We start from the raw sequence: 53,571 nt of genomic DNA, 5'->3' as shown, positions 1-53,571 counted from the left end.
ACCGATCCGGTCGCGGTCAGGGTGCCCCGCAACCTGCCGTTGTCGCCGCCCCGATCCAAGCGGGACGCCGCCGCCTTACCACCCAACGACATGCCGGTTCCGGGGGTGAGGTTGACAAACGAGGTGGGGGATGCGGTGCCGCCTGCGCTGCCGGTGGTCCACGTGCCCGGGGTGCCGCCCGCAGTGCACAGGAACACGGCGCCCGCCGAGTCCAGAACCACATCCCCGGTGGTCCACGTACCGGAGGTGGGGGCCCCGGTGGTGGGGCGCTGCCCGCGCCAGTTGATTGCGGTCAGGGAGTTGTAGCTGCCGCCGGCCCGCACACCGAGCAGGCCGGCGAGAACGCGGGTGGCGACGATCCACCCGGGTTGGGTGGAGTGGCCGGTGCCGTACGCGCCCAGCAAGGGCTCCCGGTTCGCGGCTACCACGGGGTTGGTCGATAGTTCGAAAAATCGGCCGGTACTCGGGCCACCCAGCGACTCGTACGCCTCGAACCACCGGCCGCCAACCCGGTTGCTGGTCGACGGAGCACCGCGCGCTTCACCGTTGCCGTTGGGCCAGAACGTCTTGACCGCCTGACCACCCGCCGTGGTGGAGAAGATCTGAATCGTGTCCGGGTTGTTGTCCCCGGACGAGTACGGCTGCTGAATGCGCAGCCAGGGGTTGCCGTTCTGGCCCTGCGTCGGGTCGGGCGGCGCAGCGGTCTGCCCGACGTATGCCCCCCCAACCTTTGGCGGGTTGAGCAGCAGCGCACCTGACACCTGCGACGGGGCGAGCAGCGTGAACTGGCCATCCGACCAGCCCACCACCGTCCCATCAGTGCGGGTGCCGATCGCGCCCACCGACACGTCGGACAGGTTGGCGAGGCCGGTGCTGTGCGGGTTCAACGCCGAGGCGTGCGCCGACAAAGCCGCGGCCGTCCTCACCGTCTCGTCGCCGACGTCCGCAGTCATCCACACACGGGGCCCACCGTCGGCAGACGCCCACGCCCCGGTGATGCCGTCTGGGTATTGGACCCGCTGGATCTGCCCCAGCCCGCGCCCATCGGAGCCGTCGGACGACAGCACCGACGACACGGCCGCCCCAGTGCTGTCCCTCAGATCCGTGTACTGCATTCCGCCGGTTTCGGTGTTCCACCACTTCACCTCGACACCGCCGAGGGTGACCACCGCCTTGCCAGTCTTGTCGTTCGGTGGGACACCGATGGTGGCAGTGTCGCCGGTGACGATGGTGTAATCGGACGGTCCACCCGCAGCCCAGTACCGAGTCATTCAGTGTTCCTCTCAGGCCGCAATCCAGGTCAGTGATCCATCCACCGTGCGGTTTTGGCCGACAGACACCCCGGCCGGGCAGACGACGTACAGGTAACCGTCGGGATCCACACGCAGCCCAACCACCTGGGCAGCCGACCACCACAGGGCTGCGCTTTGCACCGGGAAGGTGGGGATGAACCCGGCGGGAAGTTGCCCGACGCGGGTATTCGCGCCGGCCGGTATCGTGCCGTTGGTCCGCATCACCTTCACGTTCAGCACACATATGCCGTTAACCCGTTGCACCACGTTCTCGCCAGCCGCGTAGCCGGACAACAAGCTGACCGCCGTCAGCCCCGAGTCCTCCACCGCCGTCAACCACCGGGTGCCGTTTGACACTTGGTAGCGGTTCCCGGGATGCAACCAGATGACCCGTCCTGCTTCGTGGGGTGGCAAGGTGTCCGTTGTGCAGCGGATTTGCCCGTCAGAGCCGATGTACCAAGCCTTCGGCGTGCACTGCGCAAAGTCAGTGACCGTGTCGTTGTAGGGAACGGTTACCTCAGCCAAAGGCAGTTCCCAAACACCTGTGGCGGTGTTGGTTCCGTAGGTCGGTGGCGGGGTGGTGGGTGTCGTCACCTCGACGCCCTTGACCACTGCGGGGGAGATGTTCCACGGGTTGCGGGTCATCCGCAGCACGACGAGGTCTTTGCGGCTGGTTCCCGGGGTGGTGTTGGCGTCCAGGGGCACACTGACTTCGGTGTCCCCAGATTCCCAGCGCAGCCCCCGCATGAGCGCAGCACGGTCTGCGCGGATCTTCACGCCGAGCAGCGACGAATCCGCGTACACCAGAGGCGGCAGGGTGGGATCCCCGATGAGCCCGTCCGGGCCCATCGGATGCATCAGATCCTCGTACTCGCGAGGCGTGACGGCACGACTGTTGTAGGCGGTGGTGGGGAAGGCGTAGCCGGCCACGACGCCTCCCCTCAAGGGCTAGAGCGGATATTCGACGGTGGCACCGCGGCGTGCGAGCTTGCGGAGAATGTCGCGCTGCAACGCGGCGGCGGGGTTGAGCATTTGCGCGGACCCGACCCCGATCACGGGGCGGATCGTCTCGCCGTCCTCAGGGTCGGCTTCGATCTCGACGGCGGAGATAACATCCGGCACGTCCGGCAGCCCGGGGTACGCCTCCACGGCCACCAGGTCACCGAGGTTGTAGTCCGTTCCGAAACGCTGGCCGTCAATGTCAGCGGCAACCACAGCGAGGCGCTGCACCTCACCAACACCGGCAAGCTCGTCGTCCCCCGCCGCTTGGAGCTCGGTGAGGTTGTCCGCGCCCGCCGCATCAACGAACGTCTCCAGCCGCCACCAGTCGCCCGGGTCGCCGCGTTCCACGATCACCCGGTTGACGCCAGCGTCCTTGCCGCCGCAGACCGCGACCGTCGCCTTGGGCGCCTCAGGTTCGTGTTTGATCGACACGACGTTGCCCATCGATCGGGAGAACCAGATACCGGCAGTCAGGTCCACCGGCTGGTACATCTGAAACTCGATCGTGTTGCCGACCTGCTGAGTGCGGCAGCCAATCCGGCCGCCTGCAAGGTTGACGATGCCGCGCAGATCATCGGTGACTGCCTGGAAGCGGGTCGACCAGGTGACAGACCCGGTGATTCCCGTGGTAGGCCCCAGCGTCAGCCGGGGGATCCGTCGGACAGGCAGAGCCGCAGGCCCAGCGTTGTTGTTGACCAACGCGCGACCCAACACCTCCGGCGTGCCGGTGGCAGTCCACTTCGCCACGTCCTGCGCGGTAGCGGCGAGTGCCGGGTTCGGGTAGGTGAGCCGTCCGGCGATGAGAGCGAGGTCGTCGGCGAACCGGACGGTGAGGTCCCCGACCCCGTCGTAGCCGTGCTTCTCGGCCTGCCAGTCCAGGGCGCCCGTGTACTCGATGGGGCCCGCCAGCAGGATGATCCCGTTGCGTTCGATGGCGGCCCGCGCTTTGGGTGTGCGTACCGCCTGCACCACGTCTGGGTAGGCGGGGACGGTGAACTCGCCGGAGCTGACCTCGTTGAACCGTAACGTCACCGATAGGGACGCCCAGTCGTCGATCTGCTGGGATATCACGTTCAGGTTGTGGTCGGTGACCCAAATCGTGTATTCCGCTGGCGTGGGGGCGGGGCCGAAGACACCCATGTCCCTCCTATGCGATGTTGTAGCGGGGCCAGAAGGTGAGCGCGATCGTGGTGCCCGGCCCGCTGCCGCTGACCGCGAATTCGAGGTCGTTGACGCCGGGTTCCAGCCGCCACAGCGTGGACCCAGGGCGCTGCAACGCGCCGCCGAGCATTTGCCCTGTGGGGCCGAGTACACGACCGGGCCGGGTAGTGATCGTCAGCGTTTGACCAGCGGAAAGGCCATAGTTCAGCGTGAAGGTTCGGCCTAGCGTGTGGTTGGTGGCCACGATCTGCGACGCGGGACCCGTCACCGTCCACGACGGCCACGCCTCGACCGTTCCGGGGTTGGTCATCTGGGTGGCCCCTAGTACGTCACCGCTGCTGATATTGGGAAACGGCAGCAGGTAGTCGACGGACTCCCCGTAGGCGCGGGTCAACGTGATGGGCTGCGAGTCTCGCCACGCCCCGTCCGGGCACAGCAGTGACAGGGCGGGGGTGTCCTCCGTCTGCCCTTGGCCGGGCTCGCCCTCCCAGCCCGCCTGGTAGTAGGCCAGCACCTCCCGCGCGGACCCGTCGGGTCGTGTGAGCCGGAACAGGCCGGGGCCTTTCCGTTTCGTCAATGCGAACGACTCACCCAGCGCCCGCCACAGTGCCAGGAACTCCAAGTGGGTGCGGGCACGCACCCGCACAGGCCACGTCAACACGCGGGCTTGGTCACGGATCCCCATGACCTGAACGCCGCCGCGCGGATCCGGCCGGGTCTGAATGCTCACCGGCGTCAGTCCGTAGCCGGTGACCGCGTTCAGCGTGAACCTTTCCCGGCCGGGCGGGTTCAACGGCCACTCCACCCCGTCCGGGTCGAACCACGTCGGCACATACTCGCCCGGGTCGAACCGGGGGGCTGGTACCGGCAATGGCCGTGGAGGGGGTGGCTCCACCGGCGGGGCGGGGGTGATTCCCCCAATGATCAGCGGCACCGCCCACCCCCACCCGTCACCGTGTTAGCCCTTGCGTCCGACGCGCGCCCTGGCGTCCATCTGCCTCATCGCCGCCGACAGGTCCGACAGCGACATCGGACCGCCCTGCGAATGGACGGTCAGGTTGTTGGTGACCTGCGTCGACATGCCCTTGCCCTGGCCGCCGCTCACATACCGGCCCCCGTACCAGCCGGCGCCGATTGACAGCAGCTCCTCACCCCGCCGCCGCGAGCCCAGCCGGGGCAGGAACAGCTCACCGCCGGTGCCCCGCTCCGCGAACCCGTACAGGGTTTGCGCGGAGTTGAACAGGCCACCCTCGGACAGGGCGAGTAGCCCCGTCTGGGGCGGCAAGTACACCCCGCCCTGCGCGTTGGGGGTGAGCACAATCTTCCCGTACTGGTTGATCAGCGAGTCGATCGCCGGCTTCGACAACCCCGACCCGGTGAGGATCTGCCGCAGTTGGGTCACGTACGAGTCGTAGACACCTGTCGCCTTCGACTTGTTGCCGGTCTGCTCCAACACGGCCTGCGCGGCGTCCTGCGCGTCCTTGAGGAACCGGAACAACGCCGTCAGGTTGTCCCGACCGACCTCGTCTTTCACGTCGAACACCGGCTTGTTCAGGGAGAACAGATCCGTGAGGCTGGCCAGCGAGCCCTCCGCCGAGATCACAGCCTGCGCCGCCGCGATGTTCTTCTCCGACCCGATCGGCGTTTTCGCCGGCACATCGTAGGTGGGCCGCTGCGACAGGGTTTTGATCAGCGAGCTGATGGTTGCCGCGCTGACCTTCTGCTGCTTCAATGTGGCCCGGAGCTTGGCGATATGCGCGTCGTAGGCGGCGTTGGCCTGATTCACGCTGCCGGTCTCCGCGTACTTCGCTTCCGCCGCGTCCTGCGCCGCCTTCACCGAGGCGATCACCGCCGAGTAGTTCTCCCGGCCATTTTTCGTCGACAGGGAGAAGCTGCGGCCGTTCTCCTTCAACGACTCGTTCAGCCGTTGGATGGCATCTCGGGCCTGGATGTACGCCTCAACCGACTCCATCCGAGTACCCGCAACTGGCCCGCTACTCGACGACGCGGCCCCGTACGCCACCAGCCCGGACGCCGCGGCGACCATCCCGCCAGCCATGACACCACCGGCCGCCATCGGTACGACCTTGGCGTTCGACCATTCTGCGGCCTCCGACAGGATCGACAGGTTCCGCTGCCGGTCGCCCTTGCGGGGGATGTACGCCTCACCACCGGTCTCCGGCTCCGCGAACTTCACCAGCGGAGGGTTCGACGCCGGGTAGATACCGGCTTGCATCATCCCGCCCGCAGCCATCGCCACCGGCCGGTCAACGCCACCCCACCGCCTGACCAGGGTGCCGCCCGGCACCTTGAGGTCACCGCTGCTGGTCCACCGCACCGACCCGGTGATAGTGAAGTGCCGGTCCCGGAATGACTGTAGAACTGCCTTCGCGGCCCGCATGTCCGCCATCGCCTGCGCCGTCCGCGCCCCAATGATCACTATCTTGCCGTTCGGCAACTGGCGGATCTGGTACAGCACCCCGCCCACCTGATTGGCGGCGTCCGTGGCACCCGGGGCGCTGATCCGCGTTTCCAACGCGGGCGGCATCATTCCGTACTTCTCGATCAGGGCGTCGATCTGCCCCTCCGTGAGACCACCCGCTTTGAGGGTTTCCCGCAGCGCCCCGATGTACTTGTCGTACACCCCGGCTGCCTGGTCGACGCTGTTGGTTTCCTCGTACTTCTTCTGCGCCGCCTCCGCTGCGACCTGAATCATGTCGAGGGTGAGCTGCTTGTTCTCGCGGCCCTTCGCGTTGGCGATGTCAAAGTCTGTGCCCTGCTTGTTCAACGCCCGACCGTTTTTGTCCAGCGCCTCAGACAGCCGGTCGATGCCTTCCTCAGCCTTGATCTGCGCCTCCGCGCTGCCGATCGCCGCACCGTTGAGCTCGTTGAACACGTCAATCAGGTCGCGCCCGGAGGTAACCGCCCCCTGCAGACCCTCGTGGAGGGTCTTCGCCCGAGCCTCCAACGCCGCCATCGACCCGGCCCCGCCGTGTGCTGCCGCGCCAAGCCGCTCCATCTCGCCCACAGTCCGGGGCAGCAACTTCACCAGCTCGTCGGCGTTCAACCCCGACTCAGACAACACCCGGTTCCATGCTGCGGTCACACCACGTGTGTCGTCGGTGTTCTTCGCGTACTGGCTGATCGCCGCATCCAGGGCTTCGATCCGTTCCTTGCCGCCGGTGAAACTGTCGCCGTAGATCAGCTCGTTCAACGACTTCGCGGGCGGCATCAACGACTCGATCGACCGGCCCAAGTTGGGGAACCACTTGTCACCGGCGGTTTCCGCCGACAGGCTCAACCCTTCAAGGTCATCGCCGAACACGCGGGCGAACTCGCCGGATACCTTGCCTGTCGCGGCGAACCGCTCAATCGACTTGGTCAGTCGGTCCACGTCGGCGATCGGATCGGTGAACTGGTCGAACACCACGCCCGCCAACTGCAACGCGACCAGCGCGGTGACAGCCTTACCGGCACCCGCCGCGAACGCCGTCATGCCCTTCGCCGCAGTCGCCCCGGCAGGGCCCATCGCCGTCATCTTCACCGCGGCGCCCTGCGCGGCAACACCCATTGCGGCCACGGCGACCGTGGTCTTCTGCGCCACCGCGCCCAACGCGATGGCCGCGATCACCACGGACTGCACCGGGTCCGGGAGGGCCTGGAACAGGTCGAAAACCGTCCGCAGGGCGGCGGACCCGGCGGCGAGGATGTCGAACATCGTTGCCAGGCCGTCGCGGGTCGCCGGGTCGGCGAGGGCATCCCGGGCGATCGACCCGAGAGGGCCGAGTACCTGCGCCATGCCCTCGTATGCGGTGGTGAGCGTGTCGACGATCCCGGCGATATCCTCGCCGGCCCGACCGGACGCCATGTACGCGTCCAGCGCACGTGCCGTGCCGACGATCGCAGTGTTCTGCCGGTTCACCTCGCCGATGACCTGGCCGATGATTGACGTCAGGTCCCCGGCAATTGACAGCAGCGCGCCCGCCGACTCGGCCCCCGATCGAAAGAACTCGGACAGGTCTCCGTTGGCGCGGGCGCGGGCGATACCCGACGTCATCGAGTCGATGGCGCCAGCGAGCCGGTCACCGATCACCCGCACCAGCGGGTCAGCGGCCACCGCCGCCGACGACAGGGCCCGCGCCACCGGCTGCACCCGCACGATCAGTTGGTCGAAGATCCGATCCGCCGTGGCGGTGATCTGCTGGAACCCGCCGAGGATCATCGGATCGGTGGCCGCGTCGGTGATCGCCGTCATCGCCAGCGACCAGTCGTGGGCGAGGATCTGCGCCTGCCTGCTGACCGTTGGCAGGGTGTCGGTGGCGAGCCGGTCAAGGTTGCCTGCCGCCGACGCGTACGCCGTGTCCTGGAGGGACTGCTGCAACCCGACCAGTTGCGGCTTGAGCCGCCCCACCTCCTGCATGAGGGCCTTCGCGGACGGGCTGAGCTGACCGAACGGGTCATCGGTTTCGAACAGGTCGCCGAGAGCGTCACTGAGGCCGATGGAAGCGACTTTGACGGTGCCCATCGTCGCCGCGACCCCGCCGAGGATGCCGGGCAGCGTGCCTGCGGCAGCACCAGCGGCCACAGCGGCGGGGGCGATGTATTGCAGTGCCCCACCAGCAGCGGTGGCCCCGGCAGCAGTGAGAGCGGTGACCTTACCGACCCGCTTGCCGAATTCCTCGAACTCGGCGGCGGCTTTCGACATGTCCTGGCCGGCTTTGCGGGACGATCCGCTCAGCCGTTCCTGTGACTTCCGTAGCCGTTCGGTGGCCCGCTCACCCTCGGACGCCCCGGATGTGTAGTCCTTGACGAGCATCCGCAGGCGCACAGACACAGTCCGGTCCGTCACTGCCGCCCCCTCCTCTTGCGCCGAGGTGGCTTAGCGACCCGCACCACTGTATGGATCATGTACGGGGCCTGATCAGGGTCGTTCTTCGACCACTTTTCCTCACTACGCACCAGCGTTTTGCATGAGAAACACTCGGTGGGTGTCTCGGCCACGTACTGGTGGGCGGCGTCAGGGTTGTCCGGGTCGTTGTCCGGGTCAGTGCACTCGGCGAGAGGCTGCCCGCACTTGCGGCACAGGGTGCCCTCGTACAGGTCCAGGGCGAGCATCCACGACCGCTCCCGCGCATCCCACTCCACCTCACGAGACGTCACCCACCGGACGGGACGGCCCTGCTCATCCCACGCGGTTACCTCGGTGGCCTCGCGCGGCTCCCACCCGTCGAACCGTTTGAGGCTCACGCCTAGGCCGTGGGCGGTGGTCAGCTTCCGGCGGAGCTCCGGAGACTCGGCGAGCTGACCAGCAAGAAAGGGATATCACCGTCAATCTGGTTGATGTTCCACGCCTCATTGGCGAGCTTGTTGAACTGGGCGTCCGACAGCTTCGCGTACAGCTTCACCCACCGGTCGCCGGTCAGCTCCGGCGACACGATCGACTCCTTGACGAGAGCAGGGAAGAACGAGTCGTAGTTGACGCCGATCATGTCCTTCGGCTCACGCTTACCCGTCACCTTGTCGACGCGTGGTGGGTGCTTGGCGAACAGGTCGGTCCACTCCGGCTTCGGCAACGCCCGCAGCGTGAACTCCACGGTGTAGCGGCGCATCTCCTCGATCAGCCGGTCCAGCTCGGCCTGCTGCGGGTCCGGGGCGGGCCCCTTCGACGCCAGCCGGTCATCCCCGGGCAGGCTGGCGGCGTCAGCCTGGGCGGCGCGTTCGTCGATGGTGGCCGTCACCCGGTCGTACTCGGCGCGCAGCCGGCCGTTGAGGCAGAGGGGGACGGTGGTTTCGGCGAGGGTCGCCTGGTCGAGGATCGAGTCGAAGTCAAAGGTCATGGGAGGGCGCTCCCCAGCGATAGGTGTGGTGATGGGAGCGGGCCGCACCCGAGGTAGGTGCGGCCCGCGAAGATTGGGGCTGGTTATGCGCCAGCGACGACGGCCACGTCACGCCGCACGGCACCGATCACGAACGGCTTCTGCGTGATCTTGTGGACGCCGTTGCGGCCCGGGGTGTTCTTCCGCTGAATGCCCATTTCCACCGGGTACACGTCCACCAGGTCGGCGATTGCGACAGCCGCCTCCGAATCCACCGCCCACCGAAGCACGATGTTGCCCTGCGTGCCCGGGGCCAACGCGATACGCGCCTCGTCGTCGTCCGGGGACTCCGGGTTGAACACGTAGGTGATTCCTAGGGTATCCGTGAAGTCACCCCGCGACTCGAAGATCTGCTTGGAGCACAGGCGAGGGTCGTCGACCGTGTTCTCCGACGTTTCCGTGGTCAGGCCGTCGCCGGACAGGTAGCAGGACAGGTCGAGGACCGTGCCCGCGTTCAATTCGGTGACCTTCGGTGCGGCGGTGTTGGCGATGGCGGGCACCCACAGCGCCAGCATCGTCCCGTTCGTCGTGACCGCGATGGGCATCGTCATCGCTTGCCCCCCTTGCTGCTGGTGGCGGTCGTCGTGTCAGCGCCGGTCGGCGTGGACGGCTCGGGGGTGTCGCCCTGGCCCATGCCGGCGGTGCCGTCACCCTTCGGCGGGGTGTCGCTGCCGGCGAGGTCGGTGCGGTACTTCGGCGGACGGGCGCGGCGCCCCCAGTTCAGCGGGTAGTCCGGGACGGGCGTCATGCCGTCGCGTACGGCGGTCTGCGGCACGTCGTAGCGGTGACCGGTGTCGGCGTCCTTCACCCACACAAACGGCACCCTGCCGCTGGTGTCGCGTGGGGCCCGCCGGCCGCCGAGGCGGTCGTCAGCCATTATTGGTCCTCTCAGGTCGTGCTTCGGATTGGTGAGCTGTGCAGGGTGAAGAAGATCGGCGTGAAGTAGATGCGCCTGCCGTCCGGGCTCTTGACGTTCGGATCCACGGCGGGCGGGCCAGGGCTACCGGGGTCCTGCTCGATGTCCCCGCAGCGGCGGCCGGTGATGGTGGGCCGTTTGCGGTGCAGCACCCGGCGGGCGCGGTCGGCGGCCCCGAGCACGTCGAGGGGGGACAGTCCGACGCAGGTGATTTGGGTGCGGGTCCACACCTCCCCGCCGTCCCCGGCGAGACGCACCACGCTCGGATTGCCGGCAGCACCCCACACCACGTAGTGCGGCCAGGTGAGCTCGTCGTCGGGGATGTTGACGTCGCCCTCATGCACCTGAAAGGCGGTGCCAGTGCGGAGCATCGCCGCGACGGCCTGCGCGTGATCGACGGACGGTTCGATCGAGGGCAGGGGCACCGGCCACCCCCGATCTAGTCGAACGGGTCGGAGATCGCCTCAGCGGCGGCGAGGAAACCGGGTGTGATGGCGTCAGCGGACGGGCCCACAAACGGCTGCGGCGCCATGCGGCTCGTGCCGCCCTCGATGAACTTCGCGTACGAAGCTTCGGGTCCGTACTCGCCTTCCACCACCCCGGACCGGCCATCACCCGTGAACGACGTCGTTACCGAGCCCCGCATAAACCCGGTATCCACGGCCGCCAACTGCTGGGCGATCCGTGCACCTTCCTCGGTGGTGCGCCGCACCACCTGCGCGCCCTTTGCCCCCACCCGCCCGGAGGCGGTGCGGAGCTTCGCTTCGATCGGCGCAAACTCCAGAACACCGTCAACCCAGATGTCAACCACAGGTCACCCCCGGCGGTTGATGGGTTCCTCGATGTCACAGCCCACGTTGCGCTGCCAAGAGAGGCCGTTGCGGGGCACGTTCACCACCCGCAGGCGGGCACCCACCAGCGACGGGTCACCGTCACACTCGTCGGTCTCCCACACATCCCGTACATGCGGCACCGGACTGTCTGCGGGCAGGATCAGTAGGTAGCCACCGACGGCCACGATCCGGTCAGCCTGCACCGACTGGGCACCGCTGTTGGCGCGGACCCTCGCCCGCCCTACGTAGATGAGCGCTGGGGCGGGAAAGGTGGTCTTGCCGGTCTCTGGGTTGCGCACACCGGTCTCGGACGGTCGCAGCAGCCGACCGGACACGGTCATCGCCGCCTCAGACACCGGCCGGTGATGCTGTTCGAAACGTGGGTGGATGAGCCGATAATTGGGCAGCGGCACGGCACTCCCTACAGATATGAGTCGCCCCAGCTAGCCGGCGTAGGGAACGAGTACAGCGGTAGCAAGCCTTGCGCCGGGGCAGTACCGCCGTCCTGCTGCTCGGCGGCGGCCTGGTCTCGCAACGCCTTCGCCCGGTTCATTAGCTCCCTGGCCACGGCCGGCGCATCGGTAGACAGATCCTGGGTGGCGATCTTCTTCCCGATCAAGGTCTCGCTGGTAGCGATGATCTCTAAGGCTGCTGCTGACCCGCGTTTGACGTTGCCGGCCTCCGCGCGGAGTAGAGCGTCGAGCTGCGCGTCCTCGAACAGGGGTGTTGTCTCATCCACATCGGTGATCAGCAGCCGGATCATGCCGATGTCGCCGGTCGGGTCCAGGGTGATCGAAGGCAGGCTCATCAGCTCGCGGCCCACCACGAACTGGCCCTCAACCGCGTCTTGGGCGGTGCCGGTGGCCGACAGTCGGTAACTGTGGGTGCCTGGGGCGTCAGCGAGGTGCACGGCTAGGTACAACCCGCCGTCGGCGGTAACCGTCATGGCGGCGGTCGAACCGTCGGGGCGAGTCACCTCACCGGACACCGTCGCATCCGTAACAGGCTGGCCGGCGAGCTCGCGCAGCGTCCACTCGGTGACGAACTGCTGCCCCTGCCAGTAGGTGCGCGCGGTCACAGCACTCTCACCTCCGACCGTGGGGGAGTGTGGACACTGCTGGTCGACGGAAACCGCAGCCGCCCGCGCGCCGGCTTGGGCTGCTCCGTGGCGGCGGCAGCGGTCAGCGAGCTGGAAGCCGCCAGAACAGCACTCGCGGCGTGGGTGTAGGTGGTACCCGCTGTGAACGAGGCGGTTGCGGACAACACCGCCTCAGCGGCGACCGTGTGAGTCCCGCCGATGGCCAGAGCGGTATCGGCGGTCAGCGTGACCTGCGTGTTCGCAACCCCAGTCCCATCGCCGGTCAGAACGGACACCGCAGTCAACGGAGCGCCAGCCGGGGCGGTTCGGGATGTGGTGGCGGAGACCGTTGCCGTGGCGGTGAGGGCAGCCGCACCAGCGGTCATCCTGGTCGGAGTCGCGGAGAGACCCGATTCGGCGGTGAGCGCAGCAGCCCCGGAGGTGACACCGAACGCGCCGGAAGTCAGCGCCGAAGCGGCGGACAGCATCACAGACGCGGGGCTAATAGCAGCACCCGAAGCGGTCAGCGTAGACGCTGCGGACAGCGGCGCCGCACCGGACACCACCCGAACCCCGGGTGCGGCCAGCGACGATGCGGCGGACAGGTCAGCCGCACCCGCTGCGGTGGCATTGGCCGGGCCGAGAGCACCAGTGTCTGACCAGCCAACGTCGTCGAACTTGACGGCGATGTTGGTGCCGTTGGCGGTTTGCCCCCACCACACCTCACGGATCGTGCCGCCGAAATCCCCACTCAGCTCACCCGAGTCCTGGGCGGCAGTAGTCGAATCACCGGAGTACACCCACACCCTGGCGGCGCCGGTCGTGGACCCGGCGACCCGACATTCAATGCGCCATTGGGTGCCAGCGGTCAGGTTGGGGCTACTTGTCCACACGGTGGTGTTCGCCGAGTTTCGGAGGGTCACCTGGCCGGCGGCGGTCACCTGGATCCGGAACCGCTGGGCGTTGCTGCCGGCGTTCTGGCCTCGCAGCGGAGACACCGTGCCGGTCAGATTGGCCGGGTCGACGTAAAACCGGAACCACTGGTCGGCGGCGCTGTCACCAGCGTTGACCGTCCAGCCGCGCCGCTCGGTGGTGTTCGTGGCGCCGGTGGTGACCTGCATGCACAGGCTGCCGTGCGCCTGCCCCGTCGCCGAGTAAACGCACGTTGATCCGGTGCCGGAGGTGGTGAGGGTCCACGCATCACCGGACGCGCCGTCTGACCCTGCGACCGTGATCGTGTTCCCGGCGGTGCCGCCCTCGAAGCTGTTCGTCAGGGTCGTCATCGGTCCCCCTGACCGGGTGAGCTACTGGATGCTCGCGGACAGGCTCGACGGGGCGAACGTGAGGCTGTCGCCTGCCCCCACCGTCTTCGGCGCGGTCAGGGCACCCCACCATGTGCGGCGCGGGGAGCCGGCGGAGTCGTACACCTCCACCCCGACCACTGTCGCTGCGGGCATCGACGTGAACGAGATGGTGCCGCTGTTGGACGCGGACCCGGCCGACGCGGCAGCCATGGCCATGGTTTGCCTCGTGTACGAGCCGCCCGTGACCTCCGTGCCGGCTGCGGTCGCGGACCCGTTGGCGGTGGTCAGCGCCAGTTTCATCGGGGTTGTGGGCGCGGTGAAGCTGGCCGTCCCGAACGAGGCGTCGAGCAGCCGGTTGGATTCCGACTGCACGATGTTGTTCGCCATGTCACGCACCCTCAGTCAGGTCGACGGCCGGCAGGGTCAGCAGGTGCTCGCGCAGCGCATCCCCGGTTGCGCCGTTGGCGTCGGCGATCTGCGCCGTGCACACCGGGCATCCGGTCACCATCGCGCAGCAGTCCATGTGCCGGGCCACGTCCACCCCGTCGGGGAGGGCGATCACGTGGCGAGGATGGTCATCGGTCTGGGTGCAGATCGGGCAGATTCGGGTCGGGTTCACCGGCACCTCCTACTTCGGGCCGGCGAGCACGTCACGCCACACCGACTGTTCCGGCTCCAAGCCGGCGATGATGCCGCCGCCGATGTTCCACCAGCCGACGGCGAGGCAGTCCCTCTGCTGTCGCAACCATGCGGCGTGCTCGCGCAGTGCCTTGGCCCGGCCGCTGCCGTCCTTGTCGGTGGTGGTGCGTTCGACGCCGAACTCGGGCACTAGCCACGGCACGCCCCGGTCGCGGGCGACCCGGGCGGCTGAGCCGAACATCTCGGCCGGGGTGCGGTACTTGACCTTGGAGTCGTTGTAGCAGTCGACGCCGTAGAAGGTGGCACCGTCGTACCACCAGTCCGCTGGATTTCCGCCGCCCTGGTCGAGCCACCAGCGGGTCACGATCGGCCCGTTGCCGAGCACCAGCCGCCGGTTTGGGTGCCCGGCGATGATCTCCGCCATGTGCTTCCCGGCCGCCCGGTACTCCGCAGGGGTGATGTCACCCATCGGTTCGTGCCACCACGTCAGGTACACGGGCCGGGTCAGCCCGTCCAGCCATCCGGCAAGTTGCTCCACGTCGTCTTTCCACGACACGTGGATGAGACAGGATGCTGGGGTGGCCATCTTGCCTGCACCGTGTGCTGGCAGCTCGGGCAGGCTGTCCGCGTCAGGGCCGTCCTTCCCGAAGTCCCGCATATACCGCAGGCCCGGCATCGCAGCCAGCAGGTCAGCGGTCGGTTTCCCGGGCATTGCGGTCGCCCCGAACCTCAGCCGCTCCCGCACCGTCACCTGCTGCTCCACGGTGACCGTGGTGGTGATCTCCACCTCGCCGCCCTCCCCGTCGAGGTAGGTGCGGAGGTCCGTCGTCACCCCTGGTTGCAGGCTTCCTGCGAGCGCCACCCATCCGTCTGACATGTGGACCTCCTACTGGCGCGTCGCGATGACGAGCACCTGCGCGGCGCCCGCCGACAGGACACCGCTGGCTTTGACCGTGACATCCACACGGGTGGCGGACACGACCGCCCACGCCTGCACCACGAGGGTGGACAGCACATTGGCACCGCCGACGAGCGCCGAAGCGGCGTAGTCCGGTCCGACCGAAGGCCCGCGAAGCTTCTGGGGCATCAGAAACCCCGCACTGACACATGCGTGGTTGGGTGCCCCGGCCGCCCGGGGGAGACGGGCGGCCGGGGACGACGCGGTCTTACTGCTGCCGCTGCTGGGCGAGCTTCACCAGGTCGGCCTTGTCCTGCTTCACCAGGTCGTCGTAGTCGCCGCCCTGCGCGACGTGGTACTCCACCCACACGTCGTGGCCGTGGGTGGACTTCGGCATCGACCCGTCCGCCGGCAGCTTGGTTCGGGCGGCAGCGCGGCGCGTTTCCGCCTCCGGATCCGCAACCGTTTGCGCGGGGGTGTTGACGGTGCCGTTGTCCTTCTCCGACTCGGGCACCACCCCGTTGTCACCTACGGTCACCGGGTCGCCCTTGTCTCCGGTGTCACTGTCCTCGGCCAGCACGAACGACTCGCCGCGGCGCACCACCACGTCGAGGAAACCCTCCCGGATGAGCCGTTCCCGGTCGTCGGCGTCAACGGCCTTCGGGTCGAGCACGCCACCCCGGTACAGGTGACCGCCGGGCCCGCCGTTGGCACCCTTCCAGATCGTCAGTGGCCCCTTGCCGCGCAGCATCTTCTCCGTCATGGTCACGCCTCCGCTCAGGTGCTCGTGATCTTCACGGCGGCGCCCGGCTCCTGAACGATCGGAACACCGATGCGCCGGCCCTGGATCTTCCAGCCGTCGTTCTCGTCGAGCCGGATGCGCTTCGACTGGACGCCGTCGGCGGTGCCGAGGTAGCCGCCGCCCTGGTCTTCCCAGCCGATGGAGCCGAGCTGCCGGGAGTCGATGAGCATGACGTCCACGCCGGCCGGCATGTTGGTGGTCTTCCAGATGTTGAGGCCGGCGATGTGGGCGAGACGTCCGGTGAGGAGCAGCGAGTCGTTGGATTCGCGCGGCGCGCGCTCGATGATCTTCGCGGAGGCGATGAGCCGCGCCCACCGGGTGGGGGTGGCCAGCACCGTGTCCACCTCGTAGCCCTGGTTGAGGGAGTCGACCACGGCCGCGCCGAGGGTGATGTCGGCGAACGGGTCGGCGTTGGTGGTGTTCCACGCGGCGGTGGCCGCGCTGGTCTGGGTAACCGCCGACGCGACCGCCGACAGGATCAGGCTGTCGAAGCCGAACGCGATCCGGTTCGCCAGCTTGATCATCTTGCGGTTGACGATGTCCACCCGGTTCCGGGCCACCAGCTTGTCGGAGATCAGGGTCGACAGACCCCAGTTCTCCGTCGCCGCCATCTGGCTGACCGCCGACGGCTCCGCCGACAGCGGGTACTCCATCAGGTCATCGATGCGCTCCGCCAGCGACGCGGCCATGATGGCCTCGGACACCTCATAGTTGACCGCACCCGTGCCGGTGAGGTCCACCGACCCGGTCAGGATCTTGTCACCCACCAGGCGCATCTGCGCGAGAGTGCGCAGCGCCCGCTGGATCAGCACCGGCGAGTTGACCAGCCGGTTGACGGTGATGTTGTCGCCGGACACCGTGGGGGCAGCCGGCGCGTACACGTTAGGCATCTGTCAGGGCTCCTATCGGGCCAGCTTGACGGCGATGACGTCACCGTCGGCAGTCGCCGCTTCGAGGGCGATACCGACGAGCCGGTCGTAGGCGTCCGTGCCAGCAGTGAGGGTGGCGATCTTCCCGGCCGCCGCGCACTTGACGCGGTCACCGGCGGCGATCGCCGCGGAGGCGATCAGCCGCTGCACGCCGTCGCAGTACGCGCCGAACGTCTGCCCGCTGATGGCGTCGCGGGACGCCACACCCAGCCAGGTGGTGGAGTCGGCGACCGCCACCGCACCGGCGACGGTGACCATCTGACCGGCGGTGATGGTGGCGGTGGCGGTGCGGGTGATGGCCTGGCCGGGCTTGAACTTCGGCAGGTAGTCGTTAGCCACGGGTCAGCTCCTTCGCGTCCACGCCGAGCTGCGACGCCCAGCTTCCGAGGGCGGTCTCGCCGATACCGAGTTCGTCGGCGTCCGGCTCACCGGGGCCGGTGGTGCCCGCAGCCTGCACGGGGACGATGAGGCCGGGTTCCAGCGCCGCGAGGGTGGTCTTGGTGCCTTCCGGGTCGGCTTCCCATGCCTTCACCCAGTGGTCCTTGCGGACGGGGGCGAACTTCCCGTCGGCCATGGCGGCGGCGATGACGGCATCGCGGTCGGCAACCCGCTGACGTTCGTGGGCGGCGGCACCGAGCGTGGCGTTACGGCGCAGCTCGGCGAGGGCTTCCCGGTCGATGGTGACCACACCGTCGGGCAGCGCGGGGGTGGTGCTGGCTGCGACGGGCTCCGGAGTCGGCTGCGGGTCCGGGATCGGCGTCGGCTCCGGGACTGGGTTCGGCTCCGGGGTGGGGGTGGGTTCGGTCGGCTGGCCGCCGATCGCGGCGAGAACGGCGGCGGACACCGCAGCCTCATCCGCGTCGTCGGGCAGGCCGAGCCGCGAGCGGACATCGCTCATGGTGGACACAGGGTCCTCCTTCGGGTCGGGGGTGGGCTCCGGCTCGGCGGCCGGGAGAACAGGGGATGCCGGGTTGTCGGCGGGGGTGGGCTCGACCGGTTCGGCGCTTGACTCGGTCGGTGTGGTCGCTTCGGGCTGACGGCCGGGCCGGGACTCGGCGCGTGACGCGTACACGATCGGCTGACCGACGCTCGCGGCCACCATGTCCGGCTTGTCGACGTACCGGACCAGAACCTGCACCGGCTCGCCGAACGTGAACGTGTCCTCCCCGGTCACATCCACCGGCACCCGCCACCGCTGCCCGGATTCGTCGTCCACGACGATCAGTTGCAGCGGGTCCAGGCGCACTTCGGTGATCCAGTGCGACCAGGGTGCCTTGTCGTAGTAGTCGCGCCGCACGTCCTCCACGGACACGCTCGCGGCGACCTTCGCCGGGCGTGGGTTCGGCATGATGCTCCTTCCGTCAGTCGCCGTGACGGTGACTGCTGTTCCGGTGGGGTCACTGCCGTCGGCCAGTTCCACCCCGTATACGGCGGCCAGGTCCAGCAGCGACGGGAGAGTGCCAACGCCGGGACGGTCCACGCCGAGGAGCGCCACGGCGTGGACCACGAACGGGTGGTTGTGTCCGAGCTGGCACTTGTAGTCGAACTCGCCTTCGATGGACCGGTCCGGGTAGGCGGACGCCAACACCGACGTGCCGTCTCCGTTCTGGGTGGCCAACCAGGCGGGCATGCCCGCGAAGTCGCCGACGAGGGTGTGCCCTTCGGCGCCGAGCGCAAGGTTGTCGACCCAGCCGATCGCCGGGTCACCGGCGCCGTGCTGGCCGTCATGCCCGAACTTGAGGACGGGGCGTCGGACGGCGGGGCAGTCGAATGCGCCCACCGCGGAGGCGAGGTCATCGGCGGTGAATGTGACCGGCCCTGACTTCGCATTCCACGACCCGGTGTGGACGAGTTCCACACGGGGGATCCGCACCAGCGGCGGCGGGGCGGGCACCTGAATGTCGGTCACCGGTTCACCGCCTTACTCGACGACGGCGAACAGGAAACCTCGGCAGCGGGCGCCGCCGAGGCAGGCGATGTGTTGGCCGAGCGGGTAGGCGGCTCTTGCGTCGGCGAGGGTCGGGAAGGTGGTGCCGTCGATGCTGGCGCACGGCGCGCACACGTTCCGGTCGTTGACTTCGCTCGCCACATACCGTGGTGTGTGGCCGGCGGCTTCCAACGCTTCGAAGGTGGCCATCCGTCCGGTGGCCTGCGCCTGCGAGAGGGCCGACGCCAGGTTGGTGACCACCCACCCGCGCCCGGCTGCCTCTCCTGATGCTGCGGTGGCGGTTACACCGTCGAGGTGGTCGCGTACCAGCCGGCCGACCGTTTCGGCGTCCACCCCGGGGCCCGCGTTGGCGAGGGCAACCTGCGCGGCGCCGCTGACGTAGCCGGCGGCGATCACCTGCGCGATAGCGGCGGCATGGGATGCCAGCGCATCCTCATCCACCTCAGGTACGTCGATGGTGACGCCCTGATGTGCCGCCTCATCGGCCGCCAGGGCGGATGACGCGGCAGCAAGCGCCACCATGCCAGCGGCAAGTAGCCCGGCAAGGCCGGCAACCACAGCCGCTGAGACTGCCAACCCGCCCGCGGCGATCACCGCAGGTAAGGTGCCCGCCGCCACGGCAGCGACCACGGCGGCACTGACCCCGTCCGCCATCGGATCAGCCGCATCCGACCATTGGGCGGCAACCGCATCAACCTGCTGCTGCCACTGCTGCTGGACCACCGCCGGGTCGACTCCTGCGGCTTCCTCCTGCACTGTGACGTCACGGGCTGGTGCGGCGGCGAGGATCGGCAGCGCAAGCTGCCCGGGGGCAGGCTCCTTGCGGGACCGGCGGGGTGCCCGGCGGCCCGCACTCACCGCAGCAGGAGCAGGAGGTGGGGTTGGGGTGGGGGCGGTCCGCTCCGGTAGCCGCCACTCGCGGCGAATGTGCGCCTCCAACGCCGGATCCGCCGATAGGGCACCGGACCGCAGGAGCAGGTCCAACGCCTCGGCGGTGATTTCCCGGCGGTCACCGATCCCCGACACCGTCACTGCGGGCACCGGCTCGTCGAGGCCGTAGTTCCACTCGACGATTCGTGCCGCAGCCTGCCGGGTGATGGTGTCGGCGAGGGTTTCCCCGACCGCCTGCACCGACATCATCAGCACATCCACGAACGACTCACCGAGGGACCGCGACCCCGACTCGGAGGTGCCAAGGTCGAGGTGACTCATCAACGCCATGCGGGACATCTGCTGGTCGAGGTAGCGGATGAACCCGAGGGTGTCCGGCGTCGAACCGGACATGCCCACCAGCTCGAACGTGAACCCGGGCGGCACGGCGGCGCCACCCTGATCACCTACCCGCGCCGACGTCGCCAAGTTCAGGGCGGCCGTCATCTGCGTTTCGGTGGGGAGGGTGCCCGGTAGGGCTTTCACCGTGGGCACACCCATGCCGAAGCGGCGCGACGATGTGGCGAGCACCCGCTGGAGTTCCCGCTTCAACAGCCACGGCCCGTACGCGGGGCGCAGCAGGCTGGTGCCCTGCCACGAGTTGCCCTCCCGCTCGTGGCAGTACCACACCATCCGGTCCGCTTTGATTTGCGGAACGTCGAGGCGGCCCGGAACATCCTGGGTGACACCCTGGAAAGCGCCGGACCGCGCGTCGGCGTAGATGGCGGTGATGGTGTGCGCGGGCCGCTCCGCCAGCATCGACAGGCGGGCACGTTCGCCCCGCACCTCGGCCAGCATTTCGAACCCGGCATGCCCGTAGGTGAGGCAGGTGAGGGCCGCCCGTACGTGCTCCGCCCACGACACCCCACGAACCCGAGCAGACTTCGGGGTGTCATCCCCAGTGACGGGCAGACCGAGGTCGTCGGCGACGAGCTGCGCGACTTCCGGTCGGCATCCGGCCGGGTTCACCGACCAGGACGCGCGCCGAATTTGCAACGTGTACCCGGCGAGGATCGCCGCCAGTTGCGGATCCCGGCGCATCGCCGCGTACGTCTCCACCGACAGGGGGTAGACGAGAGCCGGGATTTGCTCCAGGGCCTCACCGAGCCACGCGTCGTATGTGCCGTCGGAGACGGTGCCCTGCAAACGAGTGGGAGGGCTGAGGGCGGCCATCGAGACCACCCCCTGCAACGGCTACATCGGCTCGTTCATCCAGTCGGTGAAGCCACCCGACCCGCCACGCGTGGGGTCAGGTTGCGTCTTCGGGGGATCCGGGATCCACCGGGTGGCCGCCGCGAACACGGCAAACGCCAACGTCGACACCGACCCGTCATGCCGGCTGTTCGGGAAGGCCAGGAACTCGGACGTCCACTGCTCCCGCCACGACACCGTGCTGGGCAGCCACACACGCCCAGCTGCCACCGCAGCCGACGCCGGAAGTGCCCGCGCAAACCGATCCTGGTCGACGTCAAGCGCGGCGATAGCCACACCGGCGCGCATCAACCCGGCGCGTTGAAGGTGCCCGTACTGATGCTTCGACACGAAGGTCACGTCCACCGGCCAGCCGGCGACCGCCCGCTCGACCACCTCGACCGGGTTGCCCTCGCCCACGCGTTCCCGTAGTCGGTCAAGCAACAGCAGCGCACCTTCGGTGGTTCGCCCCCACACGGATACGACCGTGAAGTCCGTGGCCGCGTCCTCACCAATCCCGACGTGGGCGGTAGCGAACACCCACATCATCGCCAGCGGCCATGACCGTCCGGCGGCGGAGACGACCCGGCCAGCGCCATCACTTGGCGTCCACGACCAGTACCGCCAGTGCATCCGGCGGAATAGGTCAGCGCCGGCCGGCGCGGTAGCGGTCAACATCAGCGCATCGGCGCGGTCCGGTGACGGCATGCCACGCTTACGCATGTCGTCTTTTGACTCGATCTGGATCTGCCCGCGTGATGTGTACCGGTACTTGATCGCACCCAACTGGGCGGCAAGGTCGTCGTCGGCGGGGTCGAGATCAATGTCGTCGTCTTCGAAGCGGGTCTTCAACGCCCAATACCATTCGGCGCGGGCATTCAGGAACCGTTCACGGTCCGTTGCCGCAGCACCAGCCTGCATATCCAGCACGCCGTAGCCCTGCTCGGTGAGCTGGTCGACCACCCCGGCGCCGACGCCGACACCGTCGACGCGGATCTCGTCCGCGCCTGTCTCCTTCTTCGCCGCAACGACCCGACCGGTGGTTTCTGTTGTGGGCTGCTTCGAATACTCGCCGATCATCCGGGCGACCGGGCCACGACGCAGGTAGATGACTGTCCGGTCGGATCCGAACCGGGCCACGTCTACGCCCAGGATGCCCCGGCCCTCCGCAGGGAGCGACCGCTGGCGGGCGGCTTCGATGGCGGCGGGGGAGATGAGAACGTCTTCGCCGATCTCCGGGAACTCGCCGAGCACCTTCGAGATGTAGCGGGGCGAGTCGACGCCCCACCGCTTCTTGTCCTCCACCCAGTCCGGGTCAAGCATCAACGGGCGCAGGTTCTCCGGGAACGGCTCATCGGTGAAGTTGGGGGTGTCGAACGCGGAGATGCGGATGACGTTCCACCCGGACCCGGGTTTGCACACGTCGGCGAACTCGGTCGACGGGTCGTCGGGGTTGCCGATGGCGAGAATCCGGCAATCCCGGTTGGTGGTGATCGCTTCAACGGCGGTCCACAACTGGCGGGGGATTCCACACGCCTCATCGAGGATCACCAGCACATACCGGCGGTGGATGCCCTGGAAGCCGTGCTCATCTGTGTCGGCCGGCTTCCGGCCCCACCCAACCAGGGTGCCATCGTCGAGCTTCCACTCATCGGACTGCAACACCCGGCCCGGCACGGTGTTGCCCTTGCGGGCGGAAGCCCGAGCTGCCTTACGGATCTCCTCCCACAGGATCGCGTGGACCTGCGGGTAGCTGGGTGCCGTGGACGCTACGAACGCCTCACCCGGCGGATGGGTGGCGATCCACCACGCCGCGATCCGTGAGGCCAAAAACGACTTTCCGGCGTTGTGACACGACTTAACCGCCGTCCGACGGTGCGACACGACTGAGGCTGCAATGTCTCGCTGCTTGCTCCACAGGTGCTCGCCCAGCTCGTTGTTGACCCACCCGACAGGGTCGGTCAGATACGGCGATACCGGGGCTGGCTCGAACATGCGGGCCGCAGCCTCAAACGGGTCCAGGGCCGGCGCGAACACGGACGCCGACATGCCGACCTCCTACGCCGCAACCCCAGACGCCACCGACCGGAGCCGGAACGGAACCACCTTCGCCGCGGTCGTCTGCTGCTCGGGCGTCAGGTCCAGGTCCCCGAGGATGGCCTTGATGACTCCGGCGAGCATCGCGCCCTGCTGCTCGGCGAGACGAACGCGCCTTTCCTCAAGGCCCGACCCGATCGCCTCCTTGCACACCCGCACCAGGTGGAGGCGTTCCCGCTGCCACAGTTGCACCCACACGTTGACCTCAGCGGCCCGCTTCGTGTCGGTACCCGGGAACTCGCCGGCCATCTTGTCGACTTCCTCGGTTTTGCCCCACACCACATCGTTGGGGTCAAGCGCCTGCACCTGCTCGTGCAGCCACGCCACAGCCCCGGCCGTCCGGTGCACCTCTTCGAGTAGGGCGTCTCGTGGGTCAACTTCGCGGGGCAGACCGAACGTGACAACAGCCTTCGCCGCCTCGGCGGTTTGGATGCGGACCTCAGCCGCAGCCTTCGCCTGAGGTGAGGCGCCGCCGTGATTGCGGCACACCTTTTGGCCTTTCATTGGCCACTTGGTGCATCGCTCGCCGTTGGTGCGGCGACCGCTGCATTTCGGCTTGCCGGGCGGGCCGGTTTCCATGGGTGGATCACCGCCCGCCGGTTTCTTGGGTTCCCGGCCCGGGTCACCCGCTGTGCCGGGCCGGGAACGTTCAGGGGGTGGGAATGCCGAAAGCCCGCCGAAACCGTGAGGCTCAAGCGGGCTTTGGAGACACTTCTCCCGTGCGTGACTGTGACTGATCACGAGGATCTTGTCAACTGTGCCTTTCGGCGTTTCGTTTGCAGCATGGTGAGGGCGGCGTCGCGGACGTGTTGGGCGAGGTAGGTGCGTTCTCGTCCGCGCCACCCGTGGCGGGGTAGTAGCGGCTGGTCGGGGTGTTCGGGGTGGCGGTTGCACGCCCATTGGCGGATGACGTCTTCGGATACGTGGACGAGTTGGGCGGCTTCGCTGGTGGTGATGGCGTCGGTGTCTTCGACGGTGACGGTTTGGGGAACGACCCAGGTTTCGCCGAACTGTTGGGCGGTGGCGTCGGCTTGGTTGCAGGCGTCGGGGTTGAGGGCGTGGAGTTGCGCCCGGTACATGTGGGCGATTTTGCGGGCGCGGTCGAGGGCGGTGTCGCCGGGGATCGGCCAGGGTTGCCGGCGGCCTTGGATGTCGAGGTCGGGGTTCACGCAGCAGCTCCGGCGCGGGTGGGCCACACGAGTTGGGTGACGTACTGCTGGTAGTCGGTGTGGGGCCAGGTGGTGTGGCAGTTGGTGCAGTACACGTCGCAGGGGTCGTGTTGGTGGCGGGGGTCGTCGCGGTGGAGTTCGTCTAGCCCGCAGGTAGAGCAGGTGCCGGGTAAGTGGGTGGTGCGGTGGGTGCGGCCGAGCATGCCGCGGGCCCGCTGGTGGAGGTGTTGCAACTGGTGTACGGCTTCCCAGCCGGTGAGGTCGGTGGGGTCGTCGTCGCAGCCGGTGGGGTAGACGGTGACGGGTGGGTTGCGGGCGAGGTCGGTGAGGCGGGGGGTGAGGGTGGCGACGGCGTCGGCGACTTCCGCGCCGGGTAGGCGCCGAGCCTGGGGCGGTGGGTTGCTTCGGGTGGTGTGCCAGGCGCCGACGATGATGGTGCGGGGGCCTCGGGCGAGTCGGTGGCGTCGGCGGAGTTCGTCTGCCCACAGTGTGGTGACGTGATGGATTTCCGCCTGTAGGGCCTCGGCGGCGCCGTTCAACGGCATGGGCGGTGCGGCCTTGCCAGCCGGCTGCATGTTGAGGGCCTGCGACAGTGACGGGGCTTGGAGTTGTTCCAGGTCCACGTAGTCGTAGACCAACGACCGGATGTCGCGTTCGGCGGCGGTGAGGCAGTCGGCGCACAGGGGGCAGTTGTGGACGGGTGCGGCGGCCGGTGGTTTGGCGAGCCGGTCGTAGGCGCGGCAGCGGGTGTCGGAGACGCAGTGCCGGCTGTCGGTGGGGGTGGTGTTGTGCATGTGGGCTGGTCTCCGATCGGCGTGGGTACGCTGGGCGGTGACCTCCACGGGGGCGTGGGGTGTGGCAGGTGGGCGGCGGTCGGATGAGGGTCCGGCCGCCGTCGCCGTCAGGTGAGGTTGAGGTCCCGGAAGATGCGTTGAGGATCGACGGACAGCGAGGTGGCGGCGAGAATCCGCTGCATCGCGGCGTCCTGAGCGACGGTTACCGGTCTCCAGATCAGCGGGGCGCTGGGGACACTGACGGCGATTTGCTCGCTGACCCATCGGTCCAGGGCGTCTATTGCCGACGTGAAGTCGGCAGGGATGCGGCCGGGTTCGAGGTGACGGGTGTTGCCGAGTTCCCGTTCGAGTCGCTGCCACGTGTCGTGGATGCGGGCGGTCTGCTCGATGCTGATGATCCCGTCGGGTGTGCCCATGCCGTGAAGGTCGCAGCCGACGTAGCGGTGCCCGTTGTCTAGGCGGAGGTGCCACACGGTGGGGTCGGATGCCCGCTCGAAGACGCTGGTGTTGTGGCGGCCGGTGTAGCCGGTCCGGGTGGCGTTGACCGGGATGAGGTCCGGATCGTCGGCTGCGGTCACGAGGTCGGGCCGCCAGCGCATGGGGGTGGCGTAGTGCCCTGTGGTGCGGGTGTCGGTGTCGGCGGCGAGGTGGGTAGGTTCGCAGTCCGGCGAGCAGTAGGGAGAGCCGGTGCGGGGTTGCGCCCCGCACGGGCAGCAGCCGTCGAGGGCGTTGTCGATGCGGTCCAGGATGGTCACTGCGCCTCCTGCCTTTCCCAGTCGGTGACGGTCACGGTTCGGCGCATCAGGTGCGGGCCGTCCACCCAGGTTGGGGCGGCCATGCTCGTCAAGCACTCCCTCATCGCAAGCAAGTTGGTCGAGGGTTTCGACGGCAGTCGGAGATGCGCGGAAGTTGACGGGGCGGCGAGCTATCCGATCGGTGGACACATGGCACCTCCCGCCCCTATTTTACCTGCTCAGCGCGCGTTACGGATCATGGTGTGCCGCCTATCATGGCCCATTTTCGGGTCGCTGTTTGGGTAGGCGTGGCGGTGTTGGTTTGTCACCCCAGTCCGCGCCGGTCAGGTCAACGACCTCCCGTTCGTGGCTGTCGCACAGGTCGATGGTTTGGCCGGTGCGCCGGTACAGCCCGTACAGAGTTCCACCTGTGGTGACACGCCAGCGGACGTGGGGTGGGATGGAGCAGTCGGGGCCGGCGCACACGCGGGGCTCGTACCGCTCGTCACGCATGATGCGCGGCGCGGGTTCGGCGTCGGTGGTGTTGGGATTTGCCGTGGCGGACTGCTGGTGTGTATTCATTGCGTCCCATTCCTGTCACGTTCCGCGCATCATGCCTGATCGTCGTTCGCGTTGCCGTCGGAGCGGGCCGCGTCGAACAGGTCCGGCCCGTCCTGCTGCCATTGGGACGGGCCGGGCACAGCCGGTGGGAGTAGGCCGTGCTTCCGGGCGCACGCCGACCCCCACCCGTGCACGAGCGGTCCTGTCGGAACGGGTGTCCCGCACAGGCAGACGCGGGGTTCGGGGTCGGGTGCGCCCGGAAACAGCGGCAACGTCATCGGCTCAGCTTGCCTCAGCAGGGTTGGGGGTGCCTTCGGGTGCGGGCGACCCGCGTTCGGCCGTTGTGGGCGCGCTCAGCAGGCCCCGCAGCCGGTTTGCGCTGTCCTCGGGTAGCTCGGTGGCGAACTGCTCCACCCGCTCCACCAGTTCGGTGAGGACGGCGACGTGGCGTTTGTTGCGGCGGGCCACCTCCCGGAAGGTGTCGCGGTCGGTTTCGGCCTGCCGGCGCAGTTCGTCGGGGGTCCTCCCATCGCGCCGTTGGAAGGTGGCGATGTACTCCTCACCGCTGTCGTCGGCGAACCGCATCTCCACGTAGTTGTTCGCGCCGTGGCCGTCGAGAACGGCCCTGGCGGCTTGTGTGAGGTTTCGGGCGAGGTCGATGCCTGGACGGAGACGGAATTCGAAGCCGCCTCGGCTGGACGGACCGGCCGATTCGATGCCCAGTGTGTGGTTCTGGTTTGGCTGGTCGAGCCGCGCGTTGTGGAGGTCGGCGATGTGTTCGCCGACCTGCTGCGACCACACCATGTCGGCGGCCATCACCCCACCGTCGGCGGGGCTGCGCCCGTCGGTGCTGACAGCCCAGCCGCCGATCTCGTCGTTGGGGACAGCCGTCCACGGGCGGGCGAGAATGTCGGCCGCGGTCAGCGAGGTGGGGTTCACAGCCCGGTCTCCTCGCGCAGCGCCTCCGCGAACGCGTTTCGGCTGTACGGCCACGGAATGAGCTTCGCGTTGTAGAACACCGAGTACGGCTTGTCCTTGGCACGCTCCTTGGCGTCCTCACCGTTGAGAAACTCGGTCAGCTTCTCCGCTGCTGCCTTGTCGAGGAACGGAACCATGTCGTCTGGGCCTTGGACGTGCACCGCCCACAGTTCCGGCGGCGCTGGCATGCCCGGGAACGGAGCCTCTTCGGTCAGCGTGGCGTTGGTCATGGGTGCCTCCTCAGTGGTTACGCAGAGCGTCGGCGGTCATGGCGGCGAGATCCGAGTCGGTGGCGTCGTAGAACGCGTCGTAGTCGGGGTGGTCACGCCGTAGTGGGTGCTCGGTCTCGGTGTGGGTGGCGTTCGGCTTGCGGCACCAGTCGCAGCGGGTGGTGGTCGTGTGGGGCATGGGTGCCTCCTCAGGCGTGTCGGGGATGAAGGTTGAGGCTGGGGTCCGCTTCGTCGGGTGCCTCCATGACGAACCCTTCCCACAAGGTGGGGTCAGGCCAGCCGCCGCACTCCTCCTCGGTAGGTTCACGGCCGTCGAAGTACCAGTCGTCGGCGGTTGGGGGGTCAGTCCACGTGTCCGTGCTCACCGGGTGTCTCCTGTCGCAGTCGGGGGCAGCTCGTCAGGGGCGGTCGGGTGCAGCAGATGGGAGAGGCGGGCTCGGGAGGGCACCGTCGTGGTGCGCGCCTCCGGATTGATGTGGATGACGGGCAGGCCGAGCCGGTGCGCTTTCTGTAGGGCCGAGTGGGTGCCGCCGTTGAGCTTCGACGGGCACCACACCGCCACCACCGCGCCCCTGGCGGAGACGACCGCGGCGAGCATCCCGTCGTTACGCCGGTGTAGCAGCTTCACCGCCGCACCCTTCCGGGCACGCTCTGCGAGGCCGGCGAGCGTCCCGTACACCACCTCACGGTCGGCGAGGCCACGTAGCCGCTCCCACTCGGTGACGGCATGCGGGTTGTTACGCCGCCACGGGTCAGGCTGCTCCGGGAACGGAATGTGCGCGATGTACGACACCTGGGCGCGGTGGAGGGAAGCCGCCCACAGCAGGTCAGCGCCCAACGCCATGCCGGTAATGCCAGCGGTCATGCCGTGCCCGTCGCGGAGCTTGACGGCGATCCGGTCAAGCTCGCCGCGCACCGACGCCGGGGCGCCGACCGGCAGGTGGTGGGGGCGGTGGCCGGTCACCATCACCTGCGGCCACACCGGGGCGCTCACCGCCGGCCCCCGTCGTGAGTCGGGTCGAACAGTGCGGCGCTGTCCGGCTGCGGGCGCGGCGGGCGCGGCTTGGTTCGCGTTCCCGGGTGGGCGTCGCCCTTCGAGCACCCGCGTGGGCAGCCTGGCATGTCGGCCTTGGTCGCGAACCACGCGCCACCCACATAGCAGGCAGACTGGGAGCCGTGGTCGTGGGTCAGATGCCCCCGACAGTCGGGCTCTCCCTGCGCGTACGTGCCGATCGCATCCTGTCCGGACTGGCATTCGGATGATCCGTCGGCGTGCACGATGAGGATTCCCCGGCACTTCGGGTAGGTGAGGATTCGTTCGCGGCGCGGGTCGAGTGCGATCCACCGCAGCTCGTACGCGGATGCCTGCCCGTGACAGGATTCGCGGGCGTGGAAGGCCACGGGGATGCCGCCAGGCAGGTCGAGGTTGTCGCCCGGGTAGACGACCGCTTTCTGCCGTCGGGTGATCGGCTCCCCGCATCCCCAGCAGCATCCGGGTTGACGGCTGGCGAGCTTTTCGACCCTGTTGAGGCCGGCTGAGACTTCCTGGTCCTGTAGTTCGGCCCGGCAGGGCATCGGCTCGCCGCAGCAGGAGCAGGACGGCCACCGGCCGGACTCGGGGTACAGGTGCCAGGTTGATCGTCCGGCGGGTATCTCGACGCATCCGTCCAGTCCGTCGTCGTCGGTGTTCCATGGTGGCCGTGCCCCGGCAACCCAGCGCAGGTCAACGCTGTAGGGCCGGCCTTTCCAGGTCGCGAGGTCGGGCGCGCCAGCGTCGAGCCACATTTCTCGATCCCGGTCGGAGAGGTCCGAGTTGGTGACTTTGAGGATTTGCCAGACGGCGTGGTCGCGGCCAATGAGCCGGCCAGCGGTCGGGGGCTGGTAGACGGTTTGGGTGTGGTGTGGGTACCACTTCTCGGTCACGCTGCCTCCATCCGGTGCAGGTCCAGGGCGTAGCGGGCGGCCTCACCACGGCGGGCCGCATCCCGTAGCTCCGCCTTCACCTCATCCAGCGAATCCTGGTAGTCGGCGAAACTGTCATCCACGGGCACGACCAAGGTTCGCCGCCAGTCGGTGACGTTCGGCCAGCAGAGCCGGACGTAGCCGCGCCCAACGCTGGCGGTCGCGAACCCGGCAGCAGTCAGGGCAGCCACCAGGCGGCGGCCGGCGTTCTCCCCGGCGCTCACGCGGCAGCCCTCCGAGCCAGGTGGTCGCGGTTGTGCTCGAACACCAGCGGCACGCCCACCCCGGCGACATGCCGGTACGCCGACGCCAAATGCCGGTCACACGGGTACCGGGTCATCCCATCCCCAGGCGCCCCCGTCGACACCTCCCACAAGGCCAAGGCTCCGGTCGCCCAACCGCAGTAGTCACACTCCATGGCAGTCCACCTCCTCAGACGATGGCCATGTCAACGAACCGGGACAGGTGCAGTTGGGCGGCAACGGTGATCGTGTCCGTCGGCCCATTGCGGTGCTTAGCGACGATGAAGTCCCCCTCCCCGGCCCGCTCCGACTCCTTGTCGTAGTAGTCGTCGCGGTGCAAAAGGATCACAATGTCTGCATCTTGCTCCAAAGATCCACTTTCGCGAAGGTCGCTGAGTTGGGGCCGCTTGTCCTGCCGCTGCTCCGGGCCCCGGTTCAACTGACACACCGCGATCACCGGCACCTCCAACTCCTTCGCCAGCAACTTCAACCCGCGGGACAGATCCGCGACCTCCTGCTGCCGGGACTCGGTGCGCTTCGGCGACGACATCAACTGGAGATAGTCGACGACGATCAACTTGAGGTCGTGGCGCTGCTTCAACCGCTGCGCCTTCGACCTGATCTGCATCATGTTCATGCTCGGGGTGTCATCCACGAACAGCGGCGCCTCAGCGATGTCACCCATACAGCGGGCCAGCTTCGTCCAGTCGTCATCGGACAACTGCCCGGACCGCAGCACGTGCAGGGGCACACGAGCCTCAGCGGACAGGATCCGCATCACCAGCTCGACTTTGCTCATCTCCAGGGAGAAAATCGCCGACGCCTTCTTGGCGCGGATAGCGGCGTGCCGCGCGAAGTCAACGCTGGCCGTTGACTTGCCGAGCCCTGGCCTCCCCGCGACGATAACCAACTGGCCCGGGTTCAACCCGTTCAACAACCGGTCCAAGTCGGTGAACCCGGTCGGCACCCCGGTCATCTCCCCGCCGCGGTTACCGATCGCCTCAATCTCGTCCAAGGTGGGCTTGAGCATGTCCGCCAGGGCCGCGTAGTCGTCGGCGGCTTCCCGGGCGGTCACCTCGTACACGGCTTGCTGGGCGAGCGTCGCAATGTCCGACATGCTCTTGCCCAGCGCGCCCCCACCCCGGTAGCCGAGTTCCACGATCCGCATGCCGGCCTCCACCAGCCGCCGCTGCGTCGCCGTGTCCACGACAGACCGGGCGTAGTAGGTGGCGTTCGCTGCGGTCGGCACCTGCGAGATCAGGGTGTGCAGGTACGGGGCGCCGCCGACCTTCGCCAAGTCGCCGGACTCCATCAGCGCCGTGTGGACCGAGACGACATCCACGGGGGCCCCTGCGGCGTACAGCCTCACGATGCTGTCGAAAATCGTGGCGTGCGCTGGCCGGTAGAAGTCCTCACCGTGCAGCAGTTCAATGACACCCGCACACGCGTCCTTCGACAGCAGCATCCCGCCCAGGACGGCCTGTTCCGCCTGAACGTCCTGCGGCACCTGCCGACCCGAGCTGGGGGCGCTGTCGCCGTCTGAGGCCCGCTGCCGGGGCAGCCGCTCCTCCACCGTGGCGGTCACGCGCACACCTCGCCCTTAACCACGTCGTCCAGGTCGGCGGGGGCGGAGGTCAACGCCCGCAGCTCATTCATCGCTGACGGCAACTCGGGTCGGGTCGCCGCGATGTGGCCCAGCAGCGGTTCCAACACCTGCCGCAGCGTCGCCGCACCAGCGTCCATTCGCACCTTCCGGTTGATGTCGTCCTCGAACCGGGACGGCAACTCCCGCGCCGGGGCCGGCTGGTTGCGGCGCCGCTCCGCCCGGATCGCGTTCACCCCCTGGCGGATGTGACCGGGCATGATCCGATCCGTCTGCACCGCGTAGTAGCGGCGCACCGCCTCCACCGCATCCCCGGCGTCCAGGTCACCGATCGCCGCATGCCACGCCTGAAGCACGGCCGCGTTGGGGGTGCCGAACCGGTACTCGAACACCGCCACAGCGGCCATCACCCGACGCATGTCGTCCAACGTCACCGGTGCTCACCTCCCGTCGTCACTTCGATGTCCATCCAGCCGCGCGCCTTCCGCACCTCGGCGGGCTCGGCGGCTGGCTTCACGTCTCGGGTGGCGATGCCGTTGCGGTCCGGGTAGCCGCTGCCGTAGCTGCTGCGCCGATCCTGGGTAGCGACGGCGCTTCCGGGCGGGCGTGAAGGGCCGCGCTCGTCGAACGCCCGCCGCATCCAGTTGCGGAAGACGGAATCCCATTTGGTCCTCACGCCCTTCTGGCCGGGCTGAGCTCGCCAGTAGTCGCGGAAGCGCAGGAACTCGCGGTCGATGTCGAAGCCGGGGATCTCGTCTTCCGCCCACTTGCGTAGCACTTGGGAGATGCCGAAGTCGTCTGGAATGCGCGTGCCTCGTTCGGTGGGCTTCCGCTGCTGTTTCGTTTTGGGGGTCGACGGCGACGCCGAAGGCGGCGAGTCGAAGAGAACATCCGAAGGATGTTCTGAAGGTCGGGTCGGGTCGGGTCGGGTCGGGGGGACCGTGACGGTGGGGGTGACTTCGCCGTGAGTGGCGGTGTCAGTCACGCGTGAGTCACGCCGTGACGGTGACTCGTTCTGCCCTTCTTCGTCCCGCCTATCCCGCGCACGATCACGCGCCCGCTTCTGCCGGAGGGCAGCCGCAGCCCGCTCGGCCAACACCTGATCACGGGTCGGCTGGTGGTCAGTCCACTCATGGAACTGCCACCCCTCCTCACCGTCACGCGTGACGCGATTCCACAGCGCGGCCCGCTCCAGCCGCTTGGCAAGCTGCTCGCCAATGCCCGGTGCGAGGTAGTCGAGCACATCGTCGGGCACCCAACCGTCGGTGAGTTCGTCGGACGACCAGGATCCGGCTGTGGTCCACAGGCCGAGCGCGGCAAAGCCCTCAACGTCGAGGCCGCAGCGGATTCGCTTGCGGTGCTTGTGGAGGCCGTCGTCGACCTTGAACCAAGTCATCAGTGCCTGATCTTTCGTGTCGAGAGGTTCGAGCCCGGGGATGGGCGGTGTGCGCGCCGGGGCGGACAGCAGTTGCGCCACCCCGGCACCCGATGTCGTGGTCACTGGGTCACGGACGAGGCCCCGCCCGCCACGGCGAACAGGTCGCCTAGTCCGTCGGCGGCGCGGAGCAGGCCAACAGCCACGGCGTCTTCGGACTCGCTGCCGGCGTCGGCGCGAAGCTGGTCGGCGTACCGCTCGACTGCGGCCAGCCTGTGCTGAAGCTGGTCGCGGTGTGCGGCAAGCCGGTCAACGTACTGCGCAGCAGTGACGGCTGGGTCGGGGAGCCCGATGCCAGCGCGCATAAGCGCCCCCCACACGGCGGCGATCTCGGTGGCGTCAGTGGTCAACGGGCCACCTCGGCACCGGCGTAGTAGCGGTTCACCCGACCGGCCTTGACGGTCGCGCGGGTCGCGGCGGCGATAACACCCCGAGTCGATCGGGTGCTCTTCCCGCTCACCTTCTCGGCGGGAATCAGCACCTCGGGCACCTCGCAGCAGCCGCAGCCCCGGCCCAACCACTGTGGGGTGTCGGCAAGGGCGTACCGGCCAGCGTCGGCCGGATTGCTGAGGTAGCCGCTGCCGTTGGGACCCCACCACGCCTTGTGGTGGTTGGACCAGATCAGGTGCTGCTGCCCGGTCTGCGCCACCGTCTCGGCGGTGTCAGCGTTGAGGGAGGTCGGGTTGATGGTCATGCGGGGTTCCTCCGGTTCAGGCGTTGACGCGGCGCTTGTGGGTGCAGTCCGGGCAGGTGGTTGCACCGTCGGTCCACACCGGGGGACGCTCTCCGGCCGGGATGCTGGTGCCGCAGTCGGTGCACGGCACGGCGGTGTAGTTCGGGTAGGTGTCACTTCCGCCGCTGCTGTAGCGGACGATCTGCGGGGTGGTTGGGCCGTGCGGGTCGACGGCCACGACCTCGCCCTTCTGGTTCTCGTACCGGAACCCGAGGGTGGCGAGCGCGTTCCGCAGATCGGGAACGGTGGTGTAGCCGTCGGCGAGCTTGCGACCGTTCTCGTTGCGGTTCCACGCGATGCTGGCCCCGGGAAGCCGGTCGGCGCCGGTCGGCTGGTAGATGGTGGCCGTGAGCCACCAGCTCGCGCCGTCGCGGCACAGGTCGGCGGACAACTCTGTGCGTCCGGCGCGCCGGGCGACACCAACGCGGGGTGCGTTGAGAATTTCGCACCACAGCAGGAACTCGGTGGGCGTCAGCTCCAGGCGGATGCCCGGCAGGTTGCCGATCTTCGAGTCGGTGTAGAAGTCGTACCAGCCGCGTGCGGTAGGAGACACGGTGGCGTTGGTGGCGTGCAGGCCGGTCTCGTGAAGGTAGGAGCCGAGGGTGTCCAGGCCGTCACTGATGAGCTGGCTGGCGTGGGCGGGGCGTCGGTCGAGGGTGTGGTCGGTCATGGTGCCTCCCGTTGGATGTGGGTGGGTCGGCGAAGTGCCCAAGCCGTGGGCGGTGGACCTACTGTAGATCCTACACTTGGACCTACAAAGTAGTACCATGATGGCATGGATCGAGGAAGACACAAGACCGCGCCGTACGACCGTTTGTTGGCACAGATGGGCCGACAGACCTACCCTGACCTCGTGGCGGAAGAGACCAGTGACGTGCGTCGGGTCCGGGTGGACAAGGATCTGTGGAACACGTACGCCGACGTGGTGGGCGACGGCGGCAGGTCGGCCGACATTAAGGCGTACATCGAGTGGCGGGTCGACAACCCCGAAACGCCCCTGCCCGGGAAGCGCCGGGGACCAGTCAAGAAGGTCCGCCGCCGCTCGGTCGACAAGCCGGCCGAGGCGTAGGAGATGGCCGTGAAGTATCCGCGCCCTCTCGGCATGACCGAAGGCACGGCCGTCTACCGCTTCTACAGCGAGCCCGGAGTTCTGGTGTACGTCGGCATCACCAGCGTTCCCGAGATTCGCTTCAGGCAGCACGCCCTGTACTCGACCTGGTGGAACCTGGCAGATCAGTCGCTCACCGAGGTTGTGTGGCGCGAGACGCGCGGCCTCGCGGAAGCGGAAGAAGTGTGCGCGATTATCGTTGAGCGCCCGCTGTGCAACATTAAAGACAAGCCCGGCCGGGTCTTTCCGAAGCCGCCCCCGCCGCCGGCCGAGGTCATGGGTGTCCGAGCAATGCCGCTGACCGACGTGCGTCGGCGTCTCCGTGAGGTCGTTGACGATGCTGCCGCTGGTCGGCCAACTGTGGTGCTCAAGCACGGCGAGCCCCGAGCGGTGTTCGTCTCCGAGGAGTTCCTGGACCTTCTGGTCAGCGAGCTTGGTTCCGGCATCCTCAAGAATGCTGAGCTGATCGCGACCTGAGCCCTCCCACGTCATCAGCCCGACGCCCCCGCAGCGTCGGGCTTTCGTGCTGCCCCCGATCACCCGCCCACCCCCTCGCGGTGGAGGGCCGCAAGCACCCTGGCGGCCAAACACCGGGCATGCCCCGGCTCGTCGCCGTCGTGGGCGCACGCCGCGTCGGCGCACGGGGTGTGGATGGTGCCGTCCACCCCACGGGCGAGTGGCCACACGAGGGCGCGGATCCGCTCATGGGTGCGCCAGGCGCGGGTGAGTTCGGCGGCGAACAGGGCGGCGTCTTCGAGCTCGGGTTGGCCGGCGTCGTGGCGGCGCCAAGCTGAGGGGAGGCTCGCGTCGCCAAGGCCGGTCATCACGCCGCCACCTGCTCGGCGCGGCGCCGAGCACGGCGGGCGCGGCGCTCCCGGTCGTATGCGGTCTCCACGGGGGCGCACAACTCGCACAACGGTTCCTTGTGGTCCCGGTGCCGAAGTGCCGCAGCCAGGGTGCCGCACGGTTGCACTGGTCGGGCATCGTTGCGGCGGTCCGGGTGTCGCATCGCCACCCGGTGCGGTGTTTCGTGCTCCAACCACAGTTGCAGGCAGGTGCGGCGGGCAACATGCAAACGCCGGTTGAACGCAGCCCGGTTCAGGCCGAGGGAACAGGTGGCGGCGTCCCGGTCGGTGTGGTCAGCCCACGGGTTTCCGCAGTGGGAGCACTCTGCGTCGGACCGGGCGCGGATGTCTACGTTGCCTTGGTGGACGGCGAGGGCGATGATCGCCTCCCGGTACGGCTCACTGAGGGCAGCCATGACTGCGGGCAGCGCGAACCGTTCCACGATGGGTTCTTCGGGGCTGGCGGTGACCCGGGCGCCAAGCCAGTAGGCGCAGAACCGGGGGGCGCTGGCGAGTCCGGCGTCCCATTCCCGGTCGCGGTACCCGTAGGTGGTGCGGTGGTCTTTGACGAGGGCCCAGATGGCGCCTTTGCCGACGGCGAGCAGGTGGTGCTCGGTAGGCCAGTGTTCGGCACTGTAGAGGGCTTCGGCGATGGCGGACCAGGCGGTGTCGTACAGGTCGCGTTGGTCGGCGGCCATGGTGCGGTTGGATCCGGCGGATTGGCGGGCGAGCCGGTGTAGGTCGGCAAGGGTGTAGCCGTGGGCGAGGGTGGTGTTGGTGTCGTTGAGGGTCATCAGGCCACCTCCGGCAGGTGCAGGGTGGTGACGGGCCGACGTGGGGCGGGCACCGTCGGCAGAGGTGCGACGGGGCAGGGCACGGAAGGCGTGTATGGGGGGAGCCCTGCAACCCGCCGGTAGTCGGCGTCCAACGCTTCGAGTTGGGCGTTGATCTCGGCCACGGTCGGGCCAGGCTGCCGTGGCGTCCGGCAGCGCCGGCAGTCGGGTTGCAGGCACCAGTGGAGTCCGGCCACGTCCACGCCGGGCGGGTGCAAAACCACGAGGGCGGCCAAGCCGCGGGCCAACTGCTGGAACGTGTTGGCCATCCGCAGGTCGGTGGTGGTGCGGCCGGGGCGCACGAACTGCAACAGGTCACCGCGCTCACCGACGGCACGCGCCCCGTCGGCAGCCCACCATCGGGCGGTCCGGGTGCGGCTGGGTTCGGGGCGGGCCAGCAGGTCGGCGAGGAAGATGGGCACCGCGAAACGCAGAGACTCGGTGAGGGTGATGTCGTCGGCGAGCCCCATCACGCCACCTCCGGCAGGGTGACGTCAACCAGGGGGCGACCCCGGAACGTGGGGGCGGACGGCTGGTCGGGTTCGGGGTCGCGGTCCAGCAGGGACGGCGCGTCGGCGGCCTGCCGGTCGGCGGCCTCACATGCGGCGTGGTCAACGCACCAGTGCTCACCGAACGCGGTGACCCCGCCCGGGTTGAACGCGGCGGCGGCCAGGCCCCGGGCGAGCGCGTTGAACACCTGCGCAGCCTCACCCCGCTTGCCGCCGTACTGCATGGCGTCAGCCCGAGAGGCGACAGGGTCAACGGCGTCGGCCGCCCAGCGCGAGCACAGCCGGTCGCGGGTGGCCGGGTGGTGTTGGCGGAGTTCGAGGATGCGCAGTTGCACGGCGGCCTGTAGGGCGATGACGAGCGTGGGGTTGTCGTCGAGGGCGCTCATGGCGTTCACCTCCGTCGAGGGGTGGGGGTGGGGTGCGGTCCGCCGTGCTGGCCGGACCGCACCCCGGTACCGCAGGTCAGATACGCCGCAAGATCAGAAGGGAGGTTCGGTGTCGTCGAAGCCGCCACCGGTCCGGGTGCCCGCTGGGGCCGGGGAGCCGCTCGCCCACGGGTCGTCCTGGGCCCCGCCGGACCCGCCGCCCTGACCCTGCCCGCCGCCAGAGCGGGACATTTTCTGCACCTTCGCCGTGGCGTAGCGCAGCGACGGGCCGATCTCGTCGACCTCAAGCTCGATGACGGTGCGCTTCTCACCCTCGCGGGTTTCGTAGGACCGCTGACGCAGGCGGCCCGACACGATCACCCGGGCGCCACGCTGCAACGACTCGGCGACGTGTTCGGCCGGCTGCCCCCACACGTTGCAGGCGAGGAACAGCGGCTCGCCGTCCTTCCATTCGCCGGACGCCTTGTCCATGAAGCGGGGCGTGGATGCCATGCGGAACTTGGCGACGGCCTTACCGCTCGGGGTGAACCGCAGCTCGGGATCATCGGTCAGATTGCCGATTACGGTGATGGTGGTGTCTCCGGCCATGTCAGGCCACCTTTCGGTTGGGAATACTCGGGTCGGTTGACGCTCGCGCGGCGGCGATGATCCGTCCGGCTCGGTCGGTGCTGATGTCGAAGTGGCGGCCGAAGCTCTTGGGCCCGGCCTTGAAGCTCTGCTGCTCGCGCTGCTCGGCCCACTGTCGCCACAGCAATGTCTGCTCATTCACGGTCAGCACATCGATACCGGCCCGGCCGGTAAGGACCCGTTGGATGAGCGGTCGCGGGTCCCGACGGTGGCATGCTTCGCGTACCTGGGGCACATCGTCGGGGTCGTCAATGTCGTTCCATGCGGCCAGCGGGTGCCAGCCCTCACGGTGGGCGATGCTGCGGGCCCGCCGGGACGGGCCTCTGGTGCCGTCGAGTTGCGAGGTCAGCGCTGCGATCTCGTTGTGGGTGCGGCGCAGGATCAGCGGGTGCAGGGGGCGACGCCAGCGCCGTAGCTGCTCCCGGTGCACGTCGAAGCGGGGTGTGAGGTCGACAGCTCCGAACCCTTGAACCGCGAGCCCTTGGAGGCGCCGGGCGGCGCCGATCGATGGGACCCGGCCCGCTTGGTGCGTGCCGAGGATGGCGGCCTTACGTCGTTGGCGTACCCGCTCCCGGTTGCGGGTCTTGCAGCCGTCGCAGCCCGCCAAGTAGGCCGGGTGTTCGTCGCATGTTGCGACGTGGCGTCGTGCAAGGCAGCGCTGTTCGCCCTGTAGGACGGTGAGCGCGGTCACCGCGACACCCGGATCGGCATAATCAGGTACCGGTAGCCGGGAATGACCTCGCCGTTCGCGTTTGCTGGGGTAATCACCGCGGGCTTGAACGCGTCCACGAACGCGAAGTGCGCGTTGACGGCACCCAGGTTGTTGAGTCCGTCGATCAGGTACTGCGGGTTGAAGCCGATGGTCAGCGTTTCGCCGGTGAAGGTGGCGTCCATGGCCTCGCTGGCCCGGGCCTCCTCGGTGCCGCCAGCCTCCACGGTGAGGGTGTCCTCGCCGGGGGTGAAGGTGAGCAGCACGGGGGTGGTGCGTTCGGCGACCAGGGCGACCCGCTTCACCACCTCAATCAGGGCGGCGACGGGGACAACCGCGGACAGGGGCGCGTCCGCCGGGAACAGGGACCGGACGGGCGGGTAGTTGGCGCCGTCGAGGAGGCGGGAGGTGGTGTGGCGGGTGTCCCGGGCGAACCCGATCATGCCCTCGCCGGCCGCCCCCTGAGAGAGGGCGAGGGTGATGTTGCCGCCGAGTGGGCCGAGGGCCTTCACGGTGTCGTGGAGGGTCCGGGCCGGCACCAACGCGTTGAGGTTCACGTCGGGGTCGTCCGGGTTCCACTCCATTTCGCGTACGGCGAGGCGGTACCGGTCGGTGGCGAGCATGGCCAGGTTGCCGCCGGAAAGCTCGATGCGGACGCCGGTCATCATCGGGAGGGTTTCGTCCCGGCCGGCGGCCACGGCTACCTGGGCGACGGCTGCGGCGAACGCGGCGGCGTCCACCGTCCCGGCGGGGGCGGGCATGTCCGGGAGGGCCGGGTAGTCCTCCACCGGCATCGTCGGAAGGGTGAACCGGGCGGACCCACACACCAACTCCAGGTGGGCGCCGACGCCGGTCAGGTCGATCGGCTTGTGCGGTAGGGACTGGACGATGGCGGCGAGCAAGCGCCCGGACACCAGCACGACGCCCGGCTCGGCGACGGTGCCGCGGACGTGTGCCTGGTTCGACACCTCATAGTCGAAGCCGGAGACGGTGACACCACCCTCGGTGGTGCGCAGCATCAGCCCGGCGAGGATGGGCACACCCGGCCGGGCGGGAAGGGCCTTCGCGGTGCCGGTGACGGCCTCGGCGAAAGCGTCACGCTCTACGGTCAGCTTCATGCGGCAGCCTCCTTGTTGCGGCTGGTGGGGAAGAGTTGGCGGCGCGCCCGGTCCAGGGCTTCGGCGAGGTCGGGCATCAGGCCGCCGCCCCGGCGTCGGAGAACTGGGCTGCCGGCACCGGTGCGGGCTTACGCGGCCGGTCCTGCCACGCCCTACCGGCGTCGGTGACTTCGATGCGCCCGTCCAGGTGGAGGGTCAGCCAGCCCCGGTCGGCCATCTCGTACAGGGTTAGGTCGATTTCGCGGAGCCGGCCGTTGGAGTCGACGTACTCGTAGGTGGCGGGGTCGCGGCTGATGCGTCCGGCGTTGATGGCGTCGAGGATGCGGTCGTGGGTGGCGTATTTGGGCATGGTGTGGTCCTCGGGGTGGGGGCCCGCCCCGGTGGTGGGGCGGGCCGTCGTACGGGTGGTCATGCGGCGAGCCGCATGGTGTGGGTGGCGGTGCTGTGCTTGTAGGTGCGGCGCTCGTCCTCGTCCATGCCCCCAGCCACCCCGAACTTCTGGTTGTCGAGCGCCCACGACAGGCACTCGTCCTTCACCGGGCAGCGGCGGCAGATGGCCTTGGCCTGCTCGGCCTGGACGAGTGCAGGGCCGGTGGTGCCGACCGGGAACCATCGCTCGGGGTCGCGGTCCCGGCAGGCGCCACGGCCGCGCCAGTCGTCCTCGGCGGCGGCCGGTCGGCGGATGCTGGTGATGACGCGCGGCTGGCCGGTCGGGTCGGCGGCCGGGGCGTCAGGAACGTCGGCGGTCGGGGTGGTGAGGCCGAGGACGGCGTACATGTCGTCACGCCACCGCTTGGCCGCTCTACTAGCCGGGGTTTGCGGGATCACCGTGTCGTCGTCGATGCGGTCCGGCACCGGGATGTCGAACATCTCGCAGGCGATCGTGGACAGCAGGGCGCGCATGCGCTTCTCGATGAGCGTCCGGTCCGGGTTGTCGGCGAGGCGGGTGGGGGAGCTTCCACCGTCGATGGCGAGGGCGCTCACGCGGTCACCGCCATTCCGTTTCCGCGCAGATTGAGTGCACGGATGTCGGCTGCCTGGCACCCAATCGCAGCAAGGGGGTCGAAGTTGGGGCCGAACCACGGGTACGGGTCGTCCTGGCTCCGCATGTCTCGCGCCTCGTCGGCCATCTCCTCAAGCTCGATCGCCAAGTCGGCCTGCTCGGATTTGACCCGCAAGAATGGCCGAATTGCCAGAAGCATCGGAAGGGCACTCCGTCCATACCGTTGCCACTGAAACTGCGGTCGGTGGTGCTGTCGGGATCCCCGAGGGAAGTAGATGCGAACGTTGCCGCCGAAGAGACTCGCGGCAAGGTCGTGTGGCTCACGGCGCGTACCAGCAATCCCGACAGAGGCCCCAAAGAACTTGCGCCCCTTGTACTTGGTGACTGCCGCCGTGATGTATCCGTCGCTGTCCACGACGCCTGCGAGGTAGGCGAGGGCGGTGGGGTCAGACATGGGTCAGCTCCTGCGGAGTCTCGCGGATCTGGAACTCAGCGGGGAGGTGGTTCCACTCGTCTCCCTTGCCGGGGATGCCGAGTTCTCTTGCCAGCACCGACCCGGTCTGCTTGAAGAAGAACGGCACCTCGGACGCAATGCACTGGTCGCGGAGGGACCGAGCCCAGTCGGGGTGCATGGGCCGCGCCTTGGGGCCCGACTCTCCACCGACCACCACCCACGAGATGCCGCCGTCCACGAGGGCGTCCTTGTCGGTGCGGTCCAGGTCGACCGGCCCGAGCAGGGGTTCGCAGGACAGCCACCGCACGGCGGCGGGAGTGTCGATCAGTGCGGGGATGCGCAGGTTCGCGGCCTTCTGGTCTTCCACCGACACGCCGAGGTGCACGTTCGGCAGCGGCCACACGCTGAGGACGTTGTCCTGCGCCAGGTCGGGGTTGCCGGCGGCGTACAGGGGGGCGGTGTCGGCGACAAGCCGCTGGAAGGCGGGCGAGGACAGCAGCGAGCGCATGCGCCCGTGCCGCTTCGTCAGGAGTTGGAAGGTGTGCTGGCTGGCGACGGACATGACCGCGAAGACCTTGGCGATGAAGTAGTCCGGCACCGCCTTGTGGAACAGATCGCTCTGCGAGTTCACGAAGATTCGCTGCGGCTTCTTCCACCCGAGGGGCTGGGTGAGTCGGTCGTCCAGCAGGTTGATGCGGCCGGTCCAGTCGAGGCGGCCGTCGCGGCGCTCGGTGAGGCCAGCGAACGCGGCAGCGACCTTCGGGTGTGGGTTGCCGGCGCGGATGGTGGCGGTGGTGATGGCGTAGCAGCCGTCACAACCGGATGAAACGCGCTCGCATCCGAGAAGCGGGTTCCACGTCTTGTCGGCCCACTCGATGCTGGTGTCAGCCATGGTCAGGCTCCTTCGGTCAGGGTGGTGTGGTTGAGGTGCACGTTTTCGTGCACTGCGCGAGCGAGGGCCGCCGACAGTTCGAGGGCGTCGACCGGCACCATCGGGCGGCCGTTGAGGTGGATGCAGCCGGCGGCGATCGTGACGGTGTCGCCGCGCCGGGTGGTGAACGGCAGCCGGGTGCGGGTCAGAGTCCGCGAGGCCAGTTCAGACACCGGACACCGACAGGTCCGTGATCGTCACGGTCAGACCCCCGAACTGCGAGTCCAAGCGTCGGGTGTCCGCACCGGCAATGACGTCCCGCCACAGAGGGCCGATGGCCAGCGCGCAGGACTCCAGGTGCTCAGGGGTGTCGTCCGGGATGAGAGACCAGCCGGGAGCCGAGGCGCCCTTCGGCCGCTTCTTGGTGGGTGCCTGCACGAACGGCGGTCCGAAGGCGTCGATGACGGGCTTCGCCGTCTCCGAGTAGTTGAGGGCGTCGCGGCGTAGCGCGTTCTGGAAGTGGAAGGTGACGGATGCACGGATGCGGGTGAGGTTCTTGGGCAGCCGGTGTAGGGCGGCGGCGTCGTAGCCGGCGCGACGCCATACTGCCCGGTTGGCGGAGGTGGCCCGCGGTCCCTGCTTGTGGGAGTCGTTGGTGCTCCACAGGGCGACGGGGGCGGGGATGAGGAGCGTCCAGGTGCGGACGGCGGTCGCGGTCGCGGTCATCGCGCAGCTTTCCGCGCCTGCTCGATGGCGTCTGCCCAGGTGCCGGAGCCCTCGTAGTAATCCACCGACTCGGCGTGCTTCTCGATGACCTTGACGGCGGCTTCCACCCCGGCGTTGAACGCGTCGGTGACGGCCGGGTCGTCGGCCCGGTACAGGCGCATCACCTGCCGGTCCTCCTCGGCCGCCAGTTCCAGCACCTGCGCCCAGGTGTGCACCGACGCGCCGTCCATCGCGAACCAGTGGTCAGCTTCGCCGCGCTCGGCGTCTTCGGTGTCGTCGCGCTCCAGGACGATGGGCAGGTCACGGCCGTTGGGGTCGAACAGGCCGACCATGGCGCGGTCCGGCGGCTCGGGCATCGTGGCGGTCACGCCGTCACCCCCTGCGTGGTCAGGTCGGACAGCAGCACCGGCAGACCCTCGGCCGCACACGCCGGGCAGCCGGCCACGCACACCTCCACGAAGTGGGTGCGCCGGTAGCAGAGGTGGCACAGCTTCTTGTCGTGGGAGGTGCAGCAGGTGCCGACGGCGGCGGTCGTGGTGCAGCGGATGCAGGCAGCGGCCCGCTTGGCGTCCTGAGAGGCCCGGTCAGCCGTGATGACGGCGGTAGCCTCGTCATCCGTCATCCCGGCGGCCCGAAGCGTCGGGCACGGCCACATCACGGTCAGGTCCGGGTCCTCGTCGTAGGCGGCCTCCGGGGTGCAGGTGAGGCACAGGAACCCACCGAAGATCAGTTCGTCGTACTCGTGCTGCTTGATCAGGTCCGGGGAGATCACGCCGGCACCCCGGCCGTCTGCTCGGCGGACTCCATCGCCTCACGTGCGGCGTAGAACTCCGACAGCTTCCGCGTCTCCCACGCGCACCGCTCCGTGTCGAAACCGCTGTCCGAGGTACCCGGCTCCGCCGCGTAGGACGCCCACAGGGTGCCGTCGTGCTCGAACAGCTTCGGGGCGACGATCCGGTAGCCGAAGTCGTTACCGCGCGGAATCCACGCGGCCCGGGGCAGCCCGTGCTGCTCTATGACGTGCCGAACGTCTGCCGGCTGGTGGTCGGCCAGCCACTGCCGGGCGGCCTCACCGGGCTTTCCCCGGCGGGGCTCCAAGTTGCCGCGTACGACCCGCCATCCCTCGGGGATGTGGTCGCCCTGCTGCTCGATCGCGGTCAGGCTCGCGGTGATGCCGGAGAAGCCGGAGGTGCGAACGAACACCCGCGGTCCGGCGCCCAACTTCTTGACGTCGGCGGCGATGCGTTTGCCAGCCTCGGCGGCGTCGGCCTTGGCCTTCCGGTATGCGGCGACGATGGTCGGGTTGCTGGTGGAGTACACGTGCTCGGTCATGCGGGTACCTCCGTCAGGGTGGTGTCGTGGTTGGGGGAGCGCAGGGCGGCGGCACGCTCGACCGCCGCCCGCGCGATGCGTCTCACGTCGGCGCCCCGACGCTGGCCTGCTCGATCGCGGCCAGGAACCGGCGCATGTCCTCTGCGGTGGCGTCCGCCGACGACCGGCCGACGACCTTGCAGAAGTTCGCCTCCAACTCCTCGCCGGTGTTCCACGGCGACGCGGCGAGGATCTGCGACCACAAGACGTCCACGTCATCGGCGGACACGATGTCGCTGGGCTGCACAACCACCACCTCGGCCGGAGGCTTTGCACCGTTGAGGGCATCCCGCCTCGCCTCCAAGGTGGCCAGCAGGTCAGCGGGGATCTGACCGCCGTTGCTCGCCTTGACCTGGTTGGCGACCTCGTACAGGGCGTCCACGTTCTTCGCCGCGTCGATCAGCGACCCGAAGTCCACCGTCGCGGCGATAGCGACCCGCAGGTCACCGGCCACAGCGGCGTTGTTGCGGGCCGCCACCAGTTCCTGCACTCGACCGGACATGAGCTGCTTCGGGGTGAGTTCGTCTACGTGCAGGGTGGGGACGGCGAAGTTGAACGTCTTCGGCTGCCCGTCGACCTGCCGGGTCACGGTCCGCTGGTCTAGGACCAGGCGGCCGGGGATCGCGCCCTGCGCCATCGCCAGCAGGGCCGCCACACCGGGCAGTTCGACGGCGGCGTAGTAGGAGCCGGTGTCAATTCGCCACGCGCCGAGGCCGGGGATGTCTTCGAGCATCACCCGCAGGCGGGTGTGCATCTTGCAGTCCCGGGCCGCCGGGTCGCACAGGCAGTTGCTTTTGCTGATCTTCTCCTGCTGCCCGTCGCAGCGGCGCAGGCAACCGCCGGCCGACCACATCTCGTACCACTGGCTATCGGACGGGTCCTGCGGCGGAATGAGCACCGGAACCTCAGCGGTGTCGGTGACCACCTGCCACTGCTGGGAACCCTTCGGCGGCTGCCACGGCTCCACCTTCCCGCCGTACAACTCGGCGATCTTCTCGATCAGCACCCGGCGGGGAGAGGTAAACCGAAGCCGGTCCAGCTTCGCCGGCCGCTCACGACCGTTCGCGTTACGGACCTTCACGCCGAGACGGACACGGCCCACCTCGGTCATTGACTGCTGCAAGTTGAGAATCGGCATGTCACAGCCCCCTTCGTGCTTCGTAGCGATTGACGTAGTCAGTGATGACCTCGCGGCGGTTGTCGAACCAGCCAAGGAGGCGGTTGCAATTCATGCAAAGAAGGCCACGGATGCACTGCCCACACGACTTCTTGCCGGGGCAGCAACTATGGTCGTGATCGATGGCCAGTCGCGTGCCACCCGATGGGTTATTGCAAATCGCGCAGGCACCACCTTGGGCTTCCATCAGCGCGTCGTACTGCTCGTGCGTGATGCCGTAGATCTGCTTCAACCACGAACGTCGGACGAGGTACTTGTGGCGCTCAGGGTTGCGGGCCTTCCACTGCTCGTTCTTGGCTCGGATCTGCTCGGGGTTACGGCGGTACGTAGCCTTCTTGCCTGCCAGTACCAGCGCGTGGTGCTTGGCGCGGTACTCCTTGTCCTTCTCGCTCGCGCATGACTTGCATCGAGAGGAGAGCCCATCCTTGGAACGCGACCAACGACTGAATGCCGTGACAGGCTTTGTGGTCTTACACACCGTGCAGCTCTTCGTAGCCTCGCCTGCAAGCTCCATTCGGTCACGCCTCCTTCATTGTCACGGGGCGGGAAAGAACAGAGTTGAGGGGAGCGCCCAAGCCCTCCACCACACGGCACATGTGCACGAAGTAGGCGAAGTTCTTATCGGTCAGATACGCCTCACGCATCTGCACCTTCTCGGGGCGGATGTGCACGATCAGACCGGCCTTCACCTCAGGCATCGGCAGCTCGGTGCCGTCGGCGAGGAGCACCGCATCACCGTGGCAGTACGCGCCGACCTGCCAGCCCTGAGTCAGGTCGACCTGCTTGCTGGTCTTGTAGTCGTCGAGGATCGGCAGGTCGACCAGGTGGGCGAGCTGCTTCGGTAGCCGGGACGCCTCGCTGAATTCGTGGATCGCGTCCAACGTGCCGGCGAACCCCCACTTGCGGGAGATGACGGTGAGTTCAGTGGCGAGGAACTTCGGCTTGTACCGCTGGTTCCAGCGCTGCCACTGCTCGACGTACGGCTTCGCGTCGTCGTCGACTTCGGCGCCTTCACCGAACAGGACGGTCTGTTCGGCGGCGTCGTGGAGTTTGGTGCCGCGCTCTCCGGCGGCGTCGCGGACCTGGTTGTGTCGGTCGGCCAGCCAGTAGGCAACACAGGCGGGGCAGTTGCCGCACGCGCCGCTGGTTTTGGTGGAGTTGCAGGCCGGGTTGCGGGATGCCCGGTTGAGCCATGGCAGGTTGTCGAATGCGGCTTGGGCGGCGAGGCGGGCGGACCAGTCGATGAGCCCGAATTTGGCGATGTGGCTGAGGACGGTGGTGACGGAGATGAACCGCTCACCGGTTTTGGGGTGCACGTACCAGCGCTGCCCGGTGCTGGGGTCGGTGATGGCGGTGGGCGGTCCGGTTTTGACGGGACGCTCGGCGGTGATGGTCATGAGTCGAGCAGCCTTTCGAGGGCGGCGTCGTAGTCGAGTTCGGCGGTGATGCATTCCGCCCGGTCGCAGCCGGCAAGCAGCCCGTCCACCGGGTTGAGGCAGGTCGGGCAGACGGTGGACTGCACGGCCGGGGCGGGGGCGGTCACGGGCGCTCACCCAGGTAGGCGCGGGCCACGGCGACCGCCTGCGGCAGCGTTGACGAGGTGACCCGCAGGCTCCACCCGTCGGGCATCTCGCCCCCGGCTTGCTTGGCGGAGTAGTGCAGGTTCGCCTCGGCGTCGAGCCAGTCGGCGAGGGCCAAGTCCAGGTCCGGGCGTGCCCACGGGTTGGGGTTGGCGGCGGTGGCCCGGTCCCGCATGAGTCGGGCGGCCTCGCGGATGACGTCCAGGTCGGCGCTCATGCCGCCGCCTCCGCACCCTGGCGAGGCTGGAAGACGCCAAGGGCGGCACCGATCGTGTGCAGAGCACCCAAGCTGTTTCGGTCCAGCCAGTCACGGCCAACCGAAACGTCGCCGAACTCCAGCCCCTCAGTCCCGAACGGCTCGTAGCTGATCAGGCAGTCGACCCGACCGTGCTCAGTGATGCCGAGACGGATCCTTTCGGTGCCACGCCGCCAGGTGTGCAGACATACGGGCTCCCCCATCGGTGCGCCGTCCGGGTCTCGGGGGCCGTCGCTGAGCCACCGGGATGAGTGCTTCCAGCCTGCGATCCGAAGGAACTTCAACATCATGCGGACGTCGGTGTAGGTGTCGATGCTGGTCATGCGGCCACCGCCGGGCCGTTAGGGCAGGTGCCGCAGTCCGGGCCGGTCGCACCCTCCGGGCCGCGCGGCGGCGCCAGCGAAGCTGCCCACCGGTCACCTTCCGCCCGACGCATGATCAGCCGGTGGGACAGGTACACCCGCCAGCCGAAACCGGTCAGCGTGTACTCCCGCTCGTACCCGTGGCTGATCAACCCGCCCTCGGCGATGATTCCCTTCGCCGCCAGCGCGAGGATGGTCTGCCGGTGCTGGTGGTCGCCGTGGAAATGCACGGTCGAAGCAGCGCCCTTACCGGCGTTGCAGGCGAACCGTTCAATCTCCTCGGCCTGGTTTTCCGACAGCCGCACCGTGCGCGGGTTGGTCGGCTTGGCCTTGGCGGCGGGGATCGGCTTGGCGGCGGCCTCGGCGTCGGCGGCAATCCGGTCGATCACCTCGGCGGGGGTGGTGTGCCCGTCCCACGAGCGGCTGCGGTACTGGCGTACGTGCTCGCCGAACGTCTGCCGCTGCTCATCAGTCCAGTCGGTGATGCGGCTGGTGCGCGCCTTGTGGGTGGAGGTTGGGCCGCCGTAGCCGCCGCCGGTGGACTGGCAGTATTCGCCGAATCCGGCCTTACACTTCGGGCACTTCACAGACTGGTCGGCCATCCAGTAGGCGCGCATCGCCTGGTAGTCGGCGCGGGACTTGGCGACGGCGTCCTGCGCGGCGGCGAGGTCGAACACGACGGCGGTCACCGGGCCACCGCCCCGAAGAGCTGCGCGGCCTCGGTCAGGCCGATGTACTCGGTGCAGCCCTCGTCGTCCCAGTCGTCGCCGCAGATGCACCAGCCGGGGGCGCGGTCGTTGTGGCGGTGGTTGGCGTCGCGGTATTCGGTGAGGGCGGCGCGTCCCTGGTGGCGCTCGGCGGCGCGGAGCCGGTCCACCTCGGCGCGGGCGTTGGCCAGCTCGGTGGTCGCGGTGATGGCCTCGTCGCGGTACTCGTCGCGCTCCCGCTCCGCGTCGTTGATGGCGCGGGTGAAGATGCCGTGGTCGGCGCGCTGCTCGGCGCGGAGCCGGTCCACCTCGGCGAGCAGGGCGGGCACGGCGGTCCGGGCGGCGGCGATGAACTCGGCGTCGACGACCAGCACCGAACCGGACACGGGGTCGCCGATCAGCGTCGACCACACGAGCCCGTCGGGGTGAGCGGTCCACGGGGCGGGGGTGGCGGCCTGCTCGCGGCGGCGAATGGCGTCTAGGTCGAGAGCGTCCCGGGGGGACTCGACGGCGGTCACTTGGCACCCCACACGCGCATGAAGTCGAGCACCTGCCGGCCGGCGTCGGTCAGCTTCCGCTGCTTCCAGTCGCACTCGACGCAACCCTCACCGGGCGACTCCGGCTGCCGGCCGATCAGTTCCCGGTAGGTGGGGCTCTTCTTCCACTTCTCGTGGATGTCCCACTCGCCGTCGTGGTCGGCGGAGAACTTCTCGTAGGCGGCCAACTCCTCGGCGGACCACGCGATGTACTCGTCAGCCCGCAGCTTCTGGGCAGCCTCGGTGGTGCAGTCGCACGGCATGTCGAGCGCCGGGAGCGGAAAGGCAGGAACAGTGCCGGTCTGCACGTCCGGGGCGAATCGCTCGATGGTGACGTTGGTGGTGTCGTCGGCGAGGGGGATGAGGTACCGCCCATCCCCGTAGGTGACCTTGACGGTCCTGCCGTCGTCGTCGGCCACACGGGCGTTCTGAATGCGGACGTTGACGATCTCGCCGGGCTTGAACTGGGACATGCGTCATCGACTCCAGAGGTAGGAGGTTGATCGGGCGGGGAACTTTGACCCTCGCGCCCTTACAGACCTATCATACCTTACAGACCTACTGGAAAGGCAAGGGTTGTAAGGTGCCGACATGAAGAACCACACCCGGCTGGGCGTACAAAAGGCCCGCGAAGGCTTCCGCACCGTCGTCGACAACGCCCTCATCAAGGGCGAGATCACCGTCGTCGACCGACACGGCAAGCCCGTCGTGGCCGTAGTCCCATACGAGTGGTTCGAGCGCGCAGAGGAAGCCCTGGCCAGGTTCGAGCGCGACGAAAGCTGACAGGTCATCGGGAACCCGCCAACTCGGCCGCCCACCGGGCCAGCACACCCGCCCGCTCGGCGAGCTTCCCTACACAGCCGGGGCACCACGACAACCCGGCCGGCGGAACAGCCGGTATCGGGTCCAGGATCACCGGCTCCGACCGGCGCACCCCCCACCCGTGCACGCCACACTCGGCGGACCGGCCCGGGAACTTGCCGTCCTCACGCATGACGTGCAGGCGGGTGACCCGGGTGGACTGGTAGCCCCGGTAGAAGGCGCGGGCCATCAGCGTCCACCGCCCTTTGCCGACACGACAGGGGTCAGGTCGGTGCGGTCCGGGTCGGCGAGCCGTCCGCGCAGCTCGGCGTCTATGGCCCTGATGTCGACGTCGGATGGACGGGGCGGAACGGCGTGCCGGCCGACCGCCTTCGTGTTCTCGCCCGGGTAGGCGGGCTGGGCGAACACTGGCGGCGGGCTCGGGTTGTGGTCGGCGGGGACCGGCTCGTCCAGTGGCACGAGCACCGGCGCCGCAGGCGGGATGGGCGGCGGGGCCGGCGGTTCGACCGGGGCAGGCTCGGCGACGCCAGCGTCGGCTCGGTGTGCGGCGCCACCACCGGCACCGGCGGGCCACCACGACGGGCGACCACGACCAGCCTGCGCCAGCCGGGTACGCCGCAACTCCGGCCCGAACTCCCGCTCCGTCTGCTTCCGCTTCGCCGCCTGGTCGCGCACCTCCAACACGAACGCGTGCACGAGGGCGCCGATCAGCCCGGCCAGCACCAGCAGCACCAGGATCAGCACAGCGGCCTCCCCGGCGCTCACCGGTCGGCCTCCTGCTCGGCGACGATCCGACGGCCGGCGGCGGCCACATCCGGAAGGCCGGCGACGGTGTCCCGCCAGACGTCCGCCTCCCTACTGGACCCCGGGCGGGGAGACAACCAGGTGAGGGCGGCCCGACGCCACCGCCGGTAGTCGACGGACAGGCATGCGGCCAACGCGATCAGTAGGCCGAGAACGACGGCGAGGGAAACCAGGTCGGCGTCGGCGTTCACAGCCCCACCGCCGAGCGTGTGGACCCCCGCCGGGCCGGCGGCCACCCGTTGCGGTTGAGTGCCTTGATGTCCCGGCGCTGCCCGCTATACCGGGACTGCACCGGCGGCAGGGCCACGGACGCCCCGTCGATCTGCCGGACCATGCGGGCGACACCACGCACCCGCTGGGCGGGCACAACCGGGGCGGCGTTCGGCGAGGCCACTACCTGGGCGGGGGAGGGGCAATTTGCAGGGTGCATGAAGCGGGCCTTGAAACGGCTGAACAATGTCATGGGGAGGGGTGCTCCGATCCGTGAGGCGTGTTACGGGGTGGCGTCCGAGGGCGCCGGAAAGCCGCGGTCGACAGCGGCAGGGGAGGTGGTCTTGCGGTCGCGCAGGGCGGCGGCAACCTGACCAAGGCAGAAACTCATGCCGCCAGCCCTGCCATGTCTGCGAACAGGTCCCCCTGAACGCCGAGCGGCACGTTGGACCACAGCACCTCGGTCCGGTCGCGCCACTCGCCGCCGTTGCCGGTGCCCGTGGCGAGCTGGACCCGGTGCCAGTCGGGGTACAGCTCGAGGTCGTACATCCCTGACGGGTAGCCGGACAAGACGACGGTCGCCTTGGCTTCGCGGAGCACGACCGCTAGAGCACGGTGGTCGTCGTCCGTCATCTCGTGCCGATAGCCGCGGCCCTTGCGGGTGGAGTGCACATACGGCGGGTCGACGTACAGCAGGACACCCGGGCACCTGCCGTACGTTGTGATCACGTCTAGCGCCGGCCGGCACTCAATCGAAACGCCGAAGAGGCGAGCGACCGCTGGCCCGAACCGCTCGACGTAGGCCTCGAGGTACTTCGGCATCGAGAAAACCGAGCCCGAGGGGTTGACGAAGAACCGCCAACCAGTGCGGCGCCCGGTCCCGCCGGACTGACCTTGGGTGAGCAGCACCCAGGTTCGGCGGGCGCGCTCGACAGGATCGTCGGTGGGGTAGGCCTCGAGGTCCATTGCTTCGGCGTGCTCGGCGCGGGCGTGCGGGGTGAGGCCGCAGGCTTCTTCGAGTTCGTCCGAGCGTTCGCGTAGGACGCGCCAGAAGTTGACGAGGTTGCCGTCGAGGTCGTTGACGGTCTCGAAGGCGGTTCGGGGCTTAGCCAGCAGCAGCGCGAGGGATCCGGCGTATGGCTCGACGTAGTGCTCGTGCGGGGGCAGCAGCGGCAGGATCCGGTCGGCGAGCATCTGCTTGCCGCCGTAGTACGGGAACGGTGGGCGCGTCACCGGGCACTCCCGGCGGGGACGATCTCGACGCGGCGCAGGCCCGCCAGCACAGACGGCAGGGTTGCCATCCGGGCGTACAGCCGATCCGCGTGCGCCGTGTCGCCGGGGCCGATCGGCACCACACGCACCCAAGACCCGTCGGCGGCGGCGATCCGCAACACCGGGCCGGTCACGCCGCCACCTCGCCGTGTAGCGCAGCCCGCAGCCGCGAGCCGATCCACTCGCCGACCTGCGGCGAAACGGCGTTGCCAAACCCGTCCACCTGGTCCCGGGCGGAACCCCACACCACGAAGCTGCCCTGGTAGCCGGGGAAGTCCACGTCGAACCCGCACCCGCGGCCAACCTCGTGCGGGCCGAGCATCCGGAAGTGGCAGTCCTCCAACGTCAGGTCGGCGAGCGCCGCACGCCACTCGGCGGTCGCCTCCGGGCTGGTGTCGTTCCGTTCGGTCCAACCGGAGAACAACAAGCCCTGATTCGCCGACGACGCAACAACCGTCCGAAGCGGGTTACTGACCGGAAACACCCGCCGGTCCACACCCTCGTTCTTCTGCAACACCCCAACCGCGGTGAGCAAACCCGGGACCTGCTCCGACGTCACCGTCGGCATCGCCTCGGCGTGCACCGTCGGCACCGTGTTCCTGCGAAACGGAACCACGCCCGCCGACAGCAGGCCGAGAGTTTCCGAGCCGCCCTGAGTTGGCAGCGCCTCATCCACACCCCGAGGGGCGCCCTGGAAGTTGTTGACAGCGGCGAACAACATCGCCTTCTCATGCGTGCTCGTCACCGTATCCATCGGCCGGGAGACGTGCTGGCCGTCGCCGTTGTGTCGGTGCGCGGCAAACACCTGGCCCGTGACCGCGACAGGTCGCGCGAGCAGCCCGACCGTGCTCCCGGCAGCAGCCGTAGTCGCGCCAGTCGACAGGATCGCGGTTTCCTGCTGGCTGGTCTGTGTGGCCATCGGCTGCCACGGGTGGCGCTCCGCGCCGCGCACCGCCTTGGCGGGCATCAGGATCGCGGGAAACTCCGCGAACCGCTGCCGGCAACGCTCAGCACGGGCCATCGTCGCAGGCTGTAGCGGCTTGGCGCGGTCGCCGATCCGGGTGCCGAGGTTGCTCAGGTCGAGCGCATTCAGCGACGGGCTCATCGGCGGGATGACCTCGCTGCGGCAACGCGGGCAGCGGTAGTTGTACTGCTTGCCGTAGTTCACCGACCCCGTCGGTGGGATGCCGGTCTTCCACGACCACACCGCGGGCACGATCTCGCTGCACCGGCCACACCACGACGCCGGCCGGTGCTCCAAGTCCGGGGTCGGCAACTTCTTGTCCCAGAACGCGCAGTAGTACCGGTTCCGCGACTGCGACACCCCGAAAAACATCGAGTTCAGGTACAGCACCTTGTGCCGGTAGCCCAGGTTGTCGAACTGCTTGAGCCACCACCGGTACGTTGACCCGTCGCCGACCTTCGGCCGCCCCTGGATCGCGGGCCCCCACGACGTCAACTCGGTCGTGCATTCGACGAGGATCATGCGCGGGTGGTGCTGGGCGGCGTAGTGCAGGACGCAGTTCGCCGTTGCCCGATCCCGTTCGCTGCGCGTAACCCGCTCCTCGAACTCGGGGTCGTCAAGGTCGAACAGGCTTATCCGCTGCTCGTATGCCTTCTGCGTGTTGGCCTGCGAGTGGTTCACGCAGCTAACGCCGGCCACGAGGATGTCGGCGGCGGGAAGGTCGCGGGCTGAGTGGTAGTCGGAGGATTCGGGGTCGACGAGGTCGGCAATCCAGTGTTCAGCGTGCGGGTGGTTGGCCTCGTGGACCTGCACCTTGTAGGAGTTGTGGTTCGCCGCCATGATCGTGGTGAACCCGGCCTGCTCGATGCCACGGGTCAGGCCCCCGAAACCGGAAAAAAGGTCGACGGCGACCAGGTCGTCATGGGCAAAACGGCGGCGGCGGGTGGCGGGCCGGTGCTCGGCGACGCGGCGAGCGTTTCGAAC

General features: G+C 68.6%; 75 protein-coding genes (2 of these 75 cut by a window edge). 3 read left to right on the top strand and 72 right to left on the bottom strand.

Annotated elements, in window-relative coordinates:
• The 40 genes from ACH4T9_RS12655 to ACH4T9_RS12460 all read right to left on the bottom strand — a co-directional run.
• A protein-coding gene (locus ACH4T9_RS12655) for a hypothetical protein (protein WP_396671191.1) crosses the window boundary here: on the bottom strand, positions 1–1,271 show its 5' portion. Its footprint begins 196 nt before the window's first position; 1,271 of the gene's 1,467 nt are visible here — the first part of the coding sequence; it begins with the start codon at positions 1,269–1,271; its stop codon lies off the left edge, out of view.
• 12 nt (positions 1,272–1,283) lie between these two features.
• Entirely contained in the window at positions 1,284–2,222 is a 939-nt protein-coding gene (locus ACH4T9_RS12650; protein ID WP_396671190.1) for a hypothetical protein, read from the bottom strand.
• Positions 2,223–2,240: 18 nt separating this feature from the next.
• Entirely contained in the window at positions 2,241–3,434 is a 1,194-nt protein-coding gene (locus ACH4T9_RS12645; RefSeq protein WP_396671189.1) for a hypothetical protein, read from the bottom strand.
• Positions 3,435–3,441: 7 nt separating this feature from the next.
• Positions 3,442–4,287, bottom strand: coding sequence for a phage distal tail protein (locus tag ACH4T9_RS12640; protein WP_396671188.1), 846 nt, complete (start codon positions 4,285–4,287; stop codon positions 3,442–3,444).
• 126 nt (positions 4,288–4,413) lie between these two features.
• A complete protein-coding gene (locus tag ACH4T9_RS12635) occupies positions 4,414–8,289 on the bottom strand; it encodes a hypothetical protein (protein ID WP_396671187.1) in 3,876 nt (1,291 codons plus the stop codon).
• Positions 8,290–8,300: 11 nt separating this feature from the next.
• Positions 8,301–8,615, bottom strand: coding sequence for a hypothetical protein (locus tag ACH4T9_RS12630; protein WP_396671186.1), 315 nt, complete (start codon positions 8,613–8,615; stop codon positions 8,301–8,303).
• Between the two features lie 107 nt (positions 8,616–8,722).
• Positions 8,723–9,292 (bottom strand): hypothetical protein, encoded by a 570-nt coding sequence (locus tag ACH4T9_RS12625; RefSeq protein ID WP_396671185.1) that lies wholly within the window; start codon positions 9,290–9,292, stop codon positions 8,723–8,725.
• 83 nt (positions 9,293–9,375) lie between these two features.
• Positions 9,376–9,882: a hypothetical protein gene (locus ACH4T9_RS12620; RefSeq protein ID WP_396671184.1), complete on the bottom strand. Its 507-nt coding sequence runs from the start codon at positions 9,880–9,882 to the stop codon at positions 9,376–9,378.
• Positions 9,879–10,208, bottom strand: a complete 330-nt coding sequence (locus tag ACH4T9_RS12615) for a hypothetical protein (RefSeq protein WP_396671183.1) — start codon at positions 10,206–10,208, stop codon at positions 9,879–9,881. Before ACH4T9_RS12615 ends, ACH4T9_RS12620 begins: the two co-directional genes overlap by 4 nt.
• An 11-nt stretch (positions 10,209–10,219) precedes the next feature.
• Positions 10,220–10,672, bottom strand: coding sequence for a hypothetical protein (locus tag ACH4T9_RS12610; RefSeq protein ID WP_396671182.1), 453 nt, complete (start codon positions 10,670–10,672; stop codon positions 10,220–10,222).
• A gap of 14 nt (positions 10,673–10,686) precedes the next feature.
• On the bottom strand, positions 10,687–11,058 hold the full coding sequence (locus tag ACH4T9_RS12605) for an HK97-gp10 family putative phage morphogenesis protein (protein WP_396671181.1): 372 nt from the start codon (positions 11,056–11,058) through the stop codon (positions 10,687–10,689).
• Positions 11,059–11,061: 3 nt separating this feature from the next.
• Positions 11,062–11,493, bottom strand: a complete 432-nt coding sequence (locus ACH4T9_RS12600; protein ID WP_396671180.1) for a DUF6093 family protein — start codon at positions 11,491–11,493, stop codon at positions 11,062–11,064.
• Between the two features lie 8 nt (positions 11,494–11,501).
• Positions 11,502–12,158, bottom strand: coding sequence for a hypothetical protein (locus tag ACH4T9_RS12595; protein ID WP_396671179.1), 657 nt, complete (start codon positions 12,156–12,158; stop codon positions 11,502–11,504).
• Positions 12,155–13,441: a hypothetical protein gene (locus ACH4T9_RS12590; RefSeq protein ID WP_396671178.1), complete on the bottom strand. Its 1,287-nt coding sequence runs from the start codon at positions 13,439–13,441 to the stop codon at positions 12,155–12,157. Before ACH4T9_RS12590 ends, ACH4T9_RS12595 begins: the two co-directional genes overlap by 4 nt.
• Positions 13,442–13,462: 21 nt before the next feature.
• Positions 13,463–13,849, bottom strand: coding sequence for a hypothetical protein (locus ACH4T9_RS12585; protein WP_396671177.1), 387 nt, complete (start codon positions 13,847–13,849; stop codon positions 13,463–13,465).
• A 1-nt stretch (position 13,850) separates the two neighbouring features.
• Positions 13,851–14,081 carry a hypothetical protein gene (locus ACH4T9_RS12580; protein ID WP_396671176.1) on the bottom strand — a complete coding sequence of 77 codons (231 nt, stop codon included), beginning with the start codon at positions 14,079–14,081 and terminating at the stop codon, positions 13,851–13,853.
• 9 nt (positions 14,082–14,090) lie between these two features.
• On the bottom strand, positions 14,091–14,978 hold the full coding sequence (locus tag ACH4T9_RS12575) for a hypothetical protein (RefSeq protein ID WP_396671175.1): 888 nt from the start codon (positions 14,976–14,978) through the stop codon (positions 14,091–14,093).
• 9 nt (positions 14,979–14,987) lie between these two features.
• Entirely contained in the window at positions 14,988–15,188 is a 201-nt protein-coding gene (locus ACH4T9_RS12570; protein WP_396671174.1) for a hypothetical protein, read from the bottom strand.
• Between the two features lie 79 nt (positions 15,189–15,267).
• Positions 15,268–15,762 (bottom strand): hypothetical protein, encoded by a 495-nt coding sequence (locus ACH4T9_RS12565; protein ID WP_396671173.1) that lies wholly within the window; start codon positions 15,760–15,762, stop codon positions 15,268–15,270.
• A gap of 14 nt (positions 15,763–15,776) precedes the next feature.
• Positions 15,777–16,691 (bottom strand): hypothetical protein, encoded by a 915-nt coding sequence (locus tag ACH4T9_RS12560; RefSeq protein WP_396671172.1) that lies wholly within the window; start codon positions 16,689–16,691, stop codon positions 15,777–15,779.
• A gap of 12 nt (positions 16,692–16,703) precedes the next feature.
• Positions 16,704–17,069 (bottom strand): DUF2190 family protein, encoded by a 366-nt coding sequence (locus ACH4T9_RS12555; RefSeq protein WP_396671171.1) that lies wholly within the window; start codon positions 17,067–17,069, stop codon positions 16,704–16,706.
• Positions 17,062–18,639: a phage protease gene (locus ACH4T9_RS12550; RefSeq protein WP_396671170.1), complete on the bottom strand. Its 1,578-nt coding sequence runs from the start codon at positions 18,637–18,639 to the stop codon at positions 17,062–17,064. The genes ACH4T9_RS12555 and ACH4T9_RS12550 overlap by 8 nt, the downstream gene beginning before the upstream one ends.
• A 12-nt stretch (positions 18,640–18,651) precedes the next feature.
• On the bottom strand, positions 18,652–20,781 hold the full coding sequence (locus tag ACH4T9_RS12545) for a hypothetical protein (protein WP_396671169.1): 2,130 nt from the start codon (positions 20,779–20,781) through the stop codon (positions 18,652–18,654).
• Positions 20,782–20,802: 21 nt separating this feature from the next.
• Positions 20,803–22,848: a hypothetical protein gene (locus ACH4T9_RS12540; protein WP_396671168.1), complete on the bottom strand. Its 2,046-nt coding sequence runs from the start codon at positions 22,846–22,848 to the stop codon at positions 20,803–20,805.
• Between the two features lie 9 nt (positions 22,849–22,857).
• Entirely contained in the window at positions 22,858–23,475 is a 618-nt protein-coding gene (locus tag ACH4T9_RS12535; protein WP_396671167.1) for a hypothetical protein, read from the bottom strand.
• Positions 23,476–23,633: 158 nt separating this feature from the next.
• Positions 23,634–24,065 carry a hypothetical protein gene (locus ACH4T9_RS12530; protein WP_396671166.1) on the bottom strand — a complete coding sequence of 144 codons (432 nt, stop codon included), beginning with the start codon at positions 24,063–24,065 and terminating at the stop codon, positions 23,634–23,636.
• Positions 24,062–24,859: a hypothetical protein gene (locus ACH4T9_RS12525; RefSeq protein WP_396671165.1), complete on the bottom strand. Its 798-nt coding sequence runs from the start codon at positions 24,857–24,859 to the stop codon at positions 24,062–24,064. The genes ACH4T9_RS12530 and ACH4T9_RS12525 overlap by 4 nt, the downstream gene beginning before the upstream one ends.
• A gap of 107 nt (positions 24,860–24,966) precedes the next feature.
• Positions 24,967–25,614 (bottom strand): hypothetical protein, encoded by a 648-nt coding sequence (locus ACH4T9_RS12520; protein WP_396671164.1) that lies wholly within the window; start codon positions 25,612–25,614, stop codon positions 24,967–24,969.
• A gap of 822 nt (positions 25,615–26,436) precedes the next feature.
• Entirely contained in the window at positions 26,437–27,093 is a 657-nt protein-coding gene (locus ACH4T9_RS12515; protein ID WP_396671163.1) for a hypothetical protein, read from the bottom strand.
• Positions 27,090–27,362, bottom strand: coding sequence for a hypothetical protein (locus ACH4T9_RS12510; RefSeq protein ID WP_396671162.1), 273 nt, complete (start codon positions 27,360–27,362; stop codon positions 27,090–27,092). The genes ACH4T9_RS12515 and ACH4T9_RS12510 overlap by 4 nt, the downstream gene beginning before the upstream one ends.
• 10 nt (positions 27,363–27,372) lie before the next feature.
• Entirely contained in the window at positions 27,373–27,540 is a 168-nt protein-coding gene (locus tag ACH4T9_RS12505; RefSeq protein WP_396671161.1) for a hypothetical protein, read from the bottom strand.
• A gap of 183 nt (positions 27,541–27,723) precedes the next feature.
• The gene (locus tag ACH4T9_RS12500; protein WP_396671160.1) at positions 27,724–28,356 is read right to left on the bottom strand and encodes a hypothetical protein; all 633 of its coding nucleotides are present in this window, start codon (positions 28,354–28,356) and stop codon (positions 27,724–27,726) included.
• A complete protein-coding gene (locus ACH4T9_RS12495; protein WP_396671159.1) occupies positions 28,353–29,285 on the bottom strand; it encodes a hypothetical protein in 933 nt (310 codons plus the stop codon). Before ACH4T9_RS12495 ends, ACH4T9_RS12500 begins: the two co-directional genes overlap by 4 nt.
• Entirely contained in the window at positions 29,282–29,548 is a 267-nt protein-coding gene (locus tag ACH4T9_RS12490; RefSeq protein ID WP_396671158.1) for a hypothetical protein, read from the bottom strand. The genes ACH4T9_RS12495 and ACH4T9_RS12490 overlap by 4 nt, the downstream gene beginning before the upstream one ends.
• Before the next feature lie 208 nt (positions 29,549–29,756).
• Positions 29,757–31,151: a replicative DNA helicase gene (gene dnaB / locus ACH4T9_RS12485; protein WP_396671157.1), complete on the bottom strand. Its 1,395-nt coding sequence runs from the start codon at positions 31,149–31,151 to the stop codon at positions 29,757–29,759.
• Entirely contained in the window at positions 31,148–31,603 is a 456-nt protein-coding gene (locus tag ACH4T9_RS12480; protein ID WP_396671156.1) for a hypothetical protein, read from the bottom strand. Before ACH4T9_RS12480 ends, dnaB begins: the two co-directional genes overlap by 4 nt.
• Positions 31,600–32,646: a hypothetical protein gene (locus ACH4T9_RS12475; protein WP_396671155.1), complete on the bottom strand. Its 1,047-nt coding sequence runs from the start codon at positions 32,644–32,646 to the stop codon at positions 31,600–31,602. The genes ACH4T9_RS12480 and ACH4T9_RS12475 overlap by 4 nt, the downstream gene beginning before the upstream one ends.
• 20 nt (positions 32,647–32,666) lie before the next feature.
• On the bottom strand, positions 32,667–32,954 hold the full coding sequence (locus ACH4T9_RS12470; RefSeq protein WP_396671154.1) for a hypothetical protein: 288 nt from the start codon (positions 32,952–32,954) through the stop codon (positions 32,667–32,669).
• A complete protein-coding gene (locus tag ACH4T9_RS12465; protein ID WP_396671153.1) occupies positions 32,951–33,298 on the bottom strand; it encodes a hypothetical protein in 348 nt (115 codons plus the stop codon). The genes ACH4T9_RS12470 and ACH4T9_RS12465 overlap by 4 nt, the downstream gene beginning before the upstream one ends.
• A gap of 16 nt (positions 33,299–33,314) precedes the next feature.
• Positions 33,315–34,007, bottom strand: a complete 693-nt coding sequence (locus ACH4T9_RS12460; protein WP_396671152.1) for a hypothetical protein — start codon at positions 34,005–34,007, stop codon at positions 33,315–33,317.
• 105 nt (positions 34,008–34,112) lie between these two features.
• Between ACH4T9_RS12460 and ACH4T9_RS12455 the strand changes: the two genes are divergently transcribed.
• Both ACH4T9_RS12455 and ACH4T9_RS12450 read left to right on the top strand, forming a co-directional pair.
• Complete coding sequence (locus ACH4T9_RS12455; protein WP_396671151.1) at positions 34,113–34,406, top strand: hypothetical protein; 294 nt, start codon at positions 34,113–34,115, stop codon at positions 34,404–34,406.
• A gap of 9 nt (positions 34,407–34,415) precedes the next feature.
• The gene (locus ACH4T9_RS12450; RefSeq protein ID WP_396671150.1) at positions 34,416–34,922 is read left to right on the top strand and encodes a type II toxin-antitoxin system prevent-host-death family antitoxin; all 507 of its coding nucleotides are present in this window, start codon (positions 34,416–34,418) and stop codon (positions 34,920–34,922) included.
• A 59-nt stretch (positions 34,923–34,981) separates the two neighbouring features.
• Here ACH4T9_RS12450 and ACH4T9_RS12445 read toward each other — a convergent pair whose 3' ends face one another.
• The 25 genes from ACH4T9_RS12445 to ACH4T9_RS12325 all read right to left on the bottom strand — a co-directional run bounded on the left by ACH4T9_RS12445 (position 34,982) and on the right by ACH4T9_RS12325 (position 48,988).
• Complete coding sequence (locus ACH4T9_RS12445; protein ID WP_396671149.1) at positions 34,982–35,269, bottom strand: hypothetical protein; 288 nt, start codon at positions 35,267–35,269, stop codon at positions 34,982–34,984.
• Entirely contained in the window at positions 35,269–36,084 is an 816-nt protein-coding gene (locus ACH4T9_RS12440) for a hypothetical protein (protein ID WP_396671148.1), read from the bottom strand. The genes ACH4T9_RS12445 and ACH4T9_RS12440 overlap by 1 nt, the downstream gene beginning before the upstream one ends.
• The gene (locus ACH4T9_RS12435) at positions 36,084–36,593 is read right to left on the bottom strand and encodes a hypothetical protein (protein ID WP_396671147.1); all 510 of its coding nucleotides are present in this window, start codon (positions 36,591–36,593) and stop codon (positions 36,084–36,086) included. Before ACH4T9_RS12435 ends, ACH4T9_RS12440 begins: the two co-directional genes overlap by 1 nt.
• Positions 36,593–37,018, bottom strand: coding sequence for a hypothetical protein (locus ACH4T9_RS12430; RefSeq protein ID WP_396671146.1), 426 nt, complete (start codon positions 37,016–37,018; stop codon positions 36,593–36,595). Before ACH4T9_RS12430 ends, ACH4T9_RS12435 begins: the two co-directional genes overlap by 1 nt.
• 93 nt (positions 37,019–37,111) lie before the next feature.
• Complete coding sequence (locus ACH4T9_RS12425; protein WP_396671145.1) at positions 37,112–37,606, bottom strand: single-stranded DNA-binding protein; 495 nt, start codon at positions 37,604–37,606, stop codon at positions 37,112–37,114.
• A 1-nt stretch (position 37,607) separates the two neighbouring features.
• Positions 37,608–38,336, bottom strand: coding sequence for a hypothetical protein (locus tag ACH4T9_RS12420; protein ID WP_396671144.1), 729 nt, complete (start codon positions 38,334–38,336; stop codon positions 37,608–37,610).
• Entirely contained in the window at positions 38,333–39,472 is a 1,140-nt protein-coding gene (gene dnaN, locus ACH4T9_RS12415; protein WP_396671143.1) for a DNA polymerase III subunit beta, read from the bottom strand. Before dnaN ends, ACH4T9_RS12420 begins: the two co-directional genes overlap by 4 nt.
• A 76-nt stretch (positions 39,473–39,548) precedes the next feature.
• Positions 39,549–39,884, bottom strand: coding sequence for a hypothetical protein (locus ACH4T9_RS12410; protein WP_396671142.1), 336 nt, complete (start codon positions 39,882–39,884; stop codon positions 39,549–39,551).
• Entirely contained in the window at positions 39,881–40,156 is a 276-nt protein-coding gene (locus tag ACH4T9_RS12405; RefSeq protein ID WP_396671471.1) for a WhiB family transcriptional regulator, read from the bottom strand. The genes ACH4T9_RS12410 and ACH4T9_RS12405 overlap by 4 nt, the downstream gene beginning before the upstream one ends.
• 296 nt (positions 40,157–40,452) lie before the next feature.
• Positions 40,453–40,929, bottom strand: coding sequence for a hypothetical protein (locus ACH4T9_RS12400; RefSeq protein ID WP_396671141.1), 477 nt, complete (start codon positions 40,927–40,929; stop codon positions 40,453–40,455).
• Positions 40,922–41,821 carry a DUF5131 family protein gene (locus tag ACH4T9_RS12395; RefSeq protein ID WP_396671140.1) on the bottom strand — a complete coding sequence of 300 codons (900 nt, stop codon included), beginning with the start codon at positions 41,819–41,821 and terminating at the stop codon, positions 40,922–40,924. The genes ACH4T9_RS12400 and ACH4T9_RS12395 overlap by 8 nt, the downstream gene beginning before the upstream one ends.
• A 2-nt stretch (positions 41,822–41,823) precedes the next feature.
• On the bottom strand, positions 41,824–42,033 hold the full coding sequence (locus ACH4T9_RS12390) for a hypothetical protein (RefSeq protein ID WP_396671139.1): 210 nt from the start codon (positions 42,031–42,033) through the stop codon (positions 41,824–41,826).
• A complete protein-coding gene (locus ACH4T9_RS12385; protein ID WP_396671138.1) occupies positions 42,026–42,526 on the bottom strand; it encodes a hypothetical protein in 501 nt (166 codons plus the stop codon). The genes ACH4T9_RS12390 and ACH4T9_RS12385 overlap by 8 nt, the downstream gene beginning before the upstream one ends.
• Positions 42,523–42,894, bottom strand: coding sequence for a hypothetical protein (locus ACH4T9_RS12380; protein ID WP_396671137.1), 372 nt, complete (start codon positions 42,892–42,894; stop codon positions 42,523–42,525). Before ACH4T9_RS12380 ends, ACH4T9_RS12385 begins: the two co-directional genes overlap by 4 nt.
• Entirely contained in the window at positions 42,891–43,298 is a 408-nt protein-coding gene (locus tag ACH4T9_RS12375) for a hypothetical protein (protein WP_396671136.1), read from the bottom strand. The genes ACH4T9_RS12380 and ACH4T9_RS12375 overlap by 4 nt, the downstream gene beginning before the upstream one ends.
• Complete coding sequence (locus ACH4T9_RS12370) at positions 43,295–43,858, bottom strand: hypothetical protein (protein WP_396671135.1); 564 nt, start codon at positions 43,856–43,858, stop codon at positions 43,295–43,297. Before ACH4T9_RS12370 ends, ACH4T9_RS12375 begins: the two co-directional genes overlap by 4 nt.
• Positions 43,859–43,940: 82 nt before the next feature.
• A complete protein-coding gene (locus ACH4T9_RS12365; protein WP_396671134.1) occupies positions 43,941–45,035 on the bottom strand; it encodes a hypothetical protein in 1,095 nt (364 codons plus the stop codon).
• A gap of 1 nt (position 45,036) precedes the next feature.
• A complete protein-coding gene (locus ACH4T9_RS12360; RefSeq protein ID WP_396671133.1) occupies positions 45,037–45,588 on the bottom strand; it encodes an endonuclease VII domain-containing protein in 552 nt (183 codons plus the stop codon).
• Positions 45,589–45,592: 4 nt separating this feature from the next.
• On the bottom strand, positions 45,593–46,471 hold the full coding sequence (locus ACH4T9_RS12355) for a hypothetical protein (protein WP_396671132.1): 879 nt from the start codon (positions 46,469–46,471) through the stop codon (positions 45,593–45,595).
• Positions 46,468–46,617 (bottom strand): hypothetical protein, encoded by a 150-nt coding sequence (locus ACH4T9_RS12350; protein ID WP_396671131.1) that lies wholly within the window; start codon positions 46,615–46,617, stop codon positions 46,468–46,470. Before ACH4T9_RS12350 ends, ACH4T9_RS12355 begins: the two co-directional genes overlap by 4 nt.
• Entirely contained in the window at positions 46,614–46,871 is a 258-nt protein-coding gene (locus ACH4T9_RS12345; RefSeq protein ID WP_396671130.1) for a hypothetical protein, read from the bottom strand. The genes ACH4T9_RS12350 and ACH4T9_RS12345 overlap by 4 nt, the downstream gene beginning before the upstream one ends.
• Positions 46,868–47,233, bottom strand: a complete 366-nt coding sequence (locus ACH4T9_RS12340) for a hypothetical protein (protein WP_396671129.1) — start codon at positions 47,231–47,233, stop codon at positions 46,868–46,870. Before ACH4T9_RS12340 ends, ACH4T9_RS12345 begins: the two co-directional genes overlap by 4 nt.
• Positions 47,230–47,961 carry a hypothetical protein gene (locus tag ACH4T9_RS12335; RefSeq protein WP_396671128.1) on the bottom strand — a complete coding sequence of 244 codons (732 nt, stop codon included), beginning with the start codon at positions 47,959–47,961 and terminating at the stop codon, positions 47,230–47,232. The genes ACH4T9_RS12340 and ACH4T9_RS12335 overlap by 4 nt, the downstream gene beginning before the upstream one ends.
• Positions 47,958–48,497 (bottom strand): hypothetical protein, encoded by a 540-nt coding sequence (locus ACH4T9_RS12330; protein ID WP_396671127.1) that lies wholly within the window; start codon positions 48,495–48,497, stop codon positions 47,958–47,960. The genes ACH4T9_RS12335 and ACH4T9_RS12330 overlap by 4 nt, the downstream gene beginning before the upstream one ends.
• The gene (locus tag ACH4T9_RS12325; RefSeq protein ID WP_396671126.1) at positions 48,494–48,988 is read right to left on the bottom strand and encodes a hypothetical protein; all 495 of its coding nucleotides are present in this window, start codon (positions 48,986–48,988) and stop codon (positions 48,494–48,496) included. The genes ACH4T9_RS12330 and ACH4T9_RS12325 overlap by 4 nt, the downstream gene beginning before the upstream one ends.
• A gap of 118 nt (positions 48,989–49,106) precedes the next feature.
• Here ACH4T9_RS12325 and ACH4T9_RS12320 point away from each other — a divergent pair, with 118 nt between their 5' ends.
• Positions 49,107–49,298 (top strand): type II toxin-antitoxin system prevent-host-death family antitoxin, encoded by a 192-nt coding sequence (locus ACH4T9_RS12320; RefSeq protein WP_396671125.1) that lies wholly within the window; start codon positions 49,107–49,109, stop codon positions 49,296–49,298.
• Between the two features lie 4 nt (positions 49,299–49,302).
• On the opposite strand, the gene ACH4T9_RS12315 is transcribed toward ACH4T9_RS12320, so the two are convergent.
• From ACH4T9_RS12315 to ACH4T9_RS12285, 7 genes are all read right to left on the bottom strand, one after another.
• On the bottom strand, positions 49,303–49,566 hold the full coding sequence (locus ACH4T9_RS12315; protein ID WP_396671124.1) for a hypothetical protein: 264 nt from the start codon (positions 49,564–49,566) through the stop codon (positions 49,303–49,305).
• Complete coding sequence (locus ACH4T9_RS12310) at positions 49,566–50,102, bottom strand: hypothetical protein (RefSeq protein WP_396671123.1); 537 nt, start codon at positions 50,100–50,102, stop codon at positions 49,566–49,568. The genes ACH4T9_RS12315 and ACH4T9_RS12310 overlap by 1 nt, the downstream gene beginning before the upstream one ends.
• Positions 50,099–50,332 carry a hypothetical protein gene (locus ACH4T9_RS12305; RefSeq protein ID WP_396671122.1) on the bottom strand — a complete coding sequence of 78 codons (234 nt, stop codon included), beginning with the start codon at positions 50,330–50,332 and terminating at the stop codon, positions 50,099–50,101. The genes ACH4T9_RS12310 and ACH4T9_RS12305 overlap by 4 nt, the downstream gene beginning before the upstream one ends.
• Positions 50,329–50,604, bottom strand: coding sequence for a hypothetical protein (locus ACH4T9_RS12300; protein ID WP_396671121.1), 276 nt, complete (start codon positions 50,602–50,604; stop codon positions 50,329–50,331). Before ACH4T9_RS12300 ends, ACH4T9_RS12305 begins: the two co-directional genes overlap by 4 nt.
• 134 nt (positions 50,605–50,738) lie before the next feature.
• Complete coding sequence (locus ACH4T9_RS12295; protein ID WP_396671120.1) at positions 50,739–51,584, bottom strand: DNA adenine methylase; 846 nt, start codon at positions 51,582–51,584, stop codon at positions 50,739–50,741.
• The gene (locus ACH4T9_RS12290) at positions 51,581–51,757 is read right to left on the bottom strand and encodes a hypothetical protein (protein WP_396671119.1); all 177 of its coding nucleotides are present in this window, start codon (positions 51,755–51,757) and stop codon (positions 51,581–51,583) included. The genes ACH4T9_RS12295 and ACH4T9_RS12290 overlap by 4 nt, the downstream gene beginning before the upstream one ends.
• Positions 51,754–53,571: the 3' portion of a DNA cytosine methyltransferase gene (locus ACH4T9_RS12285; protein ID WP_396671118.1), read on the bottom strand. The gene runs 18 nt beyond the window's last position; 1,818 of the gene's 1,836 nt are visible here — the last part of the coding sequence; its start codon lies off the right edge, out of view; the stop codon is at positions 51,754–51,756. Before ACH4T9_RS12285 ends, ACH4T9_RS12290 begins: the two co-directional genes overlap by 4 nt.

Source organism: Micromonospora sp. NPDC020750 (assembly GCF_044334565.1).
Taxonomy (GTDB): Bacteria; Actinomycetota; Actinomycetes; order Mycobacteriales; family Micromonosporaceae; genus Micromonospora.
The sequence above is the reverse complement of the archived record's forward strand: the minus strand, read 5'-3'. Positions and strand labels throughout refer to the sequence as shown.

Bases quoted from the DNA above. Each gene is read 5' to 3' on its own strand.
- ACH4T9_RS12645 (WP_396671189.1), bottom strand. From the start codon at position 3,434: ATGGGTGTCTTCGGCCCCGCCCCCACGCCAGCGGAATACACGATTTGG.
- ACH4T9_RS12625 (WP_396671185.1), bottom strand. From the start codon at position 9,292: ATGACCTTTGACTTCGACTCGATCCTCGACCAGGCGACCCTCGCCGAA.
- ACH4T9_RS12620 (WP_396671184.1), bottom strand. From the start codon at position 9,882: ATGACGATGCCCATCGCGGTCACGACGAACGGGACGATGCTGGCGCTG.
- ACH4T9_RS12615 (WP_396671183.1), bottom strand. From the start codon at position 10,208: ATGGCTGACGACCGCCTCGGCGGCCGGCGGGCCCCACGCGACACCAGC.
- ACH4T9_RS12590 (WP_396671178.1), bottom strand. From the start codon at position 13,441: ATGACGACCCTGACGAACAGCTTCGAGGGCGGCACCGCCGGGAACACG.
- ACH4T9_RS12585 (WP_396671177.1), bottom strand. From the start codon at position 13,849: ATGGCGAACAACATCGTGCAGTCGGAATCCAACCGGCTGCTCGACGCC.
- ACH4T9_RS12575 (WP_396671175.1), bottom strand. From the start codon at position 14,978: ATGTCAGACGGATGGGTGGCGCTCGCAGGAAGCCTGCAACCAGGGGTG.
- ACH4T9_RS12570 (WP_396671174.1), bottom strand. From the start codon at position 15,188: ATGCCCCAGAAGCTTCGCGGGCCTTCGGTCGGACCGGACTACGCCGCT.
- ACH4T9_RS12565 (WP_396671173.1), bottom strand. From the start codon at position 15,762: ATGACGGAGAAGATGCTGCGCGGCAAGGGGCCACTGACGATCTGGAAG.
- ACH4T9_RS12560 (WP_396671172.1), bottom strand. From the start codon at position 16,691: ATGCCTAACGTGTACGCGCCGGCTGCCCCCACGGTGTCCGGCGACAAC.
- ACH4T9_RS12545 (WP_396671169.1), bottom strand. From the start codon at position 20,781: ATGGCCGCCCTCAGCCCTCCCACTCGTTTGCAGGGCACCGTCTCCGAC.
- ACH4T9_RS12540 (WP_396671168.1), bottom strand. From the start codon at position 22,848: ATGTCGGCGTCCGTGTTCGCGCCGGCCCTGGACCCGTTTGAGGCTGCG.
- ACH4T9_RS12535 (WP_396671167.1), bottom strand. From the start codon at position 23,475: ATGGAAACCGGCCCGCCCGGCAAGCCGAAATGCAGCGGTCGCCGCACC.
- ACH4T9_RS12525 (WP_396671165.1), bottom strand. From the start codon at position 24,859: ATGCACAACACCACCCCCACCGACAGCCGGCACTGCGTCTCCGACACC.
- ACH4T9_RS12510 (WP_396671162.1), bottom strand. From the start codon at position 27,362: ATGACCAACGCCACGCTGACCGAAGAGGCTCCGTTCCCGGGCATGCCA.
- ACH4T9_RS12505 (WP_396671161.1), bottom strand. From the start codon at position 27,540: ATGCCCCACACGACCACCACCCGCTGCGACTGGTGCCGCAAGCCGAAC.
- ACH4T9_RS12465 (WP_396671153.1), bottom strand. From the start codon at position 33,298: ATGACCATCAACCCGACCTCCCTCAACGCTGACACCGCCGAGACGGTG.
- ACH4T9_RS12460 (WP_396671152.1), bottom strand. From the start codon at position 34,007: ATGACCGACCACACCCTCGACCGACGCCCCGCCCACGCCAGCCAGCTC.
- ACH4T9_RS12455 (WP_396671151.1), top strand. From the start codon at position 34,113: ATGGATCGAGGAAGACACAAGACCGCGCCGTACGACCGTTTGTTGGCA.
- ACH4T9_RS12445 (WP_396671149.1), bottom strand. From the start codon at position 35,269: ATGACCGGCCTTGGCGACGCGAGCCTCCCCTCAGCTTGGCGCCGCCAC.
- ACH4T9_RS12440 (WP_396671148.1), bottom strand. From the start codon at position 36,084: ATGACCCTCAACGACACCAACACCACCCTCGCCCACGGCTACACCCTT.
- ACH4T9_RS12435 (WP_396671147.1), bottom strand. From the start codon at position 36,593: ATGGGGCTCGCCGACGACATCACCCTCACCGAGTCTCTGCGTTTCGCG.
- ACH4T9_RS12430 (WP_396671146.1), bottom strand. From the start codon at position 37,018: ATGAGCGCCCTCGACGACAACCCCACGCTCGTCATCGCCCTACAGGCC.
- ACH4T9_RS12425 (WP_396671145.1), bottom strand. From the start codon at position 37,606: ATGGCCGGAGACACCACCATCACCGTAATCGGCAATCTGACCGATGAT.
- dnaN (WP_396671143.1), bottom strand. From the start codon at position 39,472: ATGAAGCTGACCGTAGAGCGTGACGCTTTCGCCGAGGCCGTCACCGGC.
- ACH4T9_RS12410 (WP_396671142.1), bottom strand. From the start codon at position 39,884: ATGACCACCCGTACGACGGCCCGCCCCACCACCGGGGCGGGCCCCCAC.
- ACH4T9_RS12400 (WP_396671141.1), bottom strand. From the start codon at position 40,929: ATGTCTGACCCCACCGCCCTCGCCTACCTCGCAGGCGTCGTGGACAGC.
- ACH4T9_RS12395 (WP_396671140.1), bottom strand. From the start codon at position 41,821: ATGGCTGACACCAGCATCGAGTGGGCCGACAAGACGTGGAACCCGCTT.
- ACH4T9_RS12385 (WP_396671138.1), bottom strand. From the start codon at position 42,526: ATGACCGCGACCGCGACCGCCGTCCGCACCTGGACGCTCCTCATCCCC.
- ACH4T9_RS12370 (WP_396671135.1), bottom strand. From the start codon at position 43,858: ATGACCGAGCACGTGTACTCCACCAGCAACCCGACCATCGTCGCCGCA.
- ACH4T9_RS12365 (WP_396671134.1), bottom strand. From the start codon at position 45,035: ATGCCGATTCTCAACTTGCAGCAGTCAATGACCGAGGTGGGCCGTGTC.
- ACH4T9_RS12360 (WP_396671133.1), bottom strand. From the start codon at position 45,588: ATGGAGCTTGCAGGCGAGGCTACGAAGAGCTGCACGGTGTGTAAGACC.
- ACH4T9_RS12355 (WP_396671132.1), bottom strand. From the start codon at position 46,471: ATGACCATCACCGCCGAGCGTCCCGTCAAAACCGGACCGCCCACCGCC.
- ACH4T9_RS12345 (WP_396671130.1), bottom strand. From the start codon at position 46,871: ATGAGCGCCGACCTGGACGTCATCCGCGAGGCCGCCCGACTCATGCGG.
- ACH4T9_RS12340 (WP_396671129.1), bottom strand. From the start codon at position 47,233: ATGACCAGCATCGACACCTACACCGACGTCCGCATGATGTTGAAGTTC.
- ACH4T9_RS12325 (WP_396671126.1), bottom strand. From the start codon at position 48,988: ATGTCCCAGTTCAAGCCCGGCGAGATCGTCAACGTCCGCATTCAGAAC.
- ACH4T9_RS12320 (WP_396671125.1), top strand. From the start codon at position 49,107: ATGAAGAACCACACCCGGCTGGGCGTACAAAAGGCCCGCGAAGGCTTC.
- ACH4T9_RS12315 (WP_396671124.1), bottom strand. From the start codon at position 49,566: ATGGCCCGCGCCTTCTACCGGGGCTACCAGTCCACCCGGGTCACCCGC.
- ACH4T9_RS12300 (WP_396671121.1), bottom strand. From the start codon at position 50,604: ATGACATTGTTCAGCCGTTTCAAGGCCCGCTTCATGCACCCTGCAAAT.